The sequence below is a fragment of the Pedococcus sp. P2_E5 genome (assembly GCF_056403895.1).
The window spans coordinates 1-57671 of record NZ_JBFUEP010000012.1 but is presented as its reverse complement, the minus strand read 5'-3'; the positions used below and the strand labels follow the sequence as shown (position 1 = coordinate 57671).

The 57671-nt window shown below is 70.2% G+C and carries 51 protein-coding genes and 2 pseudogenes; 20 read left to right on the top strand and 33 right to left on the bottom strand.

The features are described 5' to 3' along the window. Positions 1-343 precede the first annotated feature (343 nt). The 3 genes and pseudogenes from AC1DVZ_RS05845 to AC1DVZ_RS05835 all read right to left on the bottom strand — a co-directional run. A pseudogene (locus AC1DVZ_RS05845) lies at positions 344-1025 on the bottom strand (ABC transporter ATP-binding protein); the annotation flags it as partial. Beyond that, positions 1008-1334: pseudogene (locus tag AC1DVZ_RS05840) on the bottom strand (ATP-binding cassette domain-containing protein); the annotation flags it as partial. The pseudogenes AC1DVZ_RS05840 and AC1DVZ_RS05845, both read right to left, overlap by 18 nt. A 1915-nt stretch (positions 1335-3249) precedes the next feature. Further along, on the bottom strand, positions 3250-4014 hold the full coding sequence (locus AC1DVZ_RS05835; RefSeq protein WP_477617238.1) for a hypothetical protein: 765 nt from the start codon (positions 4012-4014) through the stop codon (positions 3250-3252). Between the two features lie 982 nt (positions 4015-4996). Here AC1DVZ_RS05835 and AC1DVZ_RS05830 point away from each other — a divergent pair. The 3 genes from AC1DVZ_RS05830 (at position 4997) to AC1DVZ_RS05820 (ending at position 12551) form a co-directional block, all read left to right on the top strand. Beyond that, a complete protein-coding gene (locus tag AC1DVZ_RS05830; protein WP_477617237.1) occupies positions 4997-6973 on the top strand; it encodes a hypothetical protein in 1977 nt (658 codons plus the stop codon). A gap of 164 nt (positions 6974-7137) precedes the next feature. Beyond that, entirely contained in the window at positions 7138-9048 is a 1911-nt protein-coding gene (locus AC1DVZ_RS05825) for an ATP-binding protein (protein WP_477617236.1), read from the top strand. 68 nt (positions 9049-9116) lie between these two features. Continuing rightward, entirely contained in the window at positions 9117-12551 is a 3435-nt protein-coding gene (locus tag AC1DVZ_RS05820) for a response regulator (RefSeq protein WP_477617235.1), read from the top strand. 213 nt (positions 12552-12764) lie between these two features. Here the strand turns inward: AC1DVZ_RS05820 and AC1DVZ_RS05815 are convergent, their stop codons facing one another. The 3 genes from AC1DVZ_RS05815 to AC1DVZ_RS05805 form a co-directional block, all read right to left on the bottom strand. After that, positions 12765-13157, bottom strand: a complete 393-nt coding sequence (locus AC1DVZ_RS05815) for a hypothetical protein (RefSeq protein WP_477617234.1) — start codon at positions 13155-13157, stop codon at positions 12765-12767. Positions 13158-13278: 121 nt separating this feature from the next. Beyond that, complete coding sequence (locus AC1DVZ_RS05810; protein WP_477617233.1) at positions 13279-14397, bottom strand: CaiB/BaiF CoA transferase family protein; 1119 nt, start codon at positions 14395-14397, stop codon at positions 13279-13281. Between the two features lie 68 nt (positions 14398-14465). Continuing rightward, entirely contained in the window at positions 14466-14654 is a 189-nt protein-coding gene (locus tag AC1DVZ_RS05805; RefSeq protein ID WP_179421480.1) for a BldC family transcriptional regulator, read from the bottom strand. 201 nt (positions 14655-14855) lie between these two features. On the opposite strand from AC1DVZ_RS05805, the gene AC1DVZ_RS05800 reads away from it, so the two are divergent. From AC1DVZ_RS05800 to AC1DVZ_RS05785, 4 genes are all read left to right on the top strand, one after another. Next, positions 14856-15962, top strand: a complete 1107-nt coding sequence (locus AC1DVZ_RS05800; RefSeq protein WP_477617232.1) for a Glu/Leu/Phe/Val dehydrogenase dimerization domain-containing protein — start codon at positions 14856-14858, stop codon at positions 15960-15962. A 208-nt stretch (positions 15963-16170) separates the two neighbouring features. Beyond that, positions 16171-16368 carry a DUF3073 domain-containing protein gene (locus AC1DVZ_RS05795; protein WP_140739237.1) on the top strand — a complete coding sequence of 66 codons (198 nt, stop codon included), beginning with the start codon at positions 16171-16173 and terminating at the stop codon, positions 16366-16368. Positions 16369-16542: 174 nt separating this feature from the next. Next, positions 16543-18006 (top strand): purine-cytosine permease family protein, encoded by a 1464-nt coding sequence (locus AC1DVZ_RS05790; RefSeq protein ID WP_477617231.1) that lies wholly within the window; start codon positions 16543-16545, stop codon positions 18004-18006. Further along, positions 18003-18551: a cysteine hydrolase family protein gene (locus tag AC1DVZ_RS05785; RefSeq protein WP_477617230.1), complete on the top strand. Its 549-nt coding sequence runs from the start codon at positions 18003-18005 to the stop codon at positions 18549-18551. Before AC1DVZ_RS05790 ends, AC1DVZ_RS05785 begins: the two co-directional genes overlap by 4 nt. On the opposite strand, the gene AC1DVZ_RS05780 is transcribed toward AC1DVZ_RS05785, so the two are convergent. The 5 genes from AC1DVZ_RS05780 to purM all read right to left on the bottom strand — a co-directional run bounded on the left by AC1DVZ_RS05780 (position 18548) and on the right by purM (position 21691). Further along, positions 18548-19039: a hypothetical protein gene (locus AC1DVZ_RS05780; RefSeq protein ID WP_477617229.1), complete on the bottom strand. Its 492-nt coding sequence runs from the start codon at positions 19037-19039 to the stop codon at positions 18548-18550. The two genes, AC1DVZ_RS05785 and AC1DVZ_RS05780, sit on opposite strands and share 4 nt — an antisense overlap. Positions 19040-19067: 28 nt before the next feature. After that, positions 19068-19562 (bottom strand): hypothetical protein, encoded by a 495-nt coding sequence (locus AC1DVZ_RS05775; RefSeq protein WP_477617228.1) that lies wholly within the window; start codon positions 19560-19562, stop codon positions 19068-19070. A gap of 75 nt (positions 19563-19637) precedes the next feature. Further along, positions 19638-20129, bottom strand: coding sequence for a hypothetical protein (locus AC1DVZ_RS05770; RefSeq protein WP_477617227.1), 492 nt, complete (start codon positions 20127-20129; stop codon positions 19638-19640). A 43-nt stretch (positions 20130-20172) separates the two neighbouring features. Then, positions 20173-20526, bottom strand: a complete 354-nt coding sequence (locus AC1DVZ_RS05765; RefSeq protein ID WP_477617226.1) for a hypothetical protein — start codon at positions 20524-20526, stop codon at positions 20173-20175. Positions 20527-20575: 49 nt separating this feature from the next. Beyond that, entirely contained in the window at positions 20576-21691 is a 1116-nt protein-coding gene (purM, locus tag AC1DVZ_RS05760; RefSeq protein WP_477617225.1) for a phosphoribosylformylglycinamidine cyclo-ligase, read from the bottom strand. 96 nt (positions 21692-21787) lie between these two features. On the opposite strand from purM, the gene AC1DVZ_RS05755 reads away from it, so the two are divergent. Next, positions 21788-22660 carry a hypothetical protein gene (locus AC1DVZ_RS05755; protein WP_477617224.1) on the top strand — a complete coding sequence of 291 codons (873 nt, stop codon included), beginning with the start codon at positions 21788-21790 and terminating at the stop codon, positions 22658-22660. 76 nt (positions 22661-22736) lie between these two features. Here AC1DVZ_RS05755 and AC1DVZ_RS05750 read toward each other — a convergent pair whose 3' ends face one another. The 3 genes from AC1DVZ_RS05750 to AC1DVZ_RS05740 form a co-directional block, all read right to left on the bottom strand. Next, positions 22737-23552, bottom strand: a complete 816-nt coding sequence (locus tag AC1DVZ_RS05750; protein WP_477617223.1) for a hypothetical protein — start codon at positions 23550-23552, stop codon at positions 22737-22739. Between the two features lie 324 nt (positions 23553-23876). Further along, on the bottom strand, positions 23877-25457 hold the full coding sequence (purF, locus tag AC1DVZ_RS05745) for an amidophosphoribosyltransferase (protein ID WP_477617222.1): 1581 nt from the start codon (positions 25455-25457) through the stop codon (positions 23877-23879). Positions 25458-25522: 65 nt separating this feature from the next. Beyond that, positions 25523-25747 carry a hypothetical protein gene (locus AC1DVZ_RS05740; RefSeq protein WP_477617221.1) on the bottom strand — a complete coding sequence of 75 codons (225 nt, stop codon included), beginning with the start codon at positions 25745-25747 and terminating at the stop codon, positions 25523-25525. Between the two features lie 79 nt (positions 25748-25826). On the opposite strand from AC1DVZ_RS05740, the gene AC1DVZ_RS05735 reads away from it, so the two are divergent. The 4 genes from AC1DVZ_RS05735 to AC1DVZ_RS05720 all read left to right on the top strand — a co-directional run bounded on the left by AC1DVZ_RS05735 (position 25827) and on the right by AC1DVZ_RS05720 (position 29755). Next, positions 25827-27443 carry a molybdopterin-dependent oxidoreductase gene (locus AC1DVZ_RS05735; protein ID WP_477617220.1) on the top strand — a complete coding sequence of 539 codons (1617 nt, stop codon included), beginning with the start codon at positions 25827-25829 and terminating at the stop codon, positions 27441-27443. Positions 27444-27722: 279 nt separating this feature from the next. Next, positions 27723-28352: a fasciclin domain-containing protein gene (locus AC1DVZ_RS05730; protein ID WP_477617219.1), complete on the top strand. Its 630-nt coding sequence runs from the start codon at positions 27723-27725 to the stop codon at positions 28350-28352. A gap of 24 nt (positions 28353-28376) precedes the next feature. Continuing rightward, positions 28377-28973: an ECF RNA polymerase sigma factor SigK gene (gene sigK / locus AC1DVZ_RS05725; protein ID WP_477617218.1), complete on the top strand. Its 597-nt coding sequence runs from the start codon at positions 28377-28379 to the stop codon at positions 28971-28973. Continuing rightward, positions 28970-29755 (top strand): anti-sigma factor, encoded by a 786-nt coding sequence (locus AC1DVZ_RS05720; RefSeq protein ID WP_477617217.1) that lies wholly within the window; start codon positions 28970-28972, stop codon positions 29753-29755. The genes sigK and AC1DVZ_RS05720 overlap by 4 nt, the downstream gene beginning before the upstream one ends. A 157-nt stretch (positions 29756-29912) precedes the next feature. Here the strand turns inward: AC1DVZ_RS05720 and AC1DVZ_RS05715 are convergent, their stop codons facing one another. Next, a complete protein-coding gene (locus AC1DVZ_RS05715; protein ID WP_477617216.1) occupies positions 29913-30776 on the bottom strand; it encodes an LLM class flavin-dependent oxidoreductase in 864 nt (287 codons plus the stop codon). 67 nt (positions 30777-30843) lie between these two features. Continuing rightward, a complete protein-coding gene (locus AC1DVZ_RS05710; protein WP_477617215.1) occupies positions 30844-31899 on the bottom strand; it encodes a Vgb family protein in 1056 nt (351 codons plus the stop codon). Between the two features lie 173 nt (positions 31900-32072). Here AC1DVZ_RS05710 and AC1DVZ_RS05705 point away from each other — a divergent pair, with 173 nt between their 5' ends. The 3 genes from AC1DVZ_RS05705 (at position 32073) to AC1DVZ_RS05695 (ending at position 35061) form a co-directional block, all read left to right on the top strand. After that, a complete protein-coding gene (locus tag AC1DVZ_RS05705) occupies positions 32073-33119 on the top strand; it encodes a zinc-dependent alcohol dehydrogenase family protein (RefSeq protein ID WP_477617214.1) in 1047 nt (348 codons plus the stop codon). Between the two features lie 22 nt (positions 33120-33141). Further along, entirely contained in the window at positions 33142-33945 is an 804-nt protein-coding gene (locus AC1DVZ_RS05700) for a spermidine synthase (RefSeq protein ID WP_477617213.1), read from the top strand. An 81-nt stretch (positions 33946-34026) separates the two neighbouring features. After that, complete coding sequence (locus tag AC1DVZ_RS05695; RefSeq protein ID WP_477617212.1) at positions 34027-35061, top strand: Gfo/Idh/MocA family protein; 1035 nt, start codon at positions 34027-34029, stop codon at positions 35059-35061. Between the two features lie 161 nt (positions 35062-35222). Here AC1DVZ_RS05695 and AC1DVZ_RS05690 read toward each other — a convergent pair whose 3' ends face one another. From AC1DVZ_RS05690 to purS, 4 genes are all read right to left on the bottom strand, one after another. Continuing rightward, positions 35223-35585 (bottom strand): sterol carrier family protein, encoded by a 363-nt coding sequence (locus AC1DVZ_RS05690; RefSeq protein WP_477617211.1) that lies wholly within the window; start codon positions 35583-35585, stop codon positions 35223-35225. 248 nt (positions 35586-35833) lie between these two features. Next, positions 35834-38149, bottom strand: coding sequence for a phosphoribosylformylglycinamidine synthase subunit PurL (gene purL, locus AC1DVZ_RS05685; protein ID WP_477617210.1), 2316 nt, complete (start codon positions 38147-38149; stop codon positions 35834-35836). Then, complete coding sequence (purQ, locus tag AC1DVZ_RS05680; protein WP_477617209.1) at positions 38146-38817, bottom strand: phosphoribosylformylglycinamidine synthase subunit PurQ; 672 nt, start codon at positions 38815-38817, stop codon at positions 38146-38148. The genes purL and purQ overlap by 4 nt, the downstream gene beginning before the upstream one ends. Beyond that, complete coding sequence (gene purS / locus AC1DVZ_RS05675; protein ID WP_477617208.1) at positions 38814-39098, bottom strand: phosphoribosylformylglycinamidine synthase subunit PurS; 285 nt, start codon at positions 39096-39098, stop codon at positions 38814-38816. Before purS ends, purQ begins: the two co-directional genes overlap by 4 nt. Positions 39099-39257: 159 nt before the next feature. Between purS and AC1DVZ_RS05670 the strand changes: the two genes are divergently transcribed. Beyond that, the gene (locus AC1DVZ_RS05670; RefSeq protein ID WP_477617207.1) at positions 39258-39677 is read left to right on the top strand and encodes a nitroreductase/quinone reductase family protein; all 420 of its coding nucleotides are present in this window, start codon (positions 39258-39260) and stop codon (positions 39675-39677) included. A gap of 89 nt (positions 39678-39766) precedes the next feature. Here AC1DVZ_RS05670 and AC1DVZ_RS05665 read toward each other — a convergent pair whose 3' ends face one another. Together AC1DVZ_RS05665 and purD are read right to left on the bottom strand one after the other, a co-directional pair. Further along, positions 39767-40696 carry a phosphoribosylaminoimidazolesuccinocarboxamide synthase gene (locus AC1DVZ_RS05665; RefSeq protein WP_477617206.1) on the bottom strand — a complete coding sequence of 310 codons (930 nt, stop codon included), beginning with the start codon at positions 40694-40696 and terminating at the stop codon, positions 39767-39769. A gap of 101 nt (positions 40697-40797) precedes the next feature. Beyond that, the gene (gene purD / locus AC1DVZ_RS05660; RefSeq protein WP_477617205.1) at positions 40798-42081 is read right to left on the bottom strand and encodes a phosphoribosylamine--glycine ligase; all 1284 of its coding nucleotides are present in this window, start codon (positions 42079-42081) and stop codon (positions 40798-40800) included. 372 nt (positions 42082-42453) lie between these two features. Here purD and AC1DVZ_RS05655 point away from each other — a divergent pair, with 372 nt between their 5' ends. From AC1DVZ_RS05655 to AC1DVZ_RS05645, 3 genes are all read left to right on the top strand, one after another. Next, positions 42454-43578 (top strand): helix-turn-helix transcriptional regulator, encoded by a 1125-nt coding sequence (locus tag AC1DVZ_RS05655; protein WP_477617204.1) that lies wholly within the window; start codon positions 42454-42456, stop codon positions 43576-43578. A 122-nt stretch (positions 43579-43700) separates the two neighbouring features. Beyond that, positions 43701-45935: a HelD family protein gene (locus tag AC1DVZ_RS05650; protein WP_477617203.1), complete on the top strand. Its 2235-nt coding sequence runs from the start codon at positions 43701-43703 to the stop codon at positions 45933-45935. 264 nt (positions 45936-46199) lie between these two features. Then, positions 46200-47708, top strand: a complete 1509-nt coding sequence (locus tag AC1DVZ_RS05645; protein ID WP_477617202.1) for a hypothetical protein — start codon at positions 46200-46202, stop codon at positions 47706-47708. Between the two features lie 84 nt (positions 47709-47792). On the opposite strand, the gene AC1DVZ_RS05640 is transcribed toward AC1DVZ_RS05645, so the two are convergent. From AC1DVZ_RS05640 to AC1DVZ_RS05600, 9 genes are all read right to left on the bottom strand, one after another. Beyond that, the gene (locus tag AC1DVZ_RS05640; RefSeq protein WP_477617201.1) at positions 47793-48056 is read right to left on the bottom strand and encodes a hypothetical protein; all 264 of its coding nucleotides are present in this window, start codon (positions 48054-48056) and stop codon (positions 47793-47795) included. A 30-nt stretch (positions 48057-48086) separates the two neighbouring features. Continuing rightward, a complete protein-coding gene (locus tag AC1DVZ_RS05635; protein WP_477617200.1) occupies positions 48087-49388 on the bottom strand; it encodes an adenylosuccinate synthase in 1302 nt (433 codons plus the stop codon). 97 nt (positions 49389-49485) lie between these two features. Continuing rightward, complete coding sequence (locus AC1DVZ_RS05630) at positions 49486-50286, bottom strand: hypothetical protein (RefSeq protein ID WP_477617199.1); 801 nt, start codon at positions 50284-50286, stop codon at positions 49486-49488. 260 nt (positions 50287-50546) lie between these two features. Continuing rightward, on the bottom strand, positions 50547-50951 hold the full coding sequence (locus tag AC1DVZ_RS05625; protein ID WP_477617198.1) for a DUF3151 domain-containing protein: 405 nt from the start codon (positions 50949-50951) through the stop codon (positions 50547-50549). Next, positions 50948-51976, bottom strand: a complete 1029-nt coding sequence (fbaA, locus tag AC1DVZ_RS05620) for a class II fructose-bisphosphate aldolase (RefSeq protein ID WP_477617197.1) — start codon at positions 51974-51976, stop codon at positions 50948-50950. Before fbaA ends, AC1DVZ_RS05625 begins: the two co-directional genes overlap by 4 nt. A gap of 125 nt (positions 51977-52101) precedes the next feature. Beyond that, positions 52102-53388, bottom strand: a complete 1287-nt coding sequence (locus AC1DVZ_RS05615; protein ID WP_477617196.1) for an RNA polymerase sigma factor — start codon at positions 53386-53388, stop codon at positions 52102-52104. Positions 53389-53392: 4 nt separating this feature from the next. Continuing rightward, on the bottom strand, positions 53393-53755 hold the full coding sequence (locus AC1DVZ_RS05610) for a YciI family protein (RefSeq protein WP_477617195.1): 363 nt from the start codon (positions 53753-53755) through the stop codon (positions 53393-53395). 57 nt (positions 53756-53812) lie between these two features. Continuing rightward, positions 53813-54175: a YciI family protein gene (locus AC1DVZ_RS05605; protein ID WP_477617194.1), complete on the bottom strand. Its 363-nt coding sequence runs from the start codon at positions 54173-54175 to the stop codon at positions 53813-53815. A gap of 54 nt (positions 54176-54229) precedes the next feature. Continuing rightward, positions 54230-54940 (bottom strand): TrmH family RNA methyltransferase, encoded by a 711-nt coding sequence (locus AC1DVZ_RS05600; RefSeq protein ID WP_477617193.1) that lies wholly within the window; start codon positions 54938-54940, stop codon positions 54230-54232. A 195-nt stretch (positions 54941-55135) separates the two neighbouring features. Here AC1DVZ_RS05600 and AC1DVZ_RS05595 point away from each other — a divergent pair, with 195 nt between their 5' ends. Further along, the gene (locus tag AC1DVZ_RS05595) at positions 55136-55822 is read left to right on the top strand and encodes a DedA family protein (protein ID WP_477617192.1); all 687 of its coding nucleotides are present in this window, start codon (positions 55136-55138) and stop codon (positions 55820-55822) included. Between the two features lie 13 nt (positions 55823-55835). Here AC1DVZ_RS05595 and AC1DVZ_RS05590 read toward each other — a convergent pair whose 3' ends face one another. Together AC1DVZ_RS05590 and AC1DVZ_RS05585 are read right to left on the bottom strand one after the other, a co-directional pair. Then, the gene (locus AC1DVZ_RS05590) at positions 55836-56462 is read right to left on the bottom strand and encodes a response regulator (protein ID WP_477617252.1); all 627 of its coding nucleotides are present in this window, start codon (positions 56460-56462) and stop codon (positions 55836-55838) included. A gap of 20 nt (positions 56463-56482) precedes the next feature. Beyond that, the coding region (locus AC1DVZ_RS05585; protein ID WP_477617191.1) for a sensor histidine kinase at positions 56483-57671 on the bottom strand (1189 nt) is incomplete at its 5' end.

The window sequence follows — 57671 nt, the reverse complement described above, 5'->3', positions numbered from 1 at the left end:
GCCGACAGACTCTGTCAGCCACCGTTTCACACCAATCTCGGCGCCCCGGGACCTAAGACCCCGTCACGATCGGTGCGCGGCGCAGCGTCGGTGACGCTGTTGGCTTCTGCTGCGGCGGTCTCCAGCGACGGCGTGTTCGCAATCAGTTGCTTGGTGTAGGGCTGTTAGGGGTGGGTCAGAACGTCCTCCGTCTTGCCACACTCCACGATGTTGCCATCGGCGAGGACAACGATCCTTTGGGCGATCGACCGGACAAGCGGCAAATTGGGGGTAACGAAGACCATGGAGACTCCGAGCTCGTGCTGCAACTTGCCCAACAGCTCCACGATCGCCGCTTGCACGCTCACATCGAGCGCGGAGGTGACCTCGTCACAGATGAGGACGGAGGGAGAGGAAATGAGCGCCCGGGCGATTGCAACGCGCTGCCGTTCGCCGCCGGAGAGCTGGTCTGGATAGCGGTGGACGTAGCTGGCAGAAAGCGAGACCTGCTCCAACATCTTGGCTACACCCTCGTCGGCCTTTCGTCCCTCCGCAATGTTGAAGACGCGTAGAGGCTGCCCTACTGCCTCCCCCACGGTCTTGCGTGGGTTCAGGGATCCGTACGGGCTCTGGAAGATGTACTGGATTTGCCGGCGCATGTCGGTGTTGCGGGCGCGGGCTGAGGGTGCCAGTTCTTGATCACCGAGCCGGATGCTTCCGGTCCAGTCTCGATGGAGGCCCGCGATCGCGCGGGCCATTGTTGTCTTGCCGGATCCGGACTCACCAACCAACGCTGAGCATCCGCGGCGCTCGAGCGTCAAGTCAATTGAGTGGAGCACCTCGACCTCACGATAGCGCGCCACCAACTCGCAAATGGTGAGCATCGCATTCCCCGTATCGAGGCGGGTAGAGCGCACTGGGTCACCCAGCTTCCTCTGGGTCTGCTTGACCACTTCGGCCGAGCGGATACACCGCGAGCTGTGCCCCGCCGCAATCGGGGTAAGTGGTGGGGGCTGCCGCAGTCGGTCGGCTACCTCGTTCCACAGTCCAGCCCTGATCAGGCTGTCCTCAACGATTTCGTCGCGGTCTGAGCGGCTGACCCGCTGACCCGTCAGCTTCAGCCCGGCCACAACGTTGTCGTAGACACTCATCGCGGGGAAAGGGTTGGGCTTCTGGAAGACCATACCGATCTCCCTGCGCGCCCAGGTCAGGCGTCGCTCCGGCGCGTAGACATCGTGACCGTCCAGTCGGACCTCTCCGGCCAGGGCCGCACCCGGCACGAGTTCGTGCATCCGGTTGAGGATGCGCAGGAAGGTCGACTTGCCACACCCGGAGGGCCCGAACCCGCGGGTCACCACGACCACCCCCGCGCCCAGCCCGCCGCCGTCGTCTGCCTCCCCGACTTCTGCGACCACCAACCCCAGCCCGTCGCCTGCCGCAACTACTCCTCCGTCCCAGCCCACCGCAGTGCCGACCGGGACGCCGACAAGTTCTACCGCGACCAGCACGGCCACCGCGACGCCCACCACGAGCACGACCGCCGCTCCCGCGCCGTCCGTCACGAATCCACCAGGCTCGAGCTCGTAGGCCCAGCCCCCTGCTTGGCACGGTCAGGACTGGATCGGCGCGCGAAGTTGGCCTCCCGGTCCCGGACCGTGTCGCGGATTCTGCGCAGCCACCGGGGCGTCCCTACCTGCGCGAGTGTGACACGACCACTTCATCGTCTGGCCGCGCCAGCCCGCGGGGCATCACGCACCGACCACCGCGGCCTATGCGTGATGCCCTCCGAGCTGACCTGCGACGAGATCGGCTCACCCAAGCTCGCACGACCACGGGGCGCCCGGTAGCCGGGTTGCGTCGAAAGAGCGGCGGCCCCGACCGCCCCAAACCACCCACGCTCAGCCAACAACCTCACGAGCTCGTGGCGCTGCTCAGCAGTCAACTCACGCGACTCAAAATCCAGATTTGCCCCGCGTCCCCGCGCGTCCACAACGTGCCTCCCTGGTCTGTTGGTGGCGCTGCGGAGCCGTCATTTGCAAGCTCCGCAGCGCTGCTCGAATCCTGACCGGCCCCACCAGCATCAACGGCGTTGCGCCCGATCCGCGAGACGGCGCACCAACAACAACCCCGCTCAACCACCCGCAACTGTGGGCCAGCGACGTAACCAGTCGATGAAATCTCAGCCGAACGGACTACCCGATGAACGACGCTGGATGTGCGGCGCCAAGACCCGGGACCGGCAGCATGTGACCAGGAATCACCGGCGCCCCGGCGCCGCCTGGTCGGCGGCGCCTCCCCCCGCTGCAACGCGGCAAGCGAAGGCCACCTCCAGGACGCCGCCTGCCGCGAACTGGCCCGCCTCGGCGTCACCCGACGCGAGCTCCACGCCGCCGGCGCGCTCATCGAGCCGTTGGACTCCAGGCGTTCATCGTCGGCGTCTGGGCACCAAGGTCGCCGAAGCCAAGGACGAAGTCCTCATTTGGGGTGTCTCAAGGAATCAAGGACAGGGCCGAGTACGGCGGCACGACCAGAGGCGCCAGCCGCACATCCCGACCGCAGGCCTGTCCAAGCTCAGACGACGCACCGACGGTGCCCACGCCGCGCTCGAGGCGGCGTCGATGAAGGCGACGCCCGCCTCGCCACAACAGAGGGCACCTTTCTCGCGCGGGGGTGCGGCGGGTTCACGAGAGCGCGGCTCAGCAGCCCGCGGCAGCTCCTAGTGGCGATTGTGGTGCCGGCTGCGGTGCGGCTGATCTCCGGGCAGGATGCGTGGTCCTCGGGGCGACTCCCTGCCCGTGGCCCAGCCCAAGAAGAGCGCACCCCCGCGCGCGAAGCTGGGCCACGGTTACCGGCCCACTACCCACGGCCCTGCCGCGCAAACGCCGCAGGAGGAGGCCGGTTGGCCAGCGCCACTGTCCAGGCGCACACGACCGCCGACTTCGAGCGGTCGCTTCGCGGCAGCCTGGTCAGGATCCGCAAGGCAGGGCCACGGTGGCCGACTCCACCCGACCATCCGGCATCGGCTGCGCGGCCTCGCTTGGTGTGCTGCGGGCGTGGCTGAGCGCGGATGACCGTCTCTGAACGACGTACCGTTCGAGGGGTCTGGCTCGGCGTACCGTGGCCGGGCATCCCTTCGGGGTGAGCGTGTCGACGCGAGATGTGTAGCGCACGAATCGTGTCGGAGACGGGCCACACGCCCACGCGAGGAAGCGCGCGACCGCTCGTGACGGGCCGCGTGAGCGCGGCCGTGTGACTGGCGCGGCGTGCGGGTCAGTAGCCCGTGCCGGGCAGTGGCACGATCATTGGGCCCGCTGCAGCACTGCGGCGCGCTGCGAACATGAGCTGGTCGACGTCACCGTTGAAGCGCTCGATACCTTCGGCGATGCACAGCAGCAGGGTCTGCAGGGACCGGACCGGCTGGGTCCACTTCAACAGGACGTCCGCTCCGAGGGAGTCCCTCATCGCCTCGACCTGGGTGAAGCCGGTCCGCTGTCCGTGCCAGGAACCGCCCTGGGCCATCCACACGCCCGCGTCGGTGGCCTGACGGCACGCGGTGGCGATGGCGTGCGGGGTCAAGTATTCGGTGTCCAGGATGACGCGGACGCGGACGTCTCGCTTGCCCATCGAGGCCACCAGTGCGGTGGTCTGTCGTTCGAACTCGGCACCGCGGGGGCCCATGCGCTCTTTGGTGGCTAGCAGGGCCACCTCGTTGGCGCCACTGTCGGCCAGGGTCAGGGCTTGGCTGAGCATTCTGTCGGTGTCCAGGTGGGTGGTGCCCGGGGTGTCCCAGCACAGGGTGGTGGCGACCGCCACGGCTGTGCCGCTCAGCTCCCGGGCGGCTTCGGCGACGCGTTCGGGGCGGCAGATGACGGCCGCGAACCCGGCCTGGACTGCCTTCGCACACCCCTGCCGGGTCGCCCCCGGGACGGCTGGTTGCCGGTAAAGACGATGGTCCAGGTGTGCCGCGAGATCGGCCACGCTCAGCCGACGGCGGCTGCGTTTCCTTGCTTCGATCGCGTACAGGTGTTCGTTCATGAGCTGTCCCCTCGCGACCAATGGCTTGGTCGCATCAGCTGTTCAGAACCCGCGATACCGTGCGGTCACTGTCCACGCTATCCCCTGTGTCGAACCAGAAGGGTCTTGCGCGGGTGCGGGTTGATTGACCCGTCGCCGCAACGCCGAGTCAGCGTCCTGACTGGGAACCGATCGGCAGGGTCAAGTGGGAGCCACCAACTCACACCGACGGAATCGACCGCAGCGTCGTCGGCTCCCCGACCAAGCACGCGCCCTGTTCGCAGAAGTGGGACGCATCATCGCTCGTTCGAGCGGTGCTTCCTGCATCTACCACGCCGCACTGAGGCCGGCGGTGCTGCGCCATCTCCCGCTGACGGGCCCGGATCTCAAGGCGAGCCAACGGTCTGAGACGCGCGCTCCACCTAGTCGGGTCGACGCACACGACGGGAGCTGACTGGACCGACAGCAGTCTTGCCACGGTGGGCCGGCAGCACGAGAGCCACTATGGCCGGCCCGGCTCGGGGGGACTGAATGCGAGTACCAGGTGCTGTGCGTGAAGGCGATCGCCCGCGCGGGCCCACGCCGCGCGATGCTCGCTCTGAGTTCCGCGCGGCTGCGACCCTGCACCTGGTCCCACTGAATCCCGCGTGAATTCCCTGCACACTCAGAGGCTGCGAGCGCAGGGCGGCCCGACAGCAGCACTGACAGCAACGCGACGGGACACAACCAGCAGATGCTGGACCCTGGAAGGCCAACGGCGGTGCCCGCCAGTCCCCTTCAGACATCCGACCACGACTGCCGAGACCTGAAAATCGGAAGGTCGGCGGTTCGACCCCGCCCCTGGCCACCACGAGACCGCAGGTCAGCGCATCGCGCGGCCTGCGGTTTCTGGTGTGCCGAGTGCCAGGGACATTCCATGGCGGATTTCGCAGTTCGTCCACCCACGGGTGCAACCTCGTCTAGCCTTCCGCCGGGGTCCAGCTTCGGAACAAGAGGAGAAACAGTGCGCCTTCGCCTGCCCGCTGTCGTGGCGGCCGTCGCGGCGGCAACGCTCGTGGCCGCAGTGCCACCGGCCGGCGCGGACGAAGCACCGCAGCCCTACCCGCTGGTGAGCCTGACCAGCCCGGCGGCCACAGTTCCGGGCAACTTCACGATCACTGCCGAGGTCGACCTGGCCGGCGCCTCCGGCGTCACCATCCGTCCCACGATTCGATACGACGAGTGGCTGGGTCTGGCCGAGAAGACCGTCACGGCGCAGGACTGCCCGGCCACCTGCGAGGTGACCTGGGATGTCGACACGACCTCCTGGGAACACGCCATCGGCTCCGGCAGCAAGGCGCTGGACATCACGTGGTTCACCACCGACCCTGCGCCCGTCTGGGGCGTCTTCGTGCGGTACTTCACGTACGACGCCCCCGTCGAGAGCAGCTGGGTCAGCGACACGATCCGCGACGACGACCCGACAGCCGAGGGCTACAGCCCCGCGGTCTTCACCTCCGGTGGAACGGTCACCAGCACTTCGGAAGTCGCGCGCGAGGCCGACGAGGTCCTCGACGTCCGGCTGTATGCCGGACCTGCCAGTGCCGAGAACACCACACCTGTCCTGCACACCACCACCTCGTGGAGCACGGCTCCGAATGCAGAGGGCAGGTACACCGGGAGCGCCCACCTCGACACCTCCGCGCTGCCCGAGGGCGACTACGTGCTCTACATGAAGTCACGCAACTCCGACGACCAGTGGGGGGCCCAGGGCGGTGCCGGGTTGCTGGTCCGTCACACTCCGGCCGTCACCGTCGAGCCCGCCGGCTCGCCCCTTCAGTCAGTGGGGGACACGACAGTCGTCGGCGCCCGCCTGATGCGACCCCTGGCGACGGTGTGGTCGAGCCTGCGCGTCAGCGTCGACGGCAGTACCCCGCAGGTCCTGTCCAACCCGTCCTGGAATGCACCGGCCGACACCCGCAAACCGGTCACAGGCAGTGCGATCCTGCCGCAACCGCTCAGCCCCGGCACGCACACGATCACGACTGAAGTCCTCGACTCCGCCGGGGACCGGATCGGACAACCGGGCACCAGCACCGTGCGCGTCGTCGAGTTCAAGGACGAGAGCGCCAGCGTCCCGCCGCTCGTCCTCGGCCAGACGTCATACGTGACCCTCAGCGGCACCGCGCCGACCGGCCTGACCTACGAGTCCTGCTACTTCGGTTTCCACGAACGCACGGGCATGGTGAGCGGCGGTGGCGCCTGCGTGCCCGGGTCGACCTCGTACAGCATGTCGATGGCCTGGACGCCGCAGGCGGTCGGCGCCGGCAAGGTCGAGTTCGCGAACACCAGCACCCAGGGGCCGCACGGCCCGACCCACACGATCCCGATCACGGTGTACGCGCGCCGGAGCGCGGCCCTCTCGGCGCCGAGCTCCTCGGCCTACGGCGCACGTCTGACCGCCGCGGTCTCGGTCCGCGACGTCAAGACCCTTGCCGGGAGCCCCGTTGTCGCGCCAGGGGTCTCGGTCTCGCTGCAGCGCAAGGCTGCCGGTACCACCACGTGGTTCACCATCGCCTCCGGCAGGACCAACTCCTACGGCAGCGTGGCCCTGCCGTTCACCAACAGCGTCAATGGACGCCTGCGCGCGGTCGTCGCCTCCACCGTGCCGGGTCGCACCATCACCACCAGCGAACCCACCCTGACCAGCGTGAGCACCGTGTCGTGGTCGTCCCTGCCGTCCTGGGTGAGGAGCGGCTCCGCGGCCTACGCCGCCGTCTACGCCAAGCCTTATGAGAAGGGCGCCTCGGTGCGCGTGCAGGCCCGCCGCATCGGCGGCACCTGGGTCACCGTCGGCTCTGCCAACGTGGGCACGAGCGGCTACGCCAAGGCTGGCTTCAGGTTGTACAGCAGGGGCACGTGGGAGGTGCGGGTCGTCCGCACAGCCACCACCGGACACAGCACCGGGTACAGCAGCACGCGCCGCATCACCGTTGGCTGAGGCCCACCACCACGTCGGGCCCTGGAACCGAACGGTCCTGGGATCTGCCTCGGTGTGTGCCTGCGCGCGGCCGCTTGCTGTCGCCGCTAGTCCTAACGGTTCGCGAGGATGGACAAACGGGGAGCAAAGGGGGAAACGGGTTCCATTGCGGCTAGCCTGCATCGATGCTGGGGAGCCACAACGATCAGTCAAGGGGTGAGCAGTCGGTGGTGTTGACCTCGACAGGTATCCAGGCGTTGCGTGGCCTGTCGGAGCTGATGAACCGCGCCAGTGGTCAGGAGAGCCTGCAGGACGTCCTCGACCTGATCGTCGAGGGCGCGGCCGACGTGGTCGGCTTTCGCGTGGCGGCGATCAGCCTCGTCCAGCCGGACGGGGACCTCGAGGTCGTTGCCGTGGCCGGCGACTCCGGGGCGCGTCGCGAGCTCATGGGGCGACGCACCCCGCGCGGCTTGGTCGAGGCCGAGTTCGAGATCGCGGAGCAGTGGGGCACCCTGCGGTTCGTCGCGGCGGACCGGTTGCCGCCGACCTCGCAGCCCGGCTGGGTGGCAGAAGGGTGGGAGGTCTCCGTCACCGGAGAGCCGGACTCCTGGGACCCCCTCGACACCCTGCTGGCCCCCTTCTACGACGTCGCCGGCACGTGGCTCGGCATGATCACGGTGGACCTTCCACTCAGTGGCAAGCGCCCGGACGAGGTGCAACAAGGTCTGCTCGAGGTCTTCGCGAACCAGGCGGGCATCGCGATCAACGGAGCCCGACAGCGGCTCGCGCTGGCCGAGCAGGTACGCCTCGCCGCCGCGGTGCACACCGTCGCCCGGATCTCCCAGGAGATCCTCGACCCCGCCCGCGCCGTGGAAGCCGTCGTCGAACCCGTGATGGAGGGCCTGAAGGGGTCCGCCATCTGGGTGCGCACGTTCGGTCACGAGAACGATCCGGCCGATGGCGGCGTCGTCGCCCACTCCGGACGGGGCGCGGACAGCGCGCCAGCCGATGTCGTGAACCTGGTGCGACGTGTGGCGCAGCAGTGCTGGCGACGGCGAACCGCGGCTCTGGTGCGTGCGGGATCCACCCACCCACAAGGACTGCTGACCGACGAGGAAGTCGGCACCATGCTCGCCTTCACGGCGCCCTTCGGCGGCGGGGCCTGGATGCTCGTACCCATCGGGGCGGCCAGCGAATGCCTCGGCCACCTCGTCATCACCCGCTCAGCGCAGGAACCAACCTGGAGCGACGCGGAGGCGGCGTCGGCACTGGAGATGGGCCGGGACATCGGTCGGGCCATCGTCAACGCGCGGCTGCTCGAGCTGGAGCGCCGGCTGGTCGACCAGCTGCGCCAGGCCGACCGCGCGAAGACATCCCTGTTCGCAACGGTCTCGCACGAGCTGAAGAACCCCCTCACGTCCATCGTCGGCCATCTGGAACTGCTGCGCGACACCCCGACGACAGCTGCCCCGAAGGGGCACGACCCCGAGGGCGGCGACGTCCCGAAGTCCGACACCGACTGGTCTCTGGGGGTCATGGAACGCAACACCCACCGCCTGCAGGCCTTGGTCGACGACCTCCTCACCCTGTCGAAGGTCAGCGACCCCGACCGCCCCCTGGTCAGCAGCCAGGTGGATCTCGCCCGCCTGACCCAGGACGCGATGGACATGTTCCGGCCCACCGCCGAACAGCGCGGCATCCAGCTGAGCAGCGATCTCGCCGAGGGCGTCGCGGTGGTCACGGGCAACACGGACGAGCTTGCCCGGGTGGTCGACAACCTGGTGAGCAACGCCGTGAAGTTCAGCCCCGACCGGGGAGTCGTGCGGCTGAGCACCCGGCACGACAGCGACACCATCGTCCTGCTCTGCGCCGACGACGGGCTGGGCATCTCGACGCAGGACCAGGAGTCCCTGTTCACCGAGTTCTTCCGCAGCACGAACCCCGCGGCCCTCCAGGTCCCCGGCACCGGTCTGGGCCTGAGCATCGTGGCCCGGATCATCGCGCGCCACGGCGGTTCGATCAGCGTGGAGTCCGAACTCGGCTGCGGCACGACCTTCGAGGTTGCTCTTCCGGCTCTCGGGATCACTGGTCCCTAGGTGCAGGATTTGGGCGGAATCGAGTGTTTCACTGGGCTTCTTTCGGGCTGATGAAGGAAGATCACTGCGTGCAGCATCCGCAGCCCCTCGACCCCGGCGCCCGTGGACGTACCGCAGGCTTCGGCGACCTCGGGCCACTCGGCGCCCGCGCCGACCTCGACAGACTGGGCCGGTGGCTGGTCGAGGCGTCGCCCGACGGCCTGTGGGTCTTCGACTCCGAGGGCAGGACGGTGCTCGCCAACGCCCGACTCGCGGAGATGCTGGGCAGGACGCCCGACGAGATGGACGGACTGTCCGTCTTCGAAACCCTGGACGAGACCGGTCAGGGCCAGTTCGCCGAACACCTCAGCGGGCTGCAGAGCAGCAGCGCTCCGGGGAGCAACCTCGAGTGCAGTCTCCTTCGCAAGAACGGCGAGCGGTTCTGGGCCCTGGTCAGCCACAGCCCGATCAAGGACGACGACGGCAACCACGTCGGCTGGTTGCACCGGGTGACCGAGTACAGCCAGCAGCGACAGCTGATCGAGACCCTGCAACGGCGCGAGGCGCAGCTCGCCGAGGCACAGCACATCGCCAAGATCGGCAGCTGGGAGTGGGACGTCGGCAACGACGTCGTGGCGTGGTCGGACGAGCTCTACCGCATCTACGGAGTAGAGCCCGACTCCGACTTCGTCCCGAACTACCAAGCGTTTCTCGACCGGATGCACCCCGACGACCGGGACGCGGTGGCGGCAGTCGTCAGGCGCGCGCTCGAGGAGACGGGCGAGTTCGAGTTCGACGCGCGCATCTTCCACAGCGACGGCTCGCTTCGCTGGATCCGTGGCCGGGGCCGCCTGACCCGCGACCAGGCCACTGGCGCCCCGCTGCGCATGGGCGGCACGTCCCAGGACATCACCGAGACCAAGGACGCGGAACAGGCGCTGGCCCTGCTCACCTCGATGGCGACGGCGGCCAACGAGGCGACCACCCTGGCCGAGGTCATCCCCACGATCCTCCTGGACGTGGCACGGCATACCGGATGGCAGCCGGTGGCCGCCTGGCTGGTGACCCGGGAGGGCGAGCTCGAACCCGTTCCCGCGCAGACGCGAGACGTGCCGGAGGAGGATCTCGCCGAAGCGACCCGGATCGCCAGGGCGGCCGCCGAGTCGCTCCATCCGCAGGCCTCGGTCACGACGGAGGGCACCGCCCTCGTCGCCGCGCCCGTGGTGGCCGAGGACCACGCCGCCTGTGTCGTCGTCATGGACACCCGCGCCACCACCGCGCCCACCGACACCGACGGGTTGACGGTCGCCCGGGCTGCGGCGATCTTCTCCCGGGTCGCCGAGCGAGACCTGGCCGCCGAACGCCTCGAACAGGCCCGCGACAACGCGATGAGCGCGTCGCTGGCCAAGTCCGAGTTCCTCGCGACGATGAGCCACGAGATCCGCACCCCGCTCAACGGCGTGATCGGCCTGTCGGAGCTGCTGGGACGCACCGAGCTGACGTCCCACCAGCGCCGGCTCGCTGACGGCATCGACGGCGCGGGGCGGAGCCTGCTGTCCCTCGTCAACGACATCCTGGACCTGTCCAAGATCGAGGCGGGGCGGCTCGACCTCGAGGCTGTCGACTTCGACCCGCGCGCCATCGTCGAGCAGAGCACCACCCTGATGGCCGAGCGCGCCCGCACCAAGGGTCTCGAGCTCGCCGTGACCTGTCACCCCGACGTCCCCGCCGCCGTGTGCGGTGATCCCGTCCGGTTCGGGCAGGTCATCTCCAACCTGACCGCCAATGCCGTGAAGTTCACCACCAGCGGTGAGGTCGTGGTCCGGGCGACCGTCGAGACCGTCGAGACCGGCGCCACAGGCGCCACCGTCGAGACCGGCGAGACGGGCGACCGGGCCAACGGCGACAAGCCCGACACCGCCCAGTCCGCCGAGAAGTCCACGGACGAGTCCCCTACCGACGCGGGCATCGTGCTGCGGATCGAGGTCAGCGACACGGGGTCCGGCATGTCGCCGGAGGTCAAGGAGCGGCTGTTCACCGCGTTCTCGCAGGGCGACAGCTCCACCACCCGCGAGTACGGCGGCACGGGTCTCGGCCTGGCCATCAGCCGCCAGATGGTCGAGGCGATGGGGGGTGAGATCGGCGTCAACAGCGAGAGCGGGTTCGGGAGCACGTTCTGGTTCACCGTCCGTTTCGCGCCGGCCAGCGTCAGCGCCCACGCGGCCGCGCCCCTGCCCTCCGTGGCCGGGCTTCGCGTGCTGGTCGTCGACGACAACGAGACCAACCGGTTCATCCTCGAGGAGCAGCTGGCCGGCTGGTCGATCGAGGCGGCAATCGCGTCGTCCGGGGTGGAGGGCCTCGGGCTCCTCGACGACGCCCACCGGCGCGGCCTGCCTTTCGACGTGGTGCTCCTCGACTACCTCATGCCCGGCGTCAACGGTGAGCAGTTCGCCCGGATGATGCGCGGTGACGGCCGGTTCGGTGACACCAGGATCGTCCTGCTGACCTCGGCGATGGACCTGGATCGGGAGGTCCTGGACGCCGCCGGGATCGACGTCTCCCTCACCAAGCCGGTGCTGCCCTCCAGCCTGCTGGACACCCTCGCCGACGTGGCCGGCGCCCGCGCCGGCACTTCCCCGGAGGGCGGTCCGGGTGGCGGCCCGGGTGGCGGCCCGGGGGCTGACGCCGCGACCGCCGGCCGTCCTGACCTGCGCGCCCCGATGGGTTCACGTGGCCGCGTGCTCGTCGTCGAGGACAACGAGGTGAACCAGCTGGTGGCCGTCGGCATCCTCGAGAGCCTGGGGTATGCCGTGGACGTCGCCGAGAACGGACTGGCCGGCTACTACTCGTTCCAGTCGGCCGACGGCGCGTACGACGCGGTGCTGATGGACTGCCAGATGCCCCAGATGGACGGCTACGACGCGACGCGGATGATCCGCTCGTTCGAGGACGACCAGTACCGCACGCCCATCATCGCGATGACGGCAGCCGCCATTGCGGGCGAGCGCGAACGATGCCTCGAATCGGGCATGGACGACTTCCTGACCAAACCGGTCGACGTGACGCTGCTGCGCGAGACCCTGGAACGATGGGTCCCCGTCGACGGCGACCACAGCCCTGCCACCGAAGCCACGGACAGCCGTCAGCTCGCGGCGCGCGCCGACACCACGGTGCTGGACCCCTCGCGCCTCGAGGAGCTGCTCGACCTCGACCCGGGCGACCCGACGATGCTGCTGCGGTTCATCGACAGGTTCGGGCCCAACGCCCGAGCCGCGCTGGCCACGATGCGCGAGCACCGCGCGGCGGGGGCAGCCCACGAGCTGAGTCGCGCGGCGCACGGCCTCAAGGGCAGCGCCGCCAACCTCGGGGCGGAGCGGCTCGCACGGCTCTGCGCCGACGTCGAGCACCTTGGCGAGGACGGTGTCGTCGTCGACCAGCCGGCCCTGGTGGCCGTGGAACGTGAGCTCGACGCGGCCGTGCGGGCGCTCGAGTCCTTCGCCGTCACGCTGCGCCGACTCTCCTGACCACAGGTCCCACGCCACTGCAGAACCACGAAAGCCACCTGACGGCAGTCACCGGCCATCTGGCTGACGAAAGCCACCGGCCATCTGGTGAGATGGCCGGTGGCTTCCGTTGAAGGGACTTGCTCTCTTGCCGTTCCAGCACCCGCCTGGCTGAGGGACGAGGGCTGGGTTTGTAGAACGACTCGGCACCGCAGGGGGTGGTGCCGGCCGCCGTTACGCCGACTGTGCGCCGGTGTCGACACCCCGGTGCTGGGGTGCGCTGGTGATGTACTGCCCCGTCCGGGCACCGAGGGCGAGCCGACGGCGCACTTCGCTCATCAGCTCGTCGTTGGTGGCCAGCAGTACGGCCTCGGGGTGCTCGATGCCGCCGAGGACGGACAGGCCGCACCCCTCGGCGGAGCGCAGCACGATCTCGCGGACGGAGAGGCACAGCGCACGGGACAGCGCGAGCATCTCGTCGGGTTGGGGCCACTCCGGCAGGACCGGAGAGTCGAGGATGCCTTCGAGCGTCCACTCGTCCAGACCGCTGCGCATGGCGAGGGTCGCACGGTTCCAACCGAGCACACGAAGTTGCTCCTGCAGGAAACTGCCGAGGCTGTTGGTCACTGGGGCTCCAAGGGGTGCGAAGAGGCTTGCCCCTTGATGGAAGCGCGTATTTCGGCCTCGGAGCGAGAACTTTAACAAGCCTTGACCATTGAGTCGGCTGTTCGGAGGACCGTCAATCCGCCTAACGTTCGGCACCCAGCTCGCGCACGACCTCGTCCGTATGCCGTCCCGGCGACCCAGCTGGCTGCCCCGCCGTCGTGGGGGTCACCGAGAACCGTGGCGCGGGCGCCGGCTGGACCGTTTCCGGGGCGCCGGGGACGGCGGCATACGCCTGCCTGGCGGCGAGGTGCGCGTCGAAGCGCGCCTCCTGGGCCGTGAGGACAGGCGCCACACAGGCGTCGAGGTCGGCGAAGACCGCCACCCAGTGCGTGAGGGGCCGGGTGCCGAAACGCTCGGCGACCACCTCCGAGACCCGCGGCCAGGAGGCGACGTCCATCTGCTCGGCACCCACGGCGGGGTGGTCCAGCCCCAGGCCGGCCAGGAACCGCTCGTAGAAGGCCGGCTCGATCGCGCCCACTGCGACCCAGCGGTCGTCGCTCGTGCGGTAGCAGCGGTAGAACGGCGCTCCCCCGTCGAACAGGTTCGACCCCCGGGCAGCGGGCCACATCCCCGACCCGAGCATGGACTGGTGCATCGCGGTCATCGCACCGACGCCGTCGACGATCGCGGCATCGACGACCTGGCCCTGCCCGGACCCGCGCGCGTGCCACAGTGCGGCGACGACCCCGAGCGCCAGCAGCATGCCCCCGCCGCCGAAGTCCCCGAGCAGGTTCAGCGGTGGCACCGGACGGCCGTCGGCGCCGGCGAACGCATCGAGTACGCCGGCCACGGCCAGGTAGGTGATGTCGTGACCGGCCATCGCGGCATACGGCCCGTCCTGGCCCCACCCGGTCATGCGGCCGTAGACGATCCGCGGATTGCGTTGCAGCGCAACGTCTGGACCAAAGCCAAGCCGCTCGGCAACACCTGGCCGAAATCCCTCGATGAGGATGTCGGACGCATCGATGAGGCCGAGCACGACCAACAGACCCTCGTCGGACTTGAGGTCCACGACCACGGAACGCCGCCCCCGCAGCAGCACGGCATGGGTAGACCGCAGGTCCTCGCCGGGCCGGTCGACACGCACGACATCGGCACCCAGGTCGGACAGCATCATCGCCGCGAAGGGCACCGGACCGATACCGCCGACCTCGACGACCCGGACGCCCGCGAGGGGGCCAGAACGGCGCGCCGAGTCCATGGGACCGAACGTACCGCCACCCTCGCTGTCAGGTGCGCGCCAGGCCCTGCCCCTGACGCGCTCGTCTGTCAGAGGACGTCAGTGAGGAGAGCGCGAACCTCTACCTCGCGATAGCGGCGGTGACCGCCGAGAGTGCGGATGGAGTTGAGCTTCCCCGCCTTGGCCCAACGCGTCACTGTCTTGGGGTCCACCCGGAACAGTGATGCCACCTCCGCAGGCGTGAGCAACTTCTCGACCTCGGTGGTGCGAGTAACCATGTCTAACTCCTAGTGCAGGGGACGTGCTTCCATAATCGGACAAGCGCGACCCTTTGGGAACATTCCCAACGGGTCATCCGATATGGCCCGTTAGGACTAGTCACCAGACCAACCCGTGAGCGGGATTACGCTGGGTGCCGGCGCGCGATCCGCGCCAACCACCCCGCCCCAGCGCCTCACCGAGCTCAAGGAGTCACCACCGTGACCGCGTCCTCGTCGCCCAGCATCTCGATGTCCTCCACCTCCACGTCCCAGCACGAACAAGTGGTCTTCTGCCACGACAGGGCGACTGGCCTGCGGGCCATCATCGGGATCTACAGCACGGCTCTCGGGCCGGCCCTGGGTGGCACGCGGTTCTACCCCTACGCCAGCGAGGACGCCGCCCTGGCCGACGTGCTGCGCCTGTCCAAGGGAATGGCCTACAAGAACGCCGTGGCCGGCCTCGACCTCGGCGGCGGCAAGGCCGTCATCATCGGCGACCCGGCGACCGACAAGACGCCCGACCTGCTGCGCGCCTACGGCCGCTTCGTCGAGTCGCTCGGCGGCCGCTACGTCACGGCCTGCGACGTGGGCACCTACGTCGCCGACATGGACATCGTCAGCGAGACCACCCGCTTCGCCACCGGTCGTTCCGAGGCCAACGGTGGGGCCGGCGACTCGTCCGTGCTCACCGCCTTCGGCGTCTTCCAGGGCCAGCGCGCCGCCGCCCAGCACCTGTGGGGCCAGCCGACCCTCAAGGGCCGCACCGTCGGCATCGCCGGGGTCGGCAAGGTCGGCCGCATCCTCGCCGGACACCTGCTGGAGGACGGCGCCACCGTCGTCGTGACCGACGTCAACGAGCAGGCCCTGGCAGCCCTGACGGCCCAGCACCCCGAGATCGAGGTCGTCCCCGACACCGCGACCCTGGTGACCTCCGACATCGACGTCTACGCCCCGTGCGCCCTCGGCGGCGCGCTGGACGACACCACCGTGGAGGCCCTCCGTGCCACCGTCGTCTGTGGCGGCGCGAACAACCAGCTGGTGGTCGAGGGTGAGGGCGGCACGGCCGACCGGCTCCGTGCGCGCGGCATCACCTACGCCCCGGACTTCCTCGTCAACGCCGGCGGGGTGATCCAGGTCAGTGACGAGCTGCACGGTTTCGACTTCGAGCGCGCCAAGAAGGGCGCGACGGCGATCTTCGACCACACCCTCGAGGTGCTCGAGACGGCGGATGCGCGCAACATCACCCCTGCGGCGGCCGCCGACCACATCGCCGAGGAGCGGATGGCGGCCAGGCAGGCCGCCGGGATCTGGCTGCCCGCCCGCTGAGCAGGGCGGCTGAGCACGTCTGAGCACGTCCTCTGAGCACGACATCGCCCGGCGAGACGCGGGTCTCGCCACAGAACTTGCATCGCTCATGTAGCGTTGTCCCCACGACAAATACACGATTCCCGGGACCGCTCCGTCGAGCCGAGGCGCCGACATGGTGACTCGACAAGGCGATGCCGTCCCGGCAGACGCATGAGGGGGTCACGCCATGGGGCGCGGCCGGGCCAAAGCCAAGCAGACCAAGGTCGCTCGGGAGCTGAAGTACTTCTCTCCCAACACCGACCTGACGGCGCTTGAGCGAGAACTGCACGGGTCCTCCTACGCGGAGCCGGAACCTGTTTCCGACAGCTCCGTGGGCGAGGACGAGTACGACGAATACGGAAAGTGGGCCTCGGGTCAGCAATGACCTGACGTCCTGACTGACCTCCACCTCATGCGCGGGCCCTCGGGCTCGTGTGTCACCTCAGCCGCGCCGCGGCGTGCGGCCATCGCCGCATGCCGTGGCGTCGCCGTCCCCGCTCCCTGACGCGGTGTGCCGTGGCGGCAGCGCTGTGCGCGAGCCGCGGTCTACGCTCGCGTCATGAGCACAGACACGCGCGCGCAGACCCAGCGCCTCGGGGTGGAGACCACCGGCATCGAGATCATCGACGAGGCCGACCGGACCGCGCGGCCGCAGGACCTGTTCTGGCCGTGGTTCGCCGCCAACGTGTCGGTCTTCGGGATCAGCTATGCCKGCTTCGTGCTGGGTTTTGGCATCTCGTTCTGGCAGGCCGTGCTGGTCGCCGTGGTCGGCGTGGTCGTGTCGTTCCTGCTCTGCGGGGTGATCGCGATCGCCGGCAAGCGCGGCTCGGCCCCGACGATGGTCCTGTCCCGTGCCGCCTTCGGGGTCACCGGCCAGAAGGTTCCCGGCGTGGTGTCCTGGCTGACGTCGATCGGCTGGGAGACGTTCCTCGCGATCACGGCGACCCTGGCCACCGCGACCATCTTCAGGCAGCTCGGCTGGGGCGGCGGGACCGGCACCAAGATCGTCGCCTGCGTCGTCACCGCGACCCTCATCGTGCTCGCGTCCGTGGCCGGCTACCACATCATCATGCGGCTCCAGTCGTGGCTGACCTGGATCACCGGGATCGCGACACTCGTCTACATCGCCCTGACGGTCAAGGACGTCGACTGGTCCGCCGTCAGCGCGATCCCGGCAGGGTCCACGCAGGCGGTCGTGGGGGCCCTCGTCCTCGTGATGACGGGCTTCGGGCTCGGCTGGATCAACATCGCCGCCGACTGGTCGCGATACCAGCGCCGGGACGCCTCCGGCTCGTCCATCGTGCTGTGGAACACCTTCGGCGGCGCCCTCGCGCCCGTCCTGCTGGTGGTCTACGGCCTCCTGCTCGCGGGTTCGGACGAGAAGCTCAGCCAGGGCATCCAGAGCGACCCGGTCGGAACGCTCGCCACCATCCTGCCCACCTGGTTCCTCGTACCGTTCCTCGTCGCCGCCATCCTCGCCCTGGTGAGCGGGGCCGTCCTCGGGATCTACTCGTCCGGGCTGACGCTGCTCTCGCTCGGCGTCCGCATCCCCCGCCCCCGTGCGGCCCTGATCGACGGCGTCATCCTCACGATCGGCACGATCTACGTCGTCTTCTTCGCCGACAGCTTCATCAACCCGTTCCAGTCGTTCCTCATCACCCTCGGCGTGCCGTTGGCGAGCTGGGCCGGGATCATGATCGCCGACATCGTGGCCCGCCGCCGCGACTACGACGAGGAGGCCCTGTTCGACGTGCGGGGCGTCTACGGCGCGTGGGACTGGACCTCGATCGCGATCCTGGCCGCCACGTCCGTGATCGGCTGGGGCCTGGTCATCAACCTCTTCGCCGACGACGCCTCGTGGAACAACTGGCAGGGCTACCTGCTCGGTCCCCTCGGACTCGGAGGCAAGGACGGCGACTGGGCCTACGCCAACCTCGGCGTGCTGGTGGCCCTGGTGCTGTCCTTCGGGTTGGCCCTCGTCCTGCGACGCGGCACGGTGCGCCGCCAGGAGGCCGGCACGTGAGTGGTCGCCCCTGGTTCGTGGCGATCGACCTGCAACGCGTCTTCGGCGACCCATCCAGCGCCTGGTGCGCTCCCCGGTATGCCGCGGCCGCGGCCAACGTCGTACGCCTTGCCACCGCGTTCGGTGACCGATCGGTCTTCACCCGGTTCGTGGCCCCTGCCGAGCCCACCGGGGCCTGGGTGCCCTACTACGGGGAGTTCCCGTGGGCCCTGCAGCCCGCGGACGACCCGTTGTACGAGCTGACCGACGACGTGGCGGCCCACGCGACCACGACCGTCGTGGCCACGACGTTCGGCAAGTGGACCCCCGACCTGCGAGCGGTGGTGGGCGAACAGCCGTCGCTGGTCGTGGGCGGCGTTGCGACCGACTGCTGCGTCATCTCGACGGTGCTGGCTGCGGCCGACGCCGGCGCGTCGGTCAGGGTGGTGACCGACGCCTGCGCGGGGTCGACCGATGACAACCACCACGAGGCTCTCCACGTGATGTCGCTCTTCGCGCCGTTGGTGTCGCTCACGACCACGGCGGAGCTGCTGGCCGAGGCCTAGAAGCCGCCACCCGCCCAGGGCTGCACGATCAGGGCGTGGCTGTGGGCCAACGCCTTGGCCTCGGCGCCGGCGTCCTCGAGCCTGCTCGACGGCTGGGAACCCCCGTGGTCCACGCCCACGTCCGTGGGCTCGGGGTCCAGCCCGTCCCACGCGGCATACCCGGCAAAGAGGCCGAACGCCGCCTCGGCGTGGATGACCCCGTCGGCGAGCAGACGCAGCACCGTCGGCTCGCAGGCGTCGAGGAAGCCGCGCGGGGTGCGACGCTCGCCGATGCTGACCAGCCGCGCGATCGCAGCCGTGTCGCCAGGACCGAGCCGCTGGCCTGCCACCAACCCGTCCTGGACGGCGGTCAGGACGCGGGCACGGGTGTCCTCGTGGAGGCCGGCGAGCGCCTCGTGGTGAGCGGCCAGCAGGGCGTCGAGTGGCCCGGTGCGGAGCAGAAACCGGTACTGCCGGACGGCCTGGTCCTCCTGCGCGGGATCAGCCATCGTTCCCATCCCTCATGCTGGGTCGCGGTCAGGCACGTTGGGGGGCGCCGTCCGGAGCCAAAGCGGCCCCTGTTCTCCGGGAGGCCCGCGACGCTGCTCTCAGCGACGACCTGGTGACCGCCTCCCGGGCGTCCCCGTCCTCGCCGTCCCAGCCTTCGTGGCCCTCCAGGAGAGGGATCGCCACCGGCCTGGTGATGACCAGGTGGGCGAGCCGTTCGAGCGCTCCCTCCGTCAGAGCCGACACGATGATCCCGGGCGTCCGGAGCTCGCCGACAGCAACCAGGTGTGCGATCCCGGCGATGTCGTCCACCGTGAGCTCCCGCCCGCTGAGCAGGCGGTCCTGCGCGGTGCGCAGGACGTGGGCACGGTTCAGGACGTCGAGGGCCGCGAGCGCCTCGCGATGGAGGGCTTCCAGCGCCTCGAGATCCGCCGTGCGGAGCAGGTAGCGGTACTGGCGGACCTCCGGGCGCTCGACCGGGGCCGCTGGCTCGATCTGCCGCCGCTTGAACAGGGTGATGCTCACCCCCCGACGGTAGGCAGCCGCCGTGCAGAAGGGCTCACCCAGAAAGCGTTTTCGGACTCCACCAGATGGTGGATCTCAATGGCCGCCGAACGCGGTGTCCGGGGAGCTCGGCCCACCCGCGAAGTTGCGGTAGAGCACATGTCCCATCAGTGCGTCGTGCCACTGCTCGCCGAAGCCGCCGTCAACCCACTCACCCTCCTCGGTGAGCTGGGGCTCGGCCCCCTCCCACGCGGCATACCCGCCGAAGCGGCCGAACATGGCCTCGGCCACGAGGATGCCCTCGGCCAGCTCCAGCAGCACGCTGGGCAGGCAGGCGCGGAGGAAGTCACCCGGGCGCCGGCGCTCGCCCAGGGTCACCAGGTGGGCGATGGGGCGGACGTCGTCCGGTTGCAGGCGCAGCCCGGCCACCAGCCCGTCCTGCACGGCCCACAGGACCATCGCCCGCCGAGCTCGCGGCATGGGGGCCAGCACCTCGACGTGGGCCTCTTCGAGCGCGTCGAGGGGGGCCGTGCGCAGGAGGAAGCGGTACTGGCGTACCGACTGGTCCTCGTGCTGGGGCGACCACACAACCCGACGGTAACCCCGCCGGAGCCACCCGCGGAAGGCGCTCTCACAGAGGGGTGAGGCCGAACGCGATCGCAAAGGCGGCCCCACCGGCGGCCACGCCGACCAGTCCCGCGGTCAGCCCGGCCAGCCATCGCGGGGTCAGGCCGTCGGGCGCCCTCGCGAGCGTCCAACCGCCACCGCCGGCCACGGCGAGGCACAGCGCCATCGACGCGCCGGTCACCACCCAGATGTCCGTGCTGGAGGTCGGTTCCGAGGGAGTGTGGCCGATGAGGTCGAGCCCTGCGGACACGACCTCCAGCATCACCGCGAGCATCAGCCCGGCCGCCCCGATCGCGAGCGCGCCGATCCACCCGACCCCGAGGGACCAGGCCAACGTGCTGCCCGAGCGTCTGCCCATGCCGCTGAGTGTGGTGCCCTGTCGGCATCCGCCGCATGGGTTTGGCTACTCAGCCGGCGGGATGGTCCCCGATGAGCTGGACCGCGCCACCCTCGACGCCCTTGGCACCGCGGACCACCTCGTGGCCATCGTCGACCGGTGCGTCCTCGGCACCCGTCACCGCGCCGATCGTCCATGCCGGTATGCCGCGTACCTCGAGGAAGCGGGTGGCGGCGTCGACCTGGTCGGCCGGGAGCATGGCGACGAAGCCGACGCCCATGTTGAGGGTGCGTTCGAGGTCGGCGCGGGGCACCCGGCCCAGCCCGCCGATCGTGGCGAAGACCGCTGGCGGGGTCCAGGTGGAGCGGTCGAGTCGCGCGAAGACGCTGGGCGGCAGCACGCGGGCGAGGTTGGCCACCAGCCCGCCGCCGGTGACGTGCGAGAGCGCATGGAGGTCGACGCCGTCGGTGCGGATCAGGTCGAGCAGGTCGGCGGAGTACACGCGGGTCGGGGTGAGCAGCTCCTCACCCAGGGTCTGGCCGAACTCCTCGACGTGGCGGTCCAGCTGCCAGCCTGCGGCGCCAATCACCTTGCGCACCAACGAGTATCCGTTCGAGTGCAGACCACTCGACCCGAGCGCCAGAACCACGTCGCCAGGCACCACACGGTCGGGACCCAGCACGTCGGCATACTCCACGACGCCCGTCGCGGCACCCGCCACGTCGTACTCGTCGGGTTCGAGCAGCCCGGGGTGCTCGGCGGTCTCGCCGCCCACGAGAGCGACCCTGGCCTGCTCGCAGGCGGCGGCGATGCCGGACACGATGGCGGCGATGCGCTCGGGGACGACCTTGCCCGTGGCGATGTAGTCGGTCATGAACAACGGCTCGGCGCCGCACACGACGATGTCGTCGACGACCATGCCGACGAGGTCGAACCCGATGGTGTCGTGCTTGTCGAGCGCCTGGGCGATCGCGACCTTGGTGCCGACCCCGTCCGTGCTGGTCGCGAGGACGGGGTGGCTCATCCGCGCGATCGCGGAGGCGTCGAACATGCCGGCGAAACCGCCCAGGCCGCCCAGGACTTCGGGACGGGTTGCGCGGCGGACGGAGGCCTTCATGAGCTCGACGGCCTTGTCACCGGCCTCGACGTCGACACCGGCGGAGGCATAGGTGATCGGCTCGCTCACGTGGCCAGCCTAGTGCGCGGGGGCTGACGTATCAGACGCGGCCGTGGGACCCTCCTGTTCAGTGGTGCAGGGACCGTTCTCTCGAGGGGATCCGCCATGTCCACGAGCTACCAGTTCGACCTGTTGCGCACGTACCGCTACCTGCGGCTCGCGATGGTGCTCCTCGTCCTGCTGCTGTTCATCTCGGTCACGATGTACATCAACTCGGCCAGCGGTCAGATGCTCCAGTCGATCAGCGCCTCCTACTACACGCCGGTGCGCGCCGTCTTCGTGTCGAGCCTGTGCGCGATCGGCACCTGTCTCATCGTCTACCAGGGCAACACCGACGTGGAGGACGTGCTGCTCAACGGGTCGGGGTTCTTCGCGTTCATCGTGGGCGTCGTGCCGACCCGACCCGAGGAGACGTGCGTGGCGACCGCGATCCCGCAGGACGTCCGCGATGCGATCAGCAACAACGTCACCGCGCTGATGTCCGTCGCCGTGGTCGCCTTCGTCATCGTGATGGGCATCCAGGTGTTCGCGACCCCGGCCTCGGAGAAGGCCCTCTCCAAGGGAGCCGGGGCGGCGCTGGCCTTCTCGGTCGTGGCCTTCCTCGGGTTGGCCGGCTTCTACGTCGTCAACCGCGGCGCCTTCATGTGCCATGGCCACAACACGGCCGCGATCCTGCTGTTCGTCGCGATCGTCGCGGTCGTCTTCGTCAGCGCCCGGGGCCTGGCCGCCAAGCAGGCCAAGGAGGACGGCCGACCGGTGCGCGACCACTTCTGGAACCGCTACTTCTGGGGGTTCGTGCTGATGGTCGCCTCGATCGCCGTCATCGCGATCACGGGGCCGTGGCTGGGCTGGCTCGACCACTGGGTGTTCTGGCTCGAGGCCGCCCTGATCGCGCAGTTCGGGACGTTCTGGCTCACCCAGACCTTCGAGCTGTGGCGTGAGCCCCGGCGCGAGGACGCCCCCGTCGCCGGAGCCTGACGGATCCCCCTCTCCTCCGCCTCCTCCGCCGATTCGATGTAAACGCGCCGGGATCTTCCGGCGGGTTTACATCGAATCAGCCGGCACGGCGGCGCGAGAACGTGGAGTATGCCGCGCAGACCTGGTCCATGAAGCGCTCCGAGTCGAGGCGCAGCCCCATCAGCGTCATGCGCAGGACGCGGTCGCCGCCGATGACGAGGGCGTTCTGGCGGAACTGGTCATCGGTCGCGGCGACGCCCCACTGGTGCTGCGAGCCGTCGATCTCGACTACCAACCCGACGTCCTCCCACGCCACATCGAGATAGGCGCGGTGCGCGCCAACGCGTCGGATCGCCTGTCGAGTGGGTTCGGGAAGCCCCCACTCCCGACACATCCTGGCGAAGTCCAGCTCCCCCAGGCTCTGCGCGCCGTCGCAGATGTCGCGCGCGACAGCCGGGATGAATGCACGACGGGTTCGCCCTCGGACGCTTCGGGTGGCTGCCACCATCTGCAGTCCCGTGACGAGGCGCTGCTGTACCGGCATGACCAGCAGCAGAGCTGCCTGTCGGTCGCTGACCGCCCAGTGGGCGGCACGGACCGCCGCGACGGCGGGGGCGGTGCGGGGTACCCCATCGGAGATGACCTCACCCTCGACTCGCCTGATGACCTTGTGCACCACGACGCCCGCGGTGCCATCGCCCGGGTTGTCCGCCCAGGTCGCCGGGGCGCAGGTGGCTGCCAGTCCCTCGAGCATGCGATTGACCGAGGCGACGTTGGCGTTGTGCCGGACCGAAAGGTGGATCCGCTCGTCCCGGTAGCCGACCAGCCCCGCCGCCTGCAGTGCCGTGACACCATCGAGCGCAGCGATGCGGACGCCGACCTCCCAGATCGCCCGCCAGCGAGTGGCCTCCACACCCAGTGTGGAGGTGTGCAGCGCGATTGTCTGGCGACCATGCAGAGCCCACCGACCAGATCTGACCTGTCGCGCCACCGCGTCACGGTCCCAGCCCCGGGCACGCAGCTCGGAGCGAGACATCACTCCGTCGTGCGCGGATCGCCGTAGCTCGGCGACATCCGTCCGCTCGGTCCGGCGGCTGGTCATCGCCCGATGATCGCGAAAGCCGTCGGCTCGGCCCCGAAGTTGTCCACACCCCCGCCGGATCGATGTAAAAACGCCGGGATCCCCCGGCGGGTTTACATCGACTCGAGGAAGAGGCTGCGGGGGCCCGGTGGGCAGCTAGGGGCGGGTCAGGGCGTCCGCGGCGCCGCCGGCGACCCCGAGCGAGACGCCATCCACGTCGACGGCACCGACGCGACCGATACCCGCCACGTCGCCCACGTCGATCGGCAGCGTCTCGAAGAGGTTCTTGCCGAGTCGGCTCGCGTCGGGGAGCTCCAGCGGGTAGGTCCCCGTGAAGCAGGCGGTGCACAGCTGGGTGCCGGGCTGCTCGGTGGCGGCGATCATGCCTTCCTCCGAGATGTAGCCGAGGGAGTCGGCGCCGATCGAGGTGCAGACCTCCTCGACACCGATGCCGGTGGCGATCAGCTCCGCCCGGGTCGCGAAGTCGATGCCGTAGAAGCAGGGCCAGCGCACCGGCGGCGACGAGATGCGCACGTGCACCTCGGCGGCCCCGGCCTCGCGGAGCATCCGCACCAGCGCCCGCTGGGTGTTGCCGCGCACGATCGAGTCGTCGACCACCACGAGTCGCTTGCCCTTGATGACCTCGCGGAGCGGGTTGAGCTTGAGCCGGATGCCGAGCTGGCGGATCGTCTGCGAGGGGGCGATGAAGGTGCGGCCGACGTAGGAGTTCTTCACCAGCCCCTGGCCGTAGGGGATGCCGGACTCCTGCGCGTAGCCGATGGCCGCGGGCGTGCCCGACTCCGGCGTCGGCATGACGAGGTCGGCCTCGACCGGGTGCTCCCGCGCCAGGGTTCGTCCCATCTCGACCCGCGACTCGTGGACGCCACGGCCGTTGATGGTGGTGTCGGGGCGGGCGAGGTAGACGTACTCGAAGACACAGCCCTTGCGGTCGGTCTCGGCGAACCGCTGGGAGCGCAGGCCGTCCTCGTCGATGATGATCAGCTCGCCCGGTTCCACCTCACGGATGAGCGAGGCACCGACGATGTCGAGGGCGGCCGTCTCGGACGCCACCACCCAGCCACGCTCGAGGCGACCGAGCACCAGCGGGCGGATCCCCTGGGGGTCGCGCGCGGCATACAAGGTGTGCTCGTCCATGAACACGAAGCAGAAGGCGCCGCGCAGCTTGGGGAGCAGGTCCAGCGCCGCGGCCTCGAGGGAGCGGTCGGGGTCGTCGGCGAGCAGCGCCGTGACGAGCGCCGTGTCGGTGGTGTTGCCCCGCACGAGCTCGCCACCACCGGTGCCGTAGCCCTCGGCGCGGCGGTCCGACACCAGCTCGCGCAGCTCGGCGGAGTTGATGAGGTTGCCGTTGTGGGCCAGGGCGACCGTGGACTCGGCGTGTCCGCCGAGGGTCGGCTGGGCGTTCTCCCAGGTCGAGCCGCCGGTCGTGGAGTATCGGCAGTGGCCCACGGCGAGGTGCCCGCGCAACGACGCGAGCGACCGCTCGTCGAAGACCTGGGAGACCAGGCCCATGTCCTTGTAGACCAGGATCGAGCGCCCGTCGGAGGTGGCGATGCCCGCCGACTCCTGCCCACGGTGCTGCAGGGCGTAGAGCCCGTAGTAGGTCAGCTTGGCGACGTCCTCGCCGGGAGCCCAGACGCCGAAGACCCCGCAGGCGTCCTGCGGGCCCTTCTCGCCGGGAAGCAGATCATGCGAGAGCCGTCCGTCGCCGCGTGCCACGTGGCTCAGTCTCCCACAGGGAGAAGCCGCGTTGCTCCAGCCATCACGCGCGTTGCTCCAGCCATTCAGTCGCGCCGGTCCAGCAGTACCGCGACGATCGCGGCGAGCAGCCCGACGACGAACGCACCCACGACGCCGAGGAACAGCACCGCGCTCGTCACGCTGTAGTCGTGGCCGTAGGTCGCGGTGTCGTCGCCGAGGTAGGCGACGGCCGATCCGGCGACGAAGCCGAGGATGACGCCCGTCGAGATGAAGGCGACGAAGTTGGGGTATCGGCGGGTCGGCGGCACGTGCTCACGCTACCCGCGACGCACCGGCGCAGACCGCGCAGGGACCCATCCGAAGGAGAGGCGAGTACGAATAGCACCTATGGAACACATCCCACCGTCACCCGGCGCCAAGCGCCAACGCCTCATGTATGCCGTCAGCGGCGTCCTCGCGGCTGCCGCCGGCATGGCGGTGGGTCACCTCGTGGCTGCGTTCGTCAACCCCTCGGCCTCACCGGTGCTCGCCGTCGGTTCCACGGTCATCGACGCCACCCCGACCCCGGTCAAGGAGTGGGCCGTCCAGAACTTCGGCACCGCCGACAAGCCGATCCTGCTCGGCAGCGTCACCCTCGTGGTCGTCGTCGCCGCCGCGGTGATCGGGTTGGTGTCGCGCACCAAACCGAGCCTGGCCAACGTCCTCGTGGTCGGTCTCGCCATGCTCGCCGGCCTGGCCGCCTGGTTCCGCCCCGCCTCCGCACCGTTCGACATCGTGCCTGCACTCGTCACGGCGGCCATCGGAGTGGTGACGCTCACCGGACTGCGCGCGCTGGTCCCCAGCCTGCCCACCCCCGGGGCCGTCACGAGCGACAAGGCGGCGCCCGACAAGGCGACGCCCGAGTCGCCGCTGGACCACACGGCATACGCGAAGGGGGCGGAGGGCGCCCCTGCCCGCCGCAACTTCCTCATCGGTGCCGCCGGGGTCACGGTCGGCGCCGCGGCGCTCGGCGCCCTGGGCCAGAAGCTCGCGGCGCCCGCCACGCTGCCGTCCTCGGTCGCCCTGCCCAAGCCACAGAACACCCTCCCCGCGCTGCCCACCGGTATCGAGGGCAAGGTCAAGGGCATCAGCGCGTTCAGCACGCCGATCAAGGAGTTCTACCGGGTCGACACCGCGCTGGTCATCCCGCGCATCGACGTCGACAACTGGGTCCTGGAGATCGACGGCAAGGTCGACAAGAAGCTCTCGATCACGTTCGCCGAGCTGCTCAAGATGCCGATGATCGAGAAGGACATCACCCTCAACTGCGTCAGCAACGAGGTGGGCGGCCCCTACATCTCCTCCACCCGCTGGTTGGGCGTCCGCGTGCGCGACCTGCTCGAGCAGGCCGGCGTGCAGGACGGCGTCGACCAGATCCTCAGCGAGTCCACCGACGGCATGACGATCTCGACGCCGATCCAGGCGCTGACCGRCGACCGTGACGCCCTGATCGCGGTCGCGATGAACGGCGAGCCGCTGCCTGCCCGCCATGGGTTCCCCGCGCGGATGGTCACCCCCGGCCTCTACGGGTTCGTGGGCGCCACCAAGTGGCTCACCAAGCTCACGGCGACGACGTATGCCGCGGAGCAGGCCTACTGGACCAAGCGCGACTGGGCGATCGACGGCACCGTGAAGACCCAGGCGCGGATCGACACGCCCGCCGGGCTCGCGACCTACAAGCCCGGCAGGGTGGCCATCGGCGGAGTCGCCTGGGCGCAGCGCCGTGGCATCAAGGAGGTCGAGGTGCGGGTCGACAACGGTCCGTGGCAGAAGGCGACGCTGGGGCCCGACGGCGGCACCGACTACTGGCGTCAGTGGTTCTGGGTGTGGGACGCCACGACCGGCCGGCACGACCTGACGGTCCGTGCGACGGACGGCACCGGCGAGGTGCAGACCGAGAAGCGGGCTGACCCGTTCCCGGGTGGCGCGTCCGGCTGGCACTCGATCGTCGTCCTCATCTCCTGACCCCTCCCGCACTTCTGGCCACTGGTGCTCGATGCTGCGCTCTCTGAGCGCGCAGCATGCCGCGTCAGTGGCCAGAAGTCGTTGCGCTACTCGCACTCCTGGCCACGGGTGCTCGATGTTCGCGCTATGAGCGCGCAGCATGCCGCGTCAGTGGCCAGAAGTCGTGGCGCTTTGAGCACGGAATCCGTTGTGTCAGAAAAGGTTTCAATGCGACCAATCCACCTGTGGGGCAGGTCCGAATACCGGGTGTCAGACAGTCCACAACAAGGAGCCACCATCATGCGACTCGCACGCCGCAGCACCATTGCTGCCCTCAGCCTCGCCCTTCCGCTCAGCCTCGCTGCCTGTGGGAACTCCGGTTCCGACACCGCGGCCTCCACCACCTCGTCCGCGCCCAGCTCCAGCTCCAGCTCCTCGAGCACCTCCGAGGACATGACGGCCAAGCCGTTCGGAGCCGGTTGCGCCGCGGTTCCCGCAGACGGCAAGGGCTCGTTCTCCGGCATGGCCACCGACCCGGTCGCCACCGCCGCGAGCAACAACCCCGTCCTGTCGACCCTCGTCACCGCGGTGACCGAGGCCGGCCTCGGCGAGACCCTGAACTCGGCCAAGGACATCACCGTCTTCGCCCCGAGCAACGACGCCTTCGCCGCTGTGCCGAAGGCCACGATGGACGCCGCGATGAAGGACCCGAAGGGTCTGCTGACCAAGGTGCTCACCAACCACGTCGTGCCCGGCAAGCTCACCCCGGAGATGCTGGCCGGCGAGCACAAGACCCTCGGCGGCGGCACCATCAAGGTGACCGGTTCCGGTGAGTCGTTCAAGGTCGGCGAGGCCAACGTGATCTGCGGCAACGTGCAGACCGCGAACGCCACGGTCTACATCATCGACGGCGTTCTTCTCCCCGGCTGAGCTGAATCAGCGATGATGGTGTCCATGGCAGCAACCACCCCAGGTCCCGAACCGATCTGGGGAGGTGCTGCCGTGGGCACCGACCTCGCCGGCCTGTTGCGGGCCAGCGCCCTCGGTGACGAGGCAGCGTTCGCCCGGCTCTACGACGCAGTGTCCGCCCGGATCTACGGGTTGGTGCTCCGCGTGGTGCGAGACCCGGCGCAGTCCCAGGAAGTGGCCCAGGAAGCCTTGCTCGACATCTGGCGCACCAGCGCCCGGTTCGACCCCTCGCGAGGAAGCGCGGTCAGCTGGATGCTCACCATCGCCCATCGCAAGGCGGTCGACCGGGTGCGGTCGGCGCAGGCGTCGACAGACCGTGAGCACACCTACGGCTCACGCAACCAGGAGCGCACCTACGACGAGACGGCCGAGACGGTCGACCGTCGCCTGGACGCCCAACGCGTACGCAATGCCCTGGACTCGCTCACCGACACCCAGCGCAGCGCAGTCGAACTTGCCTACCTCGGCGGTTACACCCACACCGAGGTGGCCTCCCTCCTGGACGTGCCCCTCGGCACGGCCAAGACCCGAATACGAGACGGATTGATCCGCCTGAGAGACACCTTGGGGGTGCAGTCATGAGTGCCGACATCCACGGATTGGTCGGCGCCTATGCAGTCGATGCGATCGACGAGCAGGAGCGCAGCGCCTTCGAGCTGCACCTCGTCGAGTGCCCCGAGTGCCAGGCGGAAGTGGTCAGCCTGCGTGAAGCGGCAGCACAGCTGTCGTTGATGAGCGAGACGGCGCCTCCGTCGTCGATGCGCGACGCAGTGCTCGCCGGCATCCGGACGGTCCGCCCACTGCCCCCTCTGGAGGCGCAGTCCCGTGGCCAGGTCGCCTCTGGACCCGTTGCCGACGACTCGCCCACAGCTGATGCGCCGCCCCGGCCCGAGACCACCGTGCTGCACTTCCGCCCGCGTCGTCGCGTGACCACCTGGCTCGCGACCGCCGCAGCGGCTGCGGCCCTGCTCATCGGAGGAATCACCTGGAGTCCGTGGGACGACAGCTCCAGCGGCCAGGTGACCGCCTCGCAGGTGCTGCAGGCCAAGGACGCCCAGCGGTTCGAGCGGACCATCGGCGGGGCCAAGGCCACGATCGTGCGGAGCGCCTCCTTGGGCACCGCGGTCATCGTGGCGGACAACATGCCTGCCGCGCCGGACGGCAAGGACTTCCAGCTCTGGCTCAACCAGCCCAACAAGGGGATGGTCAGCGCAGGACTCATGCCTCACGGCACGGCTCCCACGGTGACGATGGTGCTCAGTGGTGACGCCGCCACGGCCACGGCCGCAGGCATCACCATGGAACCAGCGGGCGGCTCGGCCGCACCGACGTCAGCGCCGCTCGCCCTGTTCGCCTTCTCCTGACCGATCCCCGACTTCTGGCCACCCATGCCGCACCGAAAGGCCATCGGCCGGTCAGGTGCGGGATGGGTGGCCAGAAGTGCGAAAGGAGAGCGTGGCCTACCCGAGGCTGGCTACCCGAGGGACGGCCTAGCTGAGGCCGGCCTCACCTGAGGCCGGCCTACCTGAGGGACGGCAGCAGTCCGGCGACCTGCTCCAGGACGGCTTGACTGCCCGCGTAGACGCCCTCGGCCCGCGGCCAGTGCGTCACCGCGTCGGTGAACCCGAGCTCGCCGGCACGTCCCACCATCTCGGTGAACAGCTCGACGCTCTCGAGCGAGAAGCGCGGCGCCCCGTCGAGCGAGAGGTACCGGTCGAGCGGGACCCGACGTCCGGCAGCACCTTCGGCGTCGTCGAGCTTCGCGCTCAGCTCGGCGATCCCGGTCCACCACTGGTCGAGGGTCTCGCCCCCCTTGCCATAGGTCACCCACCCCTGGCCGTGGGCTGCAGCGAGCCGCAGCGAACGCGGGCCGTTGGCGGCGATCACGAAGGGCACCCGCGGCTGCTGGACCGAGCCGGGCAGGGTCCGCGCGTCGACGGTCCGGAAGTGACTGCCGTCGTGCGTGACGTGGTCCTCACGGAACAGCCGATCGAGCACGTCGACGAACTCGTGGAACCGGTCGACCCTCTCCTTGAGGGGTCGCTCCTCGCCGAGGATCGCGGCATCGAGGTCCCCACCCGTACCCAGCCCACAGATCAGCCGACCGTTCGAAATGTCTTCCAGCGCAAGCAGATCCCGCAGGAACACATAGGGGTGGCGGTAGTTGGGCGAGCTCACGAACGTCCCCAGCCTGATCGTCGACGTCGCCATCGCAGCGGCCGTCAACGTCGGCAGGGCACCGAACCACGTCGAGTCCTGCAGCCCCGCCCAGACCAGGTGGTCGTAGGTCCAGGCGTGGTCGAAGCCGTACTCCTCGGCCCGCCGCCACAGCGGCTCGGCCTCGGACCAGCGGTGCTCCGGGAGGATGGTGATGCCAAAGCGCATGCAGCGAGGGTATGCCGCGTGCTGACCGCCGCGCGCATCCGCACCGTCGTGCCCACCGCACCGGCACTCATCCCAGCGGGAGCCGGTAGACCAGGTCGAGGTCGTGTGCCGAGATCCACACGGCCGACTTGTCGGCAGCAACGCTCCCGCTGCCGCCCCGGGGGCCGTACCTCGCCACGACCGCGTTGGTCGCAGGGTCGATCTTCGCGACGAGCGCGTCAGTGACCCGCGCCCAGATGAAGCCGCCACCCACGGCGAGGTCGCCACCATCGACGGCACCGCTGTCGACCTTGATCGTCGCCGTCACCGCGTTGGTGGCGGGGTCGACGCGGGAGACCGTGCCATCGAGGTTGTTCTGTACCCAGACAGCGCCCTCACCCACGGCGAAGAAGCGTGCACCGGCGCCCACCTGCACCGTGGCCACGGTCTTCTGCGTGCGTGGGTCGAGCCGGAGGAGCTCGCCCCGGCTCGGGTCCGTGAGCCACAGTCCACCGAGTCCGGCCCTCGCGGCCACCACGGTGTCGGGAATCCTTGTCTGCGCCGTGACCTTGTTGGTCCGCGGGTCGATCCGCACCAGCTGGCGGGTCGGGGCGTTCCCGACGACCCAGACGCCGCCCTCGGCGCTGGCGACAGATCCCTCCTGCTCGATCGTCAGGCCGGGCAGCGGTATGCGGGCCACGACCTTGCCGGTGGCGGGATCGATGCGCAGCAGGGACGACGGGGTCGAACAGATGCCCACCCAGAGCGCGCCGAAACCGACGTCCATGGCCGTGCAGGTCTCGCCGTCGACCGGTACACCCAACAGCGGCTTGCCGGTGACGCCGTCGAGCTGCTGGACGACTCCCGAAGCCAGGGTGGTCCACGGCCGTCCGTCGACCACCTGCACCCAGTCCGCGTCCTTCACGACGAGAGCCGACCCGCCGGCCTCGAGGACGTCGGTGACGGGTGGCCACCCCGGAGTCGTGGGCACCGATGCGGTGGCGGGGGGCGCCGTCGAGGGCTGAGCGCGTGGCGGCGGGTCGGCCCCTCCTCCTGCACAGCCCGACCCCACGAGTCCGCAGAGGGCGACGAGCGCCCCCCAGACGGCGATGACGCCGCGACCTCGATCTCTCCCGATCGACATGGAGTCCTCCCTCGACTCATGAAGAGTGCCCGACCACACCACGATGACGGGCACTGTGCTGCGCGACGTCCGACCAGCGGCGTAGTTCCTGGGTGACGCGCCAGGCGCGCGCCGTTCCCGCAGGGGTGACCACGCGGCATACCGACGCCTTGGAGCGTGGCAGGCTGGCAGCCATGAAGGCCACGATCCTGAACGCGCCCCGCGACATCCGTGTCGAAGAGGTCCCCGACCCCCGCATCGCCAAGCCCACCGACGCGCTGGTGCGGGTCACTGCGGCCTGCGTGTGCGGCAGCGACCTGTGGCCGTACCGCGGGATCAACGCGGTGACCGAGCCGACGCGCATCGGCCACGAGTTCGTCGGCATCGTGGAGGAGGTCGGCGGCGACGTCCGCAGCGTGCGCGCCGGCGACTTCGTCATCGCGCCCTTCATGTACTCCGACAACACGTGTCCGCACTGCCGCGTCGGGATCCAGTCGCGCTGCGACCACGGCGGCTTCTGGGGCGGTCCCGACCGCGACGGCATCATGGCCGACGGCGGGCAGGGCGAGTACGTCCGCATCCCGCTCGCCGACGGCACCCTGGTCGCCACCCGAGAGGTGCCGGGCGACGACCTGGTCCCGAGCCTGCTCAGCCTGTCGGACGTGATGGGCACCGGCTGGCACGCCGCCGTCGCGGCCCAGGTGCAGGAGGGTGACACGGTCGTGGTCGTCGGTGACGGTGCGGTCGGCCTGAGCGGCGTCCTCGCCGCGGCGCGGATGGGCGCCGAGCGCATCATCGCGATGTCCCGCCACGAGTCCCGCCAGCGGATCGCGCGCGAGTTCGGCGCCACCGACGTGGTCGAGGTCCGTGGCGACGAGGCCGTCGCGGCGGTCAAGGAGCTGACCGACGGGGTGGGCGCGGACGCCGTGCTGGAGTGCGTCGGCACCAACGAGTCGATGTCGACGGCGATCGCTGCCGCGCGACCAGGGGCCACGGTCGGCTATGTGGGCGTGCCGCACGGGATCGAGTACCCCGTGCGGGACATGTTCGCGCGCAACGTCGGGATCGCCGGCGGGATCGCGCCGGCTCGCCAGTACCTCCCCCAGCTGCGTGACGACGTGCTGTCGGGGGCGATCAACCCCGGCCTCGTCTTCGACCTCGAGGTCCCGCTGGCCGAGGTAGCCGAGGCTTATGCCGCCATGGACGAGCGTCGGGCCGTCAAGTCCCTGATCCGTCCCTGACGCCGGCCGGAGTTCTGACGCGATGCAGGAGTTCCGCTTCGAGGTCGACGAACACGGCGGGAGCACCGTCCTCGTCGACGGCTACCCGCAGTCCTACGTCAGCCTGGGCGACCCCGAGCTCCTCGTCTTCGGCTACATCCAGCACCTGGCCGCCGTGCTCGACTCCCTGCCCGAGGGCCCCGTGGCGGTGACGCATGTCGGTGGCGCTGCGATGACGTTGCCGCGCTACGTCCACCACACCCGACCGGGCTCACCGCAGATCGTCCTCGAACCCGACGCGGCGCTCACCGAGGAGGTGCGGCGCGAGCTTCCCCTGCCGCGCGGGCACCGCATCCGGGTGCGTCCGCAGCGCGGTCGGGAGGGGGTGGCGGCCCTGAAGGACTCCAGTGCGGATGCGATCGTCGTCGATGCGTATGCCGACAGCCAGGTGCCTGCCGACCTCACCAGCTCGGAGTGGTTCGCCGACGTCGCGAGGGTGTTGCGTCCCGGTGGGGTCCTCGTCATGAACACCGCCGACGAGCCGGACCACCGGCACGTGGCCCGCGTCCACGCCGGTCTCGGACGCCACCTGCCGCACACCGCCGCGATCGCGCAGGTCGACATCTGGAAGCGGCGCCGGTTCGGCAACCTCGTGCTGGTCGGCTCCCGCCTTCCGCTGCCGATGGGCTCGATCGTGCGCAGCGTGGCGAAGGGCGCCTTCCCCAGCACCGTCCGTGAGGGTGCCGCGCTCACCCGGGCCCTGGGCTCGGGACGGCCGTTCACCGACGCCGATGCGGTTCCGACGCCCCCACCACCGACTCCTCCCGACGCGTGGCGGATCCGCTGAGCCAGCCGCGCCGTCGCTGCCCCGCCTGACACCTGCTGGATGCCGAGTGCGCGGTGACCGTCGAGCACCGATGATGGGTCGGTGCCGACCCTGACGCTGCCTCCGCCCCGCACGCCCGATCCGCGTGACGCGCCGACGCTCCGCTGGGGGATCCTGGCGCCGGGAGGCATCGCTCGTGCCTTCGCCAGCGCGCTTCAGGCCCGCACCGGCCAGCACCTCCAGGCGGTGGCGTCCCGCAGCCTGCCCCGCGCGCAGGACTTCGCCGCCGACTTCGGCATCGACACGGCCCACGGGTCCTATGCCGACCTGGTCTCCGACCCTGAGGTCGACGTCGTCTACGTCGCCTCGCCGCACTCGGAGCACCGCACCCAGGCGCTGCTGGCTGCCGGTGCCGGCAAGCCCGTGCTCGTCGAGAAGGCCTTCGCCCGCAACTCGACCGAGGCCCGCGACATCGTCGAATCAGCAGGCGCTGCAGGGGTTTTCGCCATGGAGGCGATGTGGACACGCTTCCTGCCCCACATCGACGTCGTGCGTCGCTGCCTCGAGGACGGGCTGCTCGGTGAGATCCACACCGTGCACGCCGACCACGGCCAGGCGCTGTATCCCGACGGCCCGCAACGCCTCGCCGACCCCGCCCTCGCCGGCGGAGCCATGCTCGACCTCGGGATCTATCCGGTGTCGTTCGCCCACTTCGTGCTGGGGGACTTCGTCGACGTGACCGCGACAGGGGTGCTCACCGACACCGGCGTTGACGCGCAGGCCGCCATCGGCGTCACGAGCGGCACCGGAGCGATGGGCGTCCTCGGCACCACGATGGTGACCAGGACCCCGACGACCGCGGCGGTCTGCGGCACGCAGGCCCGGTTGGAGATCAGCGGCCCGTTCTACGGGCCGCAGGCGGTGGTCAGGCTCGTGGCGAACGACGACACCGAGCTCGACCGCTACGTCAACGAGGACACCGAGCACGGGCTGCAGTTCGAGGCCGTCGAGGTGGCGCGTCGGGTCACCGCAGGCGAGGTGGAGTCGCCCCTGATGCCACACGCCGAGACCCTGAGGATCATGGACGCGCTCGACGACATCCGCGCCCAGATCGGGGTGCGCTACCCGGGCGAGTGATCCGGGCGAGTGATCCGGGCGGACCCGCTCTGCTCGACCCCGCGACAATCCGTGCCGGTGGTGACACTGATCGTCGCCGCCGAGGAACGACGCAGACGATCCGTGCCACCTACGCCACAGAGGAACGTGCCCGGGGTTGGCGCAGCTCTCAAGGCATCCAGTCAGACAAGCGGCAGGTATGCCGTGAGGTCGGCACGGTGGCCGCTCACCCGGAGGGTGCCTGCCTCCCAGGCGCCGTCCCAGCTCAGCGCACCGGTCGCGACGGCCAACCAGGTCTGCGCATCGGTCTCCACGACGTTGGGCGGGGTGCCGCGGGTGTGCGTGGTCCCCGCGATGCACTGCACCGCCCCGAACGGCGGCACCCGCACCTCGACGCTTCGCCCGGGCGCGACGACGGACAGCTCCTCCAGCGTGTAGCGCACCGCGGTTGCGAGGTCCTCCCGCGACGTCGACTGCCCCGCGGCCTGCCACGCCACCACGGCGGCGCGGCCGTCGAGGACGGGAACTCGGCGGCGCGGCGGCATACCGGCATCGTCGCACGAGGTTCCCGGGTGCCCGCAGTCGCATGGATATGGCCGTTCGGCGGGCGAAGATGAGTACTTCTACCCATCGACGCCGTCAGAGGTCGGACGTACTGTTCCTTGCGGGGACACACAGGGGAACGAACGGCCCGGACGCGTTGGGGGACGCGACCGGGCCGCTCGCGCGTCCCGGTTCGATGTGTTCGCGCCGGTGTTCACCGGCGTGTTCACATCGAACGGAGAGCGAGCTGTCAGCCGCCGAACACTGCTCGCAGGGTGCCTGTGTGCGCCTCGCGCAGGTCGGCCAGCGCCACCTCGAACTGGCCCTGGACGTCGAGGCCGTCGGTCTCGACGTCGACGACACCGATCCGGGCGTGCACCTGCCCACGGGCGGTGCACATGTCGGTGAACCGCACCTCCTCCGAGCGCGGCACCGAGACGATGACGCGGGCGGTGGACTCGCTGTAGAGCGCGGTGAACGGGTCGATTCCGTCGCGCTCGCAGACCTCGTCGAGCCAGATCCGGGCGCCGACGCCGTAGCGCATGGTCGCCTCGGCGAGGGCGATCGCCAGGCCTCCGTCGGACAGGTCGTGCGCCGCGTCGACGAGGCCGTCACGGCTGGCGTTGACGAGGATCTCCCCGAGCAGCTGCTCCGCCGCGAGGTCGACGCGCGGCGGCAGCCCACCGAGGTGCCCGTGCACGACGTGGGCCCACTCGCCGCCGGAGAGCTCGTTGCGCGTGGCGCCCAGCAGGTAGATGACCTGGCCGGCCGTCTTCCAGCCCGACGGGGTGCGTCGCGACACGTCGTCCATGACGCCGAGCACGCCGATCACCGGAGTCGGGTGGATCGCGACGTCGCCGGTCTGGTTGTAGAAGGAGACGTTGCCGCCCGTGACGGGGATGCCGAGCGTCTTGCAGCCCTCGGCGATGCCCTTGACGGCCTCGCGGAACTGCCACATCACGCCCGGGTCCTCCGGCGAGCCGAAGTTGAGGCAGTCGGTCACGGCGAGCGGGGTCGCCCCCGCCGTCGCGACGTTGCGGTAGGACTCCGCGAGCGCCAGCTGCGCCCCGGCATAGGGGTCGAGCTTGGCGAACCGGCCGTTGCAGTCGGTCGAGACGGCGACGCCGCGACCGGTCTCCTCGTCGACCCGCACCACACCGGCGTCGTCGGGCATCGCGAGTGCGGTGTTGCCCAGGACGTAGCGGTCGTACTGGTCGGTGACCCAGGACTTGTCGCACAGGTTCGGGGAGGCCAGCAGGGTGAGCAGGTCGGACTTGAGCCCGAGGCCGTCGACGGGACGTCCCAGGGTCTCGGTGCCGTTGGCCTGCAGGTCATCGAGGTATGCCGGCCGCTCCAGCGGGCGGTGGTAGGTCGGCCCTTCGTGGGCCACCGACCGCGGCGGCACGTCGACGATGACCTCGCCGTGCCAGGTGATGACCAGGTGCTCGCCGTCGGTGACCTCGCCGAGGACCGTGGCCTCGACGTCCCAGCGGTCGGTGATCGCCATGAACTCGTCGAGATGCTCAGGTGCCACGACCGCCATCATGCGTTCCTGGCTCTCCGACATGAGGATCTCCTCGGGCCGGAGCGAGGCGTCGCGCAGCGGCACGCGGTCGAGCTCGATCTGCATGCCACCGTCACCGTTGGACGCGAGCTCGCTGGTCGCGCAGGAGAGTCCCGCACCGCCGAGGTCCTGGATGCCGTCGACGACGTGCGCGGCATACAGGTCGAGGCAGCACTCGATGAGCACCTTCTCGGCGAACGGGTCGCCCACCTGCACCGCGGGTCGCTTGGTCGGGCCGCCCTCGTCGAACGTCTCGGACGCGAGCACCGAGACGCCGCCGATGCCGTCGCCCCCGGTCTTGGCGCCGAACAGGATCACCTTGTTGCCGACGCCGGAGGCCTTGGCGAGGTGGATGTCCTCGATGCGCATGGCGCCGACGCAGAGGGCGTTGACGAGGGGGTTGCCCTGGTAGCAGTCGTCGAAGACGACCTCGCCACCGATGTTGGGCAGGCCGATGCAGTTGCCGTAGCCGCCGACGCCCGCCACGACGCCGGGCAGCACGCGCTGGGTGTCGGGGTGGTTGAGGTTGCCGAAGCGCAGCGGGTCCATGATCGCGATCGGGCGGGCACCCATCGACATGATGTCGCGGATGATGCCGCCCACCCCGGTGGCAGCGCCCTGGTAGGGCTCGACGTAGGACGGGTGGTTGTGCGACTCGACCTTGAAGGTCACCGCCCAGCCGTCGCCGATGTCGACGACGCCGGCGTTCTCGCCGATGCCGACGAGCAGCTTCTCGCGCATCTCGTCGGTGGTGTTCTCACCCCAGAGGGAGAAGTGCACCTTGGACGACTTGTAGGAGCAGTGCTCGCTCCACATCACCGAGTACATCGCGAGCTCGGCGCTGGTGGGGCGGCGGCCGACGATCTCGCGGATGCTGGCGTACTCGTCCTCCTTGAGGCCGAGCTCGGCCCACGGCTGGTCCACCTCAGGGGTGTCGGCCGCGTGGGAGACGGTGTCGAGCGTGGGCTTGTGGAGCTGCGTGGTCGAGGGGTGTGCGGTCATGCGCTGGCCATTGCCTTCAGGACGGAGGTGAAGAACGGGAGCCCGTCGGTCGAGGGGCCGTAGCCCTCCTCGATGGCGTGCTCGGGGTGGGGCATGAGGCCCACGATGTTGCCGCGGTCGTTGGTGATGCCCGCGATCTTGCGGTACGAGCCGTTGGGGTTGTCACCGGCATACCGGAAGACGACGCGGCCCTCACCCTCGAGCCGGTCGAGCGTCGGCTCGTCGGCGACGAAACCGCCCTCACCGTTCTTGAGGACAATGGTGATCTCCTGGCCGGCCTCGAAGTCCGCGGTCCACGCCGTCTGGTTGTTCTCGACGACGAGTCGCTGGTCGACGCAGTTGAACTTGCGGTGGTCGTTGCGGATCAGCGCGCCGGGCAGGAGGTGCGACTCGCACAGCACCTGGAAGCCGTTGCAGATCCCGATGACCGGCAGTCCGCCCTGGGCCGCGGGGATGAGCGCGTCCATGACGGGCGCGAAGCGGGCGATCGCCCCGCACCGCAGGTAGTCGCCGTAGGAGAACCCGCCGGGCAGGACCACCGCATCGACGCCCTTGAGGTCGGCGTCGCCGTGCCAGAGGGTGACCGCCTCGGCGCCGACGGCGCGGACGGCGCGGGCTGCGTCGCGGTCGTCGAGCGACCCCGGAAACGTGACGACCCCGACCTTCACTGGTCGGGGTCCTGCGCGCGGACCTGCTCGGCGCCCTGCTCCGCCCGGACGGAGACGACGTCCTCGATCACGGGGTTGGACAGCAGCTTCTCGGCTGCCTCCGCGGCGGCGGCGAGGTGCTCGTGGGTGACCTCGCCGTCCACGGTGAGGACGAAACGCTTGCCCTGCCTCACCTCCGTGAACTGCTCGAAGCCGAGCCGGGGAAGGGCCCCGCCGACGGCTTGACCCTGGGGGTCGAGGATCTCTGGCTTCAGCATGACGTCAATGACGACGTGGCCCATTCGGGGGTCTCCTGGGAACAGCTCGGTGGCGCGGGAAGGAAGCGGCTGCAGTCTATCCGCGCCGCAGCAGTGGGTATGCCGCGCGGTCACCTCCCGGACGGCGGGTCGGCGTCCGGGAGGGACCTTTTCAGGCGTTCGGGCGCGCGGGACACTCTGGTCATGTCGATGGCCTCGTGGTCGACCAGGATGGGCGCGTGGATGTACCGCCGGCTGGACGGTCGCGCCATGGGCGGGACGAAGGATGCCCCGGTGGTCATGCTGACCACGCCCGGACGCCGCACCGGACTGCCACGCTCCACCTGCGTGAGGGCGATCCCGCGGCCCGAGGGCTACCTGGTGTGGGGCAGCGCTTCCGGCAGCCCGAGGGACCCCGACTGGTTCCGGAACCTGCGGGTGGCGGGCGCGACCGACCTGCAGGTGCGTGCCGAACACATCCGCGCATCAGCTCGCGAGCTCGACGCCGAGGAGCGCGAGCAGGCGTGGAACGACGTCATCCTGGCCCGGCTCCCGGGAGTCGCGAAGTACGCCCGCAAGGCGGGGCGGACCATCCCCGTGGCCGTGCTCACGCCTGAGGGCTGATCCCCCGGGCGGGCGGGTCCGGTCCACCGTGCGGTCGTGCGCGGCCGAGGGCGTGTCGGCCCGGAGGCCGGCCCTTGGGCGTATCCCTGTCAGCTGGCCGCGAAGGGGCGTCCGGTGAGGCGTTCGTAGGCCTCGACGTACTTGGCGCGGGTGCGCTCCACGACGTCGTCGGGCAGCGTGGGCGGGGCCTCGCCGGAGGCCTTGTCCCAGCCGCTGGCCGGGGAGATCAGCCACTCGCGCACGAACTCCTTGTCGAACGACGGCTGGGTGTGTCCGGGCTCCCACTGGTCGGCGGGCCAGAACCTCGACGAGTCCGGCGTCAGCACCTCGTCGGCCAGCACCAAGGTGTCGCCCTCGAGCCCGAACTCGACCTTGGTGTCGGCGATGAGGATGCCGCGATCGGCCGCGATCTCGTTGCCCCGCTTGAGGATCGCCACCGTCAGGTCCCTGGCCCGCGCGGCCAGGTCGGCACCCAGCTCACGCTCCACGGCGGCATACGGCATGGGTTGGTCGTGCTCCCCCACCGGCGCCTTGGTGGAGGGCGTGAACACCGGCTCGGGGAGCCGCGAACCGTCGACCAGACCAAGGGGCAGGGCCACGCCGCTGACGTGCCCGTCGGTGACGTACTCGCGAAGGCCACCACCGGTGAGGTAGGCCCGCGCGACGCACTCGACGGGGAGCATCTCCAGCCGCCTGACCAGGACCGCCCGACCAGCCACCTCCGCCGGGACGTCGGTCGAGAGCACGTGGTTGGGCACCACGTCGGCCAGCTGCTCGAACCACCACAGCGACAGCTGGGTCAGCACCGCACCCTTGTCAGGGATGGGGCTGTCGAGGATGAAGTCGAAGGCCGAGAGACGGTCGCTGGCCACGAGCAGGAGCTGGTCGTCGCGCGGCGTGCCGGACTCGTCCAGCGGCGCATAGAGGTCGCGGACCTTGCCCGAGTACACGTGGGCGTAGCCGGGGAGGGCGAGGGGCGCGGGCGCCGGATCGGTCGGGTCGGCGTGGGAGGACGTCATGGCCGACATCCTTCCACCCCACTTCTGGCCGCCCATGGCGCACGAAGCCCGCCGAATCCGGCCGGTGTGCCGCACTGGTGGCCAGAAGTGGGAGTTCTCGCTCAGCCGACGTGCAGCTCGTTGCGCTGGGCCGCGAGCGCGATGTCGGTGCGGTGGTGCGAGCCCTCGAGCTCGATGTGGTCGACGGCTTCGTAGACGCGTTCGCGTGCCTGGGTGAGGCTCTCGCCGAGCGCGACCACGGACAGCACCCGCCCGCCCGCGGACACCAGCACACCGTCCTGGTCGCGGGCAGTGCCCGCATGGAGCACGTATGCCGCGGGCACGTCAGCCGCGTCCTCCACGCCCGTGACAGGGTCGCCCGTCCGAGGGGTGTCCGGGTAGTTGTGGGAAGCCACCACGACCGTGATGGCATGCTGCTCCGACCACTTCAGGGGGCCGACGCGGTCGAGCTGACCGGTGGCCGCAGCCTTCAGCAGCCCCCCGAGCGGAGTCTGGAGCCGAGCCAGCACGACCTGCGTCTCGGGGTCGCCGAACCTGGCGTTGAACTCGATGACCCTCGGGCCGCGCGAGGTGATCGCCACCCCGATGTAGAGGACACCCACGAAGGGCGTGCCGCGGCGGGCCATCTCGTCGACGGTCGGCTGGGCCACGCGGCTGACCAGTTCGTCGACCATCGTGGGCGGCGCCCAGTCGAGCGGCGAGTAGGCGCCCATCCCACCGGTGTTCGGGCCCTGGTCGTCGTCACCGACCCGCTTGAAGTCCTGAGCCGGGGCGAGGGGGACGACGGTGCTGCCGTCGCAGAGGCAGAACAGCGACACCTCGGGGCCGTCGAGGAACTCCTCGATGACCACGGTGCCGCCCTCCTTGGCCAGACAGAGCTGCGCATGGGCCAGCGCCTGGTCGCGGTCGTCCGTGACGACCACGCCCTTGCCGGCGGCCAACCCGTCGTCCTTGACGACGTGGGGTGCGCCCAGTGCGTCGAGGGCGTCGGCGACCTCGTCGAGGGTGCTGCAGACCCGCGCCAGGGCCGTGGGCACGTCGGCCGCCGCCATGACTTCCTTGGCGAAGGACTTGCTGCCCTCCAGACGTGCCGCCTCGGCAGAGGGCCCGAACACCGCCAAGCCCTCCTCGCGAACGACATCGGCGACCCCTGCCACGAGCGGCGCTTCCGGTCCGATCACGACCAGGTCGACGGTATGCCGCCGGGCCAGCTCCACGATTCCCTCGCCGTCGAGCACCCCACCCGGGAGTGCCTCGCAGAGGGCGATGGCGTCCATGCCGGGGTTCCCGGGGGCGACGATCACCGCATCCACGTCCGGGTCGGCCCCCAGGGACTTGACGAGGGCGTGTTCGCGGGCGCCGGAACCGATGACGAGTACCTTCACGGGCCCCAGCGTAGAGAGTCCGCCGGGCGACGCCGAGAGGGGACGCGCGACCCGCCGCCGAACGACCAGGGTCGCCGGGACGGCGACCTGGCTGAGCACGACGCAGGCACTGCGATGGCGAGGGTGGTCGTCGCGCGGCATACGGGAAGGGCCGGACATGAGTGCGCGGCGTCCCGGGGAGGCAGGGGGGACATCTCCCGGGGACGCCGCGCAGCCGACGTGCGGTCGCCTGGCGGGGGAACCTGCAACCATGCACGTGGGTCGACGCTGTCGACTGAATCAACTGTGGACCATGGTTGGCCTAGAGGTAAAGCCCAGACGTGGCGGACTTGCGTCATTGACGGAATCTCGCCAGAAGACGAGCATGTGCCCATGGTCGTCGAGAGCCAGTCAGCGGGGGCCCTGGCCGGGAGTGACCAGACGACGCGCCAGACGAGGGACCACCCGACGGACCCCACGACGGAGCCCACGACGGAGCCCACGACGGAGCCGTCGATCGACGAGAACGTGCTGGCGAGCAGGCTCGACCTCGCCGCCGACGACGACGAGGCCGAAGGAGCGGTCACCCGTGTCTTCCTGGCCGCTCTGCAACATCCGGACCCGACCAGGACCCTGCTGATCGCCCAGGGCATGAAGGCCCCGTTGATCGACCACTCGCTCGAGGTGCTGGCCAGTCGCGGGCTGATCCGTGTCCACCCTGGCGACCGGATCGAGGTGATTCCGCCGGACATCTCCCTGCCTGCCCTCGCCCTCGACTACGAGCGTCGGGCGCGCGAAACCCGCTCTGCCGCACACGAGCTCGCGCAAGTGTTCTTCCAGGCGAGGTCGGCCTCCCGCACCCCCGACGTGGGCACCGTGCGGATCCTGCACTCCCTGGACGAGATCGCGGCGGTCACCGCGGAAGCCGTGGCTGCCGGCACCCGGCAGATCCGCAGCTTCCGGTCCCTGTCGCCGCGCACCCGGGCGATCTTCGCCAGCCCGCTGCACAGCCACGAGGAGCCCACTCGCGGCGTGAGCGGCAACCAGCTCGACTACACGACGGTGTACGACACGGAGGTCCTGGAGATCGACGGTGCGCTGGAGATCCTCGAGGCCCGCGAGCGCGGTGGCGAACGGTTCCGCCTGACGTCCTCGGTGCCGTTCTCCGCCGTGATCGTCGACGAGGCCGCGGCGATCGTCGACGTGAGTGCCTTCGACCCCTCGGGCTTCGGATCGGCGCTCATCCGGGCCCGATCGATGGTGCTGGCCCTGATCGCCCTGTCCGACCACCTGTGGGACCTCGGCTCACCGCTCGGCGTCGGCGGGATGGCCACCGAACGGCGCGACCAGATGATCCTTGCCCTCCTCGCAGCGGGGGCTCCCGATGCGACGATCGCGCGCCAGGCCGGGGTGTCCCAGCGCACGGTCGAGCGCCGGGTCCGGGCACTGATGGACCAGCTCGGCGCCGGGACCCGGTTCCAGGCCGGCGTCCAGGCTGCCCGCCGCGGGATGATCTAGCCCTCGCCACCTGCTGAACTGGTGCACGGCGGTGCCCCTCGTGCTCGCTAGACTCGTGCGTTCTCCCCCGGGGGGCACCAAGTCGCACGACACCAAGCCGCACAACCAGGAAGCGTTGCAACGTGACGGGATCGGACCACTCGAGCGCCAAGGCGTCCAGCGCCGAGGTCGCCCGTGAGATCGCCATAGAGCAGGCCCACGTCGACCTGGTCTATGCCGAGCTCCTCAAGGCCCAGGCCCGGGCCGGCCTGGTCGAGGCCGATGGTCTCGCCCGCGGCCGCACCGACCGCACCGGCGACGTCCGCGACGAGGAGCTGACGGGGCTGTTCGAACGCGACGCCCTGGTGTTCAACGCGGCCCGGCGCCGGTCCACCCTCGACACCCAGTACGAAGGCCTGGTCTTCGGACGGCTCGATCTCGACCACGCCCTGGCCCACGAGGACAAGGACCCCGACCGCGAGACGCGCTACATCGGTCGCCTCGGAGTCCGGGACGACGACTACGAGCCGCTCGTCATCGACTGGCGCGCACCCGCGGCCGCCGCCTTCTACCGCGCCACACCTGTCGAACCCATGGACGTGCTGCGCCGCCGGGTGCTGCGCTGCAAGGGTCCGGACGTCGTCGGCGTCGAGGACGACCTCATGGTCACCGACGCCCCCGACGACCTCGTGGTCGTCGGCGACGGCGCGCTCCTCGCAGCCCTGACTCGCAGTCGTGGCGCCCAGATGCGCGACATCGTCGCCACGATCCAGCGCCACCAGGACGAGGCGATCCGGGCCTCGGCCCGCGGCGTCACCGAGATCACCGGCGGCCCCGGCACCGGCAAGACCGTCGTCGCCCTGCACCGCGCCGCCTACCTGCTCTACTCCGACCGCCGTCGGTTCGAGGCCGGCGGCATCCTGGTCGTGGGCCCGTCGTCCGCGTACACGGCATACATCGAACGCGTGCTGCCCTCGCTCGGCGAGGAGTCGGTGACGCTGCGTTCGCTCGGCGACGTCGTCGACGGCGTCACCGCGACCCGGCTGGACACCCCCGAGGTGGCCGCCATCAAGGGGTCGCTGCGCATCCGGCGACTGCTCGCACGCGCCTCCTCGGACGCACCGCCGGACGCGCCCCAGACGTTCCGCGCGTTCGTCAACGGCAAGGCGGTCCGGGTCGATGCACCCGCGCTCGACCGGATCCGCGCCCAGGTGCTGCGCAACCACCAGCGCAACCTGTCGGCCAAGGCAGTCCAGAGCGCGCTCGCCGAGGCTGCCTGGGCGAGCGTCCGGGACGGCGACCGGGCCGAGTTCATGGACCGGTTCGAGGACCACCTCGAGGTGGACGCCTTCCTCGCCGCCTGGTGGCCGCAGGTTGACCCCCGTGACGTGCTCCTCTGGCTGGCCGACCCCGAGCGCGCCCGCCAGCACGGCACCGGCGTCCTGTCGCCGCACGAGTGCGACCTGTTCGCCGCCTCGATGCGGCACGCGCTGGAGGTCGGCACCTGGTCGGCCGCCGACGCCGCCCTCGTCGACGACCTCGCCGCCCGGCTCGGTCCGGTCCAGGACGGCCCGGCCGAGGAGCGCGGGTTCTACGAGATCGAGGAGTTCGAGGACGTCTCGCAGTTCGGCGTCGCCGAGGTGCGGGCCGGCCTGGACTCCCGCGCCGTCGGCAGCAAGTCGTCACGCACGGCCCTGACCGACCCGCGTGAGCTGCTCCTCCAGGGGCGCATCGAGGGCCCCGGCGAGTACGCCCACGTCCTTGTCGACGAAGCCCAGGACCTGTCACCGATGCAGTGGCGGATGCTCGGTCGCCGCGGCCGCTACTCGTCGTGGACGGTCGTCGGCGACGCCGCACAGGCGTCGTGGCCGGATGCCGTGGAGGCCGGGCGCGCCCGCGAGGAAGCCTTCGGCACGCAGGAACGTCGCCTCTTCCACATGGACACCAACTACCGCAACGCCCGCGAGATCTTCGACTACGCGGCGGAGGTCGTCCGGGCCCACGTGCCGGATGCCGACATCCCCCAGGCCGTCCGCGAGACCGGCTTCGACCCGGTCGACACCACCGYCGCTGACGGTGGCTGGGAAGCCGCCGCGACCTCGGCTGTCGAGACCCTCCTCGACGAGGTGGAGGGCTCGATCGCGGTCATCACGCCGTCGAGGTATGCCGCGTCGCTGGCAGCGCTGGGTGCCCTCAGCGACCGGGTCGGCGTCATCGACCCCATGTCGACCAAGGGCCTGGAGTACGACGCCACGGTCATCATCGACCCCGACGAGATCGCGGCCGAGTCCCCGGGTGGTGTGCGGGTCCTCTATGTCGCGCTCACCCGCGCCGCGCACCGGATGACCGTGCTCCGGCCTGCGCCGCACCTCGCCTGATCGTGCTCCGGCCTGGTCCGCGCACCGGGTGAACGCGCCTGGACGCACTTGACCAATGTTTGCCCTTGTCTTGACCAAGTCTTGACGATCTATCGTCCTAGTTTGGGATGATTTGCTCTGTTTTGGCATCCTCAAAACGGACACGCAGGGGTGCCAGCTCGGCCCATGCCTTTACTCTTTCTTTACTATTACTTTACCTCTCAAGGGGATTCCCATACCTGCAGTTGAAGGTATGGGCGCCCATCGCACTTGAGGGGGAAAACCATGATGTCCACGCGCACCCAGGCCGTACTCGCCCTGACTCTCGCGACAGGACCGCTGCTCATCGCCACCACGGCGCACGCGGCCAGCACCTGCGGCGAGCCGGCCCAGGCGGCAGTCCACGAGACGGTCCACCACGATGCCGAGGACGTGGTCGTCGGCCAGCAGAAGGTGGTGGACGTGCCAGCCCAGCCGGCAGTCCCGGCCGTCTTCGGCACGGAGTCCTACGAGGTCACGCCTGCCGTCCCGGCGGTGCCCGAGGTGACGAGCACCGAGTCCGAGTGGAGGCTGAGCAACACCACCGGGCCCGAGGGCGACGCCTGGGGCCTGACCGGACAGACCAAGGACCACGACGCCGTCAGCCAGGTGCAGTCCGAGTGGACCAAGGTGACGCAGACGTCCGAGTACGAGTGGGTGCTCAAGGTCGTCGACCAGGCAGCAGGCACGACCGTGGTCCACCACGACGCCCTCTACCGCACGGACACGATCCCGGCGACCTACAAGGACGTCGTGGTGCCGGCGACGTACAAGGACGTGCTGGTTCCGGCGACCTACACCCAGGTCGTCGACGTCCCCGCACACACGGTCCACCACGACGCGGTGTACGACCTGAGCCTCTTCGCCTACGTCAACAAGCACGGGGCGATCAGGTACGAGGTGGAGGGCTGGAACGTGCCGGACGAGCACGACGCGGGATGGACCAGGATCGCCCCGGCCCAGCACCCGGTCATCACGCCCGGGTGGGACGAGGCGGTCGCCGCGACCTACAAGACCGTCGTCGACGTCCCGGCGCACACGACCACGGTCCTCGACGTCCCGGAGCACACCGACACCGTCGTGGACGTGGCCGGGCACACCGTCGAGGTGCTGGTGACGGCCGCCTGGGACGAGACCGTCGACGTGCCCGAGGTGAGCCACGAGGACCGAATGTGGACCGGCTCCGCGACCGACGCGCCGGGAGCCGGGTGGGCGCGCAGCAGCGCGGACCCGCGTGTGACGACGGAGTCGGACACGGTCCACACCGTCGGTGACGAGCTGGCCCCCGAGGGCTATGCCCTGGTCGACCAGGTGACCACCGTGATCACGCCCGCGTACAGCGAGTACGAGTGGGCACGCACCGTGGTCACGACCCCTGGCCAGGCGGCGGTCCCCGCGGTGATGGGCGAGCGTGACGTGCTGGTCACCCCGGAGGTCCCGGCGACCGACGAGGTCTTCCACATGGAGGATCTCGTGGTCACCATCCCGGCCAGTGACGAGACACGGTTGGTCTCCGCCGCCGTCCCCGCCAGCCCGGCGTGCGCGAGCGATGTGGCCAGCCCCGCCGATCCAGCCAGCCCCGCTGACCCGGCCAGCCCCGCTGACAGCCCGCGGTCGGCCAGTGCCATCCCCGCCGCCCTGGCTTTCACCGGTGCAGACGCCGGGAACTACCTCGCCGGCGGGCTCGTCCTGGTCTTCCTCGGCGCCGGCGTGATCGTCGCCGCCCGCCGCGGACGGGAAGAGACCTCGGACTGACAGACCGCACAACGGCCGTTGCTCGGCACGACGGGTCCCACGGATCCCGTGTTGTCGAGCAACGGCCGTTCTGCGTGACGGGGGTCAGGCGCGGAGCAGCTGCTGCAGCCCGGTCCGCCAGCGCTCTGCCGTCGGCATGGAGAACGGTGCCGCCCCGGAGCGGATCTCGTCGACCACTCGCGCGCACTCGTGGTTGCCGACGGGGTCCCCCAGCCAGTCGCCGTGCTCGTCAGCACCGAGGTAGACCAGGTCTGCCCCGTGATGACGCCGGCCGCCCCACTTGGTGAACCGAACGCGAACGCGGTGACCCGGCGGGAACCGGGCCGCGGGCTCAGTCACCGAGGTCACCACCTCCCCTACCAGACGCTGAGCGCCCGCTCAGGCGCCGAGCAGCGAGTGGCGACTGATGATCTCGTCGCGGCCGGGGCCCACGCCGATGGCGGAGACCCGAGCGCCGATGAGCTCCTCGAGCCTCAGCACATAGGCCTGGGCATTCGCCGGCAGGTCCTCGAAGGTGCGGCACTTGGTGAGGTCCTCCCACCAGCCAGGCAGGTCCTCGTAGATCGGCTTGGCGTGGTGGAAGTCGGTCTGGTTCACCGGCATCTCGTCGTGCCGGACCCCGTCGACGTCGTAGGCCACGCACACCGGGATGGTGTCGAGCCCCGTCAGCACGTCGAGCTTGGTGACGACGAAGTCGGTGACGCCGTTGATCCGCGTGGCGTAGCGGCCGACCACGGTGTCCACCCATCCGCAGCGGCGCGGGCGGCCCGTGGTGGTGCCGAACTCGGCCCCGGTCTTGCGCAGGAACTCGCCGTTGGCGTCGAACAGCTCGGTCGGGAACGGGCCCTCGCCCACCCGCGTCGAGTAGGCCTTGAGGATGGCGATGACGGTGTTCACCCGCGTCGGCGGGATGCCCGAGCCGGTGCAGGCGCCACCGGCCGTCGCGCTCGACGACGTGACGAAGGGGTAGGTGCCGTGGTCGACGTCGAGCAGGGTCGCCTGTCCGGCCTCCAGCAGCACGGTCTTGCCGTCGTTGAGGGCCTGCTCCAGCACGAGGGAGGTGTCGGCGACCATGGGACGCAACCGCTCGGCATACCCGAGGAGCTCGTCCATCACCTCGTCGACCTCGACGGCCCTGCGGTTGTAGATCTTGGCGAGGACCTGGTTCTTCAGGGCGAGGGCCGCCTCGACCTTCTGCCGCAGGATCTTCTCGTCGAAGAGGTCCTGGACGCGGATGCCGTTGCGCGCCATCTTGTCGGCATAGGTCGGGCCGATGCCGCGGCCGGTCGTGCCGATCTTGCGCGACCCCAGGAAGCGCTCCGTGACCTTGTCGAGGACGCGGTTGTAGGGCGCGATGATGTGCGCGTTGGCGCTGACGAGCAGGCGGGACGTGTCGACACCCCGGGCCTCGAGGCCGTCGAGCTCCTCGAACAGCACCGCCAGGTCGATGACGACGCCGTTCCCGATGACTGGTGTGCAGGTCGGGGTGAGGATGCCCGAGGGCAACAGGTGCAGGGCGTACTTCTCCCGCTTGCCGTCCTTCTCGATGACGATGGTGTGGCCGGCGTTGTTCCCGCCGTTGAACTTCACGACGTAGTCGACGTCGCTGCCCATCAGGTCGGTGGCCTTGCCCTTGCCCTCGTCGCCCCACTGGGCGCCCACGAGCACGATTGCCGGCATACCCGCACCTCTCCATGTCTGCGTCGGTGACCGAGTCGGTCACCGTGGTCATGCAGCAGGCCCCGTGGTGTTCGCACGGGGCCCGTACCGGGAAAGGCTACCGGTCCGCGGTCTCGCGAGGGGAGCCGAGTTCACCGCTGGCCGCCGCCAGCCCGAGCTGGAACCTCGTCTGCACCCCGTGTCGAGCCATCAGGGCTGCCACCCGTCGCCGCACCGTGCGCAGGCTGCAGCCGAGGTAGCGCGCGATCGACTCGTCCTTCAGACCGAGTCCCAGCAGCTTGACCAGGCGCAGGTCCTCGTCGTCCTGGTCGTCGTCGGGCACCACCGGAAGGGCTCGCTCGAAGGCCCGGTCGAACAGCTGCGTGAACGCCGCGATGAGCATCGGGTCACGGACCATGACGTAGTCGCTGTGGGCGTTGCCCCACTCGGAGACGGCCACGAGCGAGTGCTGGTCGAAGATCGTGAACTCGCTCGGCGGGGCCATCGACAGCCGCTGCTCCTCGCCGGCCGCCGCGAACGACTGCACCCAGGCGCGGCCGTCCTCGCCGTCCATGATGTCCCTCGGATAGATCGTCCGCTGGCGGAACCGCCCCTGCGCCAACAGGTCCTGGTTGAGCCGGAAGTTCTCCTGCTCCAGCCCTGCCCCCACGTCGACGCTCATCGTGCAGACCCTGGACATGCCGATGGTGTTCTGGAGCAGGTACCGCAGCATCGGGGCCGCCATGTCGGCCGCGAGCGGTTCGAAGGCTCCGCTGTTGCGCGCGTCGCGGGTGGCCCTACCGGCCGAGAGCTGGAAGAGCGCGTAGCGGACCTCGGCCAGCTCGGCCCTGCGCGCCTCGAGCTGGCGCTCGCCACGTTCGAGGACTCCGAACAGGCGCTCCATGGGATCCGTGAGCATCCGTTCCACGTCGCGAGACGAGGCATCGCCGCTGGTCAAGACGCCTCCCACGCCGAAGTGACATCATCTGTCCTTTGGCAGCATAGTGCCACTCAGGGTGCCTTCAGGAGGGCACAATGACCGGACGCTGCTCGTCAGGCGGCAGGGGACGACATTGACGAGTTGCCACACGCGGGTTCCGGCCCGCGGCAGGGGGCGACGCCGGGGGACGGGATCTGGGAAATCGGGTCCGGTCCCCCGGCGTCACTGTTTCTCGCGGCTCAGAGACCGAGCTCGCGCGCACCCGTCATCGAGGAGTCGCGCAGGAACTGCGCACACCGCAGCTCTTCCTCGGTCTCGCCGATCGCGCCGGCGGCCTTGGACAACGCGGCCAGCGCCCGCAGGAAGCCCCGGTTCGGCTCGTGCTCCCACGGCACCGGACCCTGGCCGCGCCAGCCGTTCTTGCGCAGCGAGTCCAGCGCCCGGTGGTAGCCGGTGCGAGCGTAGGCATAGCCCTCGACCGTGCGACCGTCCGCGAGCGCGTCCTCGGCCAGCGTGGCCCAGGCCAGCGACGACGTCGGGTATGCCGCGGCCACCTGGTCCGCTGCGACGCCCTCCTCGAGCTTGGCCGCAGCGGGGTCGACGGGCAGCCGGGTCTCGGGGATGCCGAGAAGGTTGTCGCTCATGCGTGGGTGCCGGCCGAGCGGAGGTTCTCGCAGGCCTCGACGACGCGAGCCGCCATGCCGGCCTCGGCCTCCTTGCCCCAGGCGCGCGGGTCGTACTGCTTCTTGTTGCCGACCTCGCCGTCGATCTTGAAGACGCCTTCGTAGTTGCTGAGCATGTAGCCGGCGACCGGACGCGTGAAGGCGTACTGCGTGTCGGTGTCGACGTTCATCTTCACGACGCCGTAGTCCACGGCAGCCGCGATCTCCTCGGCCGTCGAGCCGGACCCGCCGTGGAAGACCAGGTCGAACGGCTTGGCGTCGGCGGCCAGTCCCTTGGCCGAGACGACGGCGTCCTGGGCGGCCTTGAGGATCTCGGGGCGGAGCTTGACGTTGCCCGGCTTGTAGACGCCGTGGACGTTGCCGAAGGTCAGCGCGGTGAGGTAGCGGCCCTGTTCGCCCAGGCCGAGCGCCTCGACGGTCGCGAGCGCGTCCTCGGGCGTGGAGTAGAGCTTGTCGTCGATCTTGCCCTCGACGCCGTCCTCCTCGCCGCCGACGACGCCCACCTCGATCTCGAGGATGATGTGCGCGGCCTTGGCCAGGCCGAGCAGCTCGCGGGCGATCTCGAGGTTCTCGTCGAGCGGCACCGCGGAGCCGTCCCACATGTGCGACTGGAACCACGGCGTGCCACCCGCCTTCACGCGCTCGGCGGAGGCCGCCAACAGCGGGCGGACGAAGCCGTCGAGCTTGTCCTTGGGGCAGTGGTCGGTGTGCAGGGCGATGTTGACGTCGTACTTCTTGGCGACTTCGTGGGCGTAGGCCGCGAGCGCGATGGAGCCCGTCACCATGTCCTTGACGGTCGGGCCGGAGAGGTACTCCGCGCCACCGGTCGACACCTGGACGATGCCGTCGCTGCCGGCCTCGGCAAAGCCGCGGATCGCCGCGTTCAGCGTCTGCGAGGACGAGATGTTGATCGCGGGGTACGCGAAGGAGCCGGCCTTCGCGCGGTCCAGCATGTCGGCATACACCTCGGGGGTGGCGATGGGCATGGAAGTCTCCTTCGACTCGTGCGTGCGTCGGCCTTGCGTCGTCGCCGATCTTTGCACGACCCGCTCGCGACCGGACACCCGTGTCTCAGGCTGGTTGGTCAGTCGGCCGCGCCCATCGCCGCGGCTCAGTCCCCCTGGGGGCCCAGGGCCGCCTGGCGCTCACGGAGCAGGGCGCGTTCCGCCTCGTTGCCGCAGCGCTCGATGGCGATGGCGTATGCCGCGGCCGCGCCTTCGCGGTCGCCGGCGCGGGTGAGCAGCTCGGCCCGGACTGCGGGCAGTCGGTGGCTGTGGGCGAGCAGGTCGTCCAGCCCCATCAGGGCGGCCAGCCCGTCTCGCGGTCCGCGCGCCTCGGCGACGGCCACGGCGCGGGCCAGCCTCGCGCTGGGGGTGGGCGTCAGCGCCACGAGGTCGTCGTAGAGGGCGACGACCCGGTCCCAGGCCGTCGCGGCGGCGGTCGGCGCGGTGGCGTGCTCGACCGCGATCCGGGCCTGCACGGCATACCCGGCCGCCTGGAGGGTGATCGGGCCGGTGAGGCTCGGCGACCCGAGCAGCCGCACGGCCTCGTCGACCTCGTCGCTGTGCCAGCGCGCCCGGTCCTGGTCGGGCAGCAGCACGATGCGGCCGGCTTCGTCGACCCGGGCGTCACGACGTGAGTGCTGGAGCAGCATCAGGGCGAGGAGGGCAACGAGCACCGGGGAGTCGGGGCGCAGGGCGAGCACGACGCGAACCAGCCGGATCGCCTCGCCGGCGAGGCCGGTGCGCACGGCGTCGGGACCGGAACCGGGGGCGTAGCCGGCCGTGAAGGCGAGGTAGGCGGTCTGGGCGACGGTGTCGAGTCGCTCGGGCAGCGCCTCCGCGGAAGGAACCGCGAAGGGGATGCCGGTGGTGACGATCTTGCGCTTGGCGCGGGTGATGCGGGCCGCCATGGTGGGCTCTGGCACGAGGAACAGGCGGGCGATGTCGGCGGTGCTCACACCGAGCACCAGCCGCAGCGCCAGGGCGCTCGCCGTGGCGGGGTCGAGCGCGGGGTGGGTGCACATGAGGACCAGGCGCAGGAGGTCGTCCTCGACCAGGTCGCCGGGGTCGGCGCGCACGGGCGATCCCTCCTTCCCTTCTGCCTCCACGATCAGCAGTGGCGCCTTGCGGTGGGCCATCGACTCGGCGCGAAGCCGGTCGAGGACGCGGCGCCTGGCCGCTGTGTGGAGCCAGGCCGCCGGGTTGTCGGGGGCGCCGTCCCTCGTCCAGCGCCGGGTCGCGGTCTCGACCGCGTCGGCGAGCGCGTCCTCGACGAGGTCCAGCCGTCGGAAGCGCGCCAGGAGCAGCGACGTGAGCCGTCCCCACTCCTCGCGAACCACGGTGGCCAGCACCTCGGCGGGGTCGCCGGGCGGCCCGGCGGGGTCGCCGGCGGTCATCTGGTCACAGGCTCTCGTAGCCCTCGACGCCCACCACGGACCGGATCTCGACCGTGTACGCCTTCGGCAGCAGCCGGCCGGCCGCTATGGCCGCATCGAGATCCGGCAGCTCGACGTCGTAGTAGCCGCCGATCTGCTCGGAGAGCTCGACGAACGGGCCGTCGCTGACGACGTCCGATCCACCGCCACCACGCCGGATCGTGGTCGCGAGGTCGGCGTCGCTCAACGCCGCGCTGCTCACTCGTCGTCCGTGCTCGTCGACATACCGCTCGAACGCGTGGTGGGCATCGAAGTACTCCTGCCGGACCTCCTCGCCTGCCTCGGCCCAGCGACCGGGCTCGTAGGCGATCAGGACGACGTACCTCACGGCGGACACCCCCGGGCGCCGCTCACGACCGAGACGACGTACTCGGTCATGCCGCCCTCACATGCCTTCGACCAGCTGGCGGATCTCGATGGCGTCGTGGAACGGCGTCGAGAGGAGTCGGCCGCAGACCTTGGCCAGGTCGTCCGGGTCGGAGGTCTCCACCACGTAGTAACCGCCGACCTGCTCGGCGCTCTCGGCGTACGGGCCGTCGGTCACGGAGACCTCGTCGATGGCGGACCCGCGGACCACGCGCGCCTGTCCTGACGGAGTCAGCTGGGCACCGCCGGTCATCTTGTGCCCGCGCTCGGCGAGCAGCTGGACGAACTCTCCGTGGGCGGCCGAGAGGTCGGTACGCTCCTGCTCTGAGGCAGTCCCGTAACGGGCTTCGTCGGCCGGCAGCAGGACGATGTACTGGGTCATGGCTGTTCCTCTCATCGGTGGGTACTTCCACCCTGATGACGGGCGAGCGGGGTGCTATTCGACAGCCTGCCCGAAAATGTTGCGCCGCACCCAGGCATGCATGGCGATGGCGGCCGCGGCACCCGCGTTGATCGAGCGCGTCGACCCGAACTGCTCGATGTGCAGCACGACCTCACACGCCTGACGCATCTGTGGCGAGAGGCCCGGACCCTCCTGCCCGAAGACGAGCACGCACTCGCGCGGCAGGTCGTAGGTCTCCAAGGGCAGCGAGCCGGRCAGGTTGTCGATCCCGATGAGAGGTATGCCGCGTGGCCGGCCGTCCGCGCCGGGGCCCGCAACCGTCCCAGTCCCCGTGTCGCCGCCGGCTGTCGCGGCCCACGCGACGAGGTCCTCCACGGTCGGGTGGTGGTGCTCGTGCTGGTAGCGGTCGGTCACCATCGCCCCGCGGCGGTTCCACCGTCGTTTGCCCACGATGTGGAAAGCCTTGGCGTTGAAGGCGTTCGCCGTCCTGATGACCGACCCGATGTTGAAGTCGTGACCCCAGTTCTCGACCGCCACGTGGAAGGCGTGGCGACGGGTGTCCAGGTCGGCGACGATCGCGTCGTGCCGCCAGTAGCGGTAGCCGTCGACCACGTTGCGGCGGTCGCCGTCACGCAGCAGGTCGGCATCCCAGTGGTCGCCGGCCGGCCACTCGCCCACCCAGGACCCGACGCCGACCTCGTCGCTCGGGCTCGCCTCGTCCTTCACGCCCGTCTCGTCGCTCACGTCCGCCACCCTAGGCCGAGTGCTCAGCAGACCTTCGCTCGCTCAGCACACGCTGCACCCTGTGCTGAGAGAGGCAAGGTCTGCTGGCAGAAGTTGGGGGGATCCACGGCTGGGAGTGCCCCTGCCAGATCCAGCACAGGCTCCTCTCAGGTGAGGATTCGGGCGGGCGCGGGCACGCGGCATACCCTTGAGCCCATGCACTCACTCAGCACCAACTGGATGGACCCCCAGTGGCTCCTGGACCACTTCGGCTCCCAGTTCTTCTGGGTGAGCGTGGCGATCGTCTTCATCGAGTGCGGGCTGCTCTTCCCGATCCTGCCCGGCGACTCGCTGCTCTTCGCCATCGGGCTGTTCATCAGCACCGGCGACTTCTCGATGAACCTCGTGGTCGCCCTGGTGGTCCTGAGCATCGCGGCGTTCGCGGGCAACGTCGTCGGCTACGAGATCGGCCGCGCCGTGGGCCGGCCGCTCTATGAGCGCGACGGACGCATCCTCAAGAAGAAGTACTTCGACCAGAGCCACGCCTTCTTCGAGAAGCACGGCGCCAAGGCCCTGGTCATCGGCCGGTTCGTGCCGATCGTGCGCACTTTCATCACCGTCGTCGCCGGGGTGAGCCGGATGGACCGGCGGCACTTCTTCGTCTGGAGCGGTGTCGGCGCCGTCCTGTGGGTGTGGGTCGTGACGTTGCTCGGCTACTTTCTGGGCAACTCCTTCCCCGCACTCAAGGACCACCTCGAGCTGGCCATCCTGGCGATCGTGGCCGTGTCGGTGCTCCCCATGGTCGTCGAGGTGATCCGGGCCCGGCGCGGCCGGACCGCTGTGGAGGAGATCGTGGACGAGACCGGCGAGGCCATCGACGACCTGCGTGACGACCGCGTCTGACCGCGGCACCGCCTCAGAGCTCGATCAAGCCAGCCCGGTATGCCGCGGTGACGGCTGCCGTGCGATCGGTCACCCCGAGCTTCTCGAAGGCCCGCAGGAGGTGCGTCTTCACGGTGGCCTCCCCGATGTGCAGCTCGCGCCCGACCTCCGCGTTGGACAGGCCCTTGGCGACGCACCGCACCACCTCGGTCTCTCGGTCGGTCAGCGTCGGCGCCGCGGGCGCGCGCATCCGGCTCGCCAGCCGCGCGACGACGGGAGGAGCCAGCACGGTCTCGCCGCGCGCCGCCCGGCGGATGGCGTCGGCCAGGGTCTCGCGGGGCGCGTCCTTGAGCAGGTAGCCGTTGGCGCCCGCCTCCACCGCCCTGACGATGTCGGCGTCGGTGTCATAGGTCGTGAGCACCAGGACCGCCGGAGCAGGTTCGACCGCCCGCATCCTGGCCGTGGCGTCGGCGCCGTCCATGACCGGCATGCGCAGGTCCATGAGCACCACGTCGGGGTTCAGCCGGGCCGCGAGCACCACCGCCTCGGCTCCGTCCGCGGCCTCGCCGACCACCTCGAAGTCCGGGTGCTCGGAGAGCATCGCCACCAGGCCCATGCGGACGACGGGATGGTCGTCGACCACCAGGAGGCGCAACGCCATCGGGGCACCTCCACCCTCGGTCACCGGGGCACCTCCACCCTCAGTCGCGACCCGGCGCCCGGCCTGCTGTCCACGTCGAACCGGCCGCCGACCTCGGTGGCGCGGGCCGTCGCTCCGTCGAGTCCGTAGCCCCGGACCCCCGCAGCGGGGTCGAAGCCAACGCCGTCGTCGGTGACCACGAGCGCGACGGGACCGTCCGCGGCATACGACAGGAACACCTCGAAGCTGGAGGCGCCCGAGTGACGTCGCACGTTGGACAGCCCCTCCTGGGCGGTGCGCAGCAGCACCACCTCGGAGTTGGCCGACAGGACGACCGGTTCCCCGTCGACGCGCAGCGTCCCCACCATCCCGCTCTCCGCCGAGACCGCGTCGACGAGCCGCTGCAACGCCTCGGAGAGGGTGCGCGACTGGAGGTGTCCGGGGGTCATCTCGGCGACGATGAGCCGGGCTTCGGAGAGGTTGTCCGCGGCGGTCTGCTCGATCAGCTGCAGTCGCTCGCGGACGGCGGCGAGGTCACCGCGGTCCAGCGCCAGCTCGGTGGCCCGGGCCAGCGTCACCACCGAGGTGAAGCCCTGCGCGAGGGTGTCGTGGATCTCGCGCGAGATGCGCTCCCGCTCGCCAGCGACGCCCTGCGCGCGCTCGGCCGCGGCGAGCTCGGCCTGGGTGCGGTGCAGCTCGTCGATCGTTCGGGCCCGATGGTCGGCCTCCCGGATGATCCGGTCGATGAACAGCCCCAGGGTCAGGGAGAGCACGAGCATGATCACGGTGCTGATGGCGATGCCGACGAACTCGTCGCCCGTGCGGGGCGCCTGCCACATGCGCACGAGCCCGATCCCGACCACAGCCAGGACCACCGTCACGGCCGCCTTGTTGCGCGTCAGGATCGCCCAGGTCTGGGGGAAGAGCCCGAACGTGAGGATCCACGCGGTGCCCGTGCCGTCGAGCGACATCAGGACGACCATCAGCCCCCAGGCGAGCGCCATGTAGACGAAGCCGGCCACAGGATCACGCTCACCCATCCCACGACGGCCCCACACGGCATACGCGGCACCGATGGCGGCCACGATCGCGAGGCGCCAGCCGAGGTGCTGCTCGTCCTCCGCGACCATGACCACGACGGTGGTGACGACCAGCGCCGCGAACAGCCCGTGCCACCAGTGCAGCTGGCCGTGCCACATCTCGTCGAGGGGTGCCACATCTCGTCGAGGG

Coding starts and splice junctions, on each gene's coding strand:
- AC1DVZ_RS05835 (WP_477617238.1), bottom strand. CDS start 4,014: ATGAACGAACACCTGTACGCGATCGAAGCAAGGAAACGCAGCCGCCGT.
- AC1DVZ_RS05825 (WP_477617236.1), top strand. CDS start 7,138: ATGCTGGGGAGCCACAACGATCAGTCAAGGGGTGAGCAGTCGGTGGTG.
- AC1DVZ_RS05810 (WP_477617233.1), bottom strand. CDS start 14,397: ATGGACTCGGCGCGCCGTTCTGGCCCCCTCGCGGGCGTCCGGGTCGTC.
- AC1DVZ_RS05805 (WP_179421480.1), bottom strand. CDS start 14,654: ATGGTTACTCGCACCACCGAGGTCGAGAAGTTGCTCACGCCTGCGGAG.
- AC1DVZ_RS05795 (WP_140739237.1), top strand. CDS start 16,171: ATGGGGCGCGGCCGGGCCAAAGCCAAGCAGACCAAGGTCGCTCGGGAG.
- AC1DVZ_RS05780 (WP_477617229.1), bottom strand. CDS start 19,039: ATGGCTGATCCCGCGCAGGAGGACCAGGCCGTCCGGCAGTACCGGTTT.
- AC1DVZ_RS05765 (WP_477617226.1), bottom strand. CDS start 20,526: ATGGGCAGACGCTCGGGCAGCACGTTGGCCTGGTCCCTCGGGGTCGGG.
- AC1DVZ_RS05755 (WP_477617224.1), top strand. CDS start 21,788: ATGTCCACGAGCTACCAGTTCGACCTGTTGCGCACGTACCGCTACCTG.
- AC1DVZ_RS05730 (WP_477617219.1), top strand. CDS start 27,723: ATGCGACTCGCACGCCGCAGCACCATTGCTGCCCTCAGCCTCGCCCTT.
- sigK (WP_477617218.1), top strand. CDS start 28,377: ATGGCAGCAACCACCCCAGGTCCCGAACCGATCTGGGGAGGTGCTGCC.
- AC1DVZ_RS05720 (WP_477617217.1), top strand. CDS start 28,970: ATGAGTGCCGACATCCACGGATTGGTCGGCGCCTATGCAGTCGATGCG.
- AC1DVZ_RS05715 (WP_477617216.1), bottom strand. CDS start 30,776: ATGCGCTTTGGCATCACCATCCTCCCGGAGCACCGCTGGTCCGAGGCC.
- AC1DVZ_RS05710 (WP_477617215.1), bottom strand. CDS start 31,899: ATGTCGATCGGGAGAGATCGAGGTCGCGGCGTCATCGCCGTCTGGGGG.
- AC1DVZ_RS05705 (WP_477617214.1), top strand. CDS start 32,073: ATGAAGGCCACGATCCTGAACGCGCCCCGCGACATCCGTGTCGAAGAG.
- AC1DVZ_RS05700 (WP_477617213.1), top strand. CDS start 33,142: ATGCAGGAGTTCCGCTTCGAGGTCGACGAACACGGCGGGAGCACCGTC.
- AC1DVZ_RS05690 (WP_477617211.1), bottom strand. CDS start 35,585: ATGCCGCCGCGCCGCCGAGTTCCCGTCCTCGACGGCCGCGCCGCCGTG.
- purL (WP_477617210.1), bottom strand. CDS start 38,149: ATGACCGCACACCCCTCGACCACGCAGCTCCACAAGCCCACGCTCGAC.
- purS (WP_477617208.1), bottom strand. CDS start 39,098: ATGGGCCACGTCGTCATTGACGTCATGCTGAAGCCAGAGATCCTCGAC.
- AC1DVZ_RS05670 (WP_477617207.1), top strand. CDS start 39,258: ATGTCGATGGCCTCGTGGTCGACCAGGATGGGCGCGTGGATGTACCGC.
- AC1DVZ_RS05665 (WP_477617206.1), bottom strand. CDS start 40,696: ATGACGTCCTCCCACGCCGACCCGACCGATCCGGCGCCCGCGCCCCTC.
- AC1DVZ_RS05655 (WP_477617204.1), top strand. CDS start 42,454: ATGGTCGTCGAGAGCCAGTCAGCGGGGGCCCTGGCCGGGAGTGACCAG.
- AC1DVZ_RS05645 (WP_477617202.1), top strand. CDS start 46,200: ATGATGTCCACGCGCACCCAGGCCGTACTCGCCCTGACTCTCGCGACA.
- AC1DVZ_RS05635 (WP_477617200.1), bottom strand. CDS start 49,388: ATGCCGGCAATCGTGCTCGTGGGCGCCCAGTGGGGCGACGAGGGCAAG.
- AC1DVZ_RS05630 (WP_477617199.1), bottom strand. CDS start 50,286: ATGCTCACGGATCCCATGGAGCGCCTGTTCGGAGTCCTCGAACGTGGC.
- AC1DVZ_RS05625 (WP_477617198.1), bottom strand. CDS start 50,951: ATGAGCGACAACCTTCTCGGCATCCCCGAGACCCGGCTGCCCGTCGAC.
- fbaA (WP_477617197.1), bottom strand. CDS start 51,976: ATGCCCATCGCCACCCCCGAGGTGTATGCCGACATGCTGGACCGCGCG.
- AC1DVZ_RS05615 (WP_477617196.1), bottom strand. CDS start 53,388: ATGACCGCCGGCGACCCCGCCGGGCCGCCCGGCGACCCCGCCGAGGTG.
- AC1DVZ_RS05605 (WP_477617194.1), bottom strand. CDS start 54,175: ATGACCCAGTACATCGTCCTGCTGCCGGCCGACGAAGCCCGTTACGGG.
- AC1DVZ_RS05595 (WP_477617192.1), top strand. CDS start 55,136: ATGCACTCACTCAGCACCAACTGGATGGACCCCCAGTGGCTCCTGGAC.
- AC1DVZ_RS05590 (WP_477617252.1), bottom strand. CDS start 56,462: ATGGCGTTGCGCCTCCTGGTGGTCGACGACCATCCCGTCGTCCGCATG.